At 62.8% G+C, this 56,271-nt stretch carries 52 protein-coding genes and 2 riboswitches (1 of these 54 only partly in view); of the genes, 20 read left to right on the top strand and 32 right to left on the bottom strand.

The features are described from left to right. The 3 genes from C2134_RS06615 to aceB all read right to left on the bottom strand — a co-directional run. Positions 1–17 carry the 5' portion of a glutathione S-transferase gene (locus tag C2134_RS06615; RefSeq protein WP_103318582.1) on the bottom strand. It extends 595 nt beyond the left edge of the window, so 17 of the gene's 612 nt are visible here — the first part of the coding sequence; its start codon is at positions 15–17; the stop codon falls past the left edge of the window. A gap of 89 nt (positions 18–106) precedes the next feature. Continuing rightward, positions 107–799, bottom strand: coding sequence for an SIMPL domain-containing protein (locus C2134_RS06610; RefSeq protein ID WP_103318580.1), 693 nt, complete (start codon positions 797–799; stop codon positions 107–109). 148 nt (positions 800–947) lie between these two features. Continuing rightward, positions 948–2,543, bottom strand: a complete 1,596-nt coding sequence (gene aceB / locus C2134_RS06605) for a malate synthase A (protein ID WP_103318578.1) — start codon at positions 2,541–2,543, stop codon at positions 948–950. 127 nt (positions 2,544–2,670) lie between these two features. On the opposite strand from aceB, the gene C2134_RS06600 reads away from it, so the two are divergent. Further along, positions 2,671–3,567, top strand: a complete 897-nt coding sequence (locus tag C2134_RS06600; RefSeq protein WP_103318577.1) for a LysR family transcriptional regulator — start codon at positions 2,671–2,673, stop codon at positions 3,565–3,567. A 192-nt stretch (positions 3,568–3,759) separates the two neighbouring features. Continuing rightward, on the top strand, positions 3,760–4,464 hold the full coding sequence (gene treR, locus C2134_RS06595; protein WP_103318575.1) for a trehalose operon repressor: 705 nt from the start codon (positions 3,760–3,762) through the stop codon (positions 4,462–4,464). 204 nt (positions 4,465–4,668) lie between these two features. Here the strand turns inward: treR and C2134_RS21155 are convergent, their stop codons facing one another. Beyond that, positions 4,669–5,679 (bottom strand): DUF6161 domain-containing protein, encoded by a 1,011-nt coding sequence (locus C2134_RS21155; protein ID WP_146042104.1) that lies wholly within the window; start codon positions 5,677–5,679, stop codon positions 4,669–4,671. 515 nt (positions 5,680–6,194) lie between these two features. Here C2134_RS21155 and treP point away from each other — a divergent pair. From treP to bcaP, 5 genes are all read left to right on the top strand, one after another. Then, positions 6,195–7,649: a PTS system trehalose-specific EIIBC component gene (gene treP / locus C2134_RS06585; RefSeq protein WP_103318673.1), complete on the top strand. Its 1,455-nt coding sequence runs from the start codon at positions 6,195–6,197 to the stop codon at positions 7,647–7,649. Further along, positions 7,642–9,291, top strand: a complete 1,650-nt coding sequence (gene treC / locus C2134_RS06580) for an alpha,alpha-phosphotrehalase (RefSeq protein WP_103318572.1) — start codon at positions 7,642–7,644, stop codon at positions 9,289–9,291. The genes treP and treC overlap by 8 nt, the downstream gene beginning before the upstream one ends. A 98-nt stretch (positions 9,292–9,389) precedes the next feature. Continuing rightward, complete coding sequence (locus C2134_RS06575) at positions 9,390–10,646, top strand: carbohydrate porin (protein WP_103318570.1); 1,257 nt, start codon at positions 9,390–9,392, stop codon at positions 10,644–10,646. A gap of 104 nt (positions 10,647–10,750) precedes the next feature. Further along, complete coding sequence (locus tag C2134_RS06570) at positions 10,751–11,215, top strand: hypothetical protein (protein ID WP_146042103.1); 465 nt, start codon at positions 10,751–10,753, stop codon at positions 11,213–11,215. 265 nt (positions 11,216–11,480) lie between these two features. Then, the gene (bcaP, locus tag C2134_RS06565; protein ID WP_103318566.1) at positions 11,481–12,878 is read left to right on the top strand and encodes a branched-chain amino acid transporter BcaP; all 1,398 of its coding nucleotides are present in this window, start codon (positions 11,481–11,483) and stop codon (positions 12,876–12,878) included. A gap of 62 nt (positions 12,879–12,940) precedes the next feature. Here bcaP and C2134_RS06560 read toward each other — a convergent pair whose 3' ends face one another. The 5 genes from C2134_RS06560 to C2134_RS06540 form a co-directional block, all read right to left on the bottom strand. After that, the gene (locus C2134_RS06560) at positions 12,941–13,681 is read right to left on the bottom strand and encodes a hypothetical protein (RefSeq protein ID WP_103318564.1); all 741 of its coding nucleotides are present in this window, start codon (positions 13,679–13,681) and stop codon (positions 12,941–12,943) included. A gap of 191 nt (positions 13,682–13,872) precedes the next feature. Further along, positions 13,873–15,333, bottom strand: coding sequence for a DegQ family serine endoprotease (locus C2134_RS06555; RefSeq protein WP_103318562.1), 1,461 nt, complete (start codon positions 15,331–15,333; stop codon positions 13,873–13,875). 123 nt (positions 15,334–15,456) lie between these two features. Continuing rightward, entirely contained in the window at positions 15,457–16,089 is a 633-nt protein-coding gene (nth, locus tag C2134_RS06550; protein ID WP_103318559.1) for an endonuclease III, read from the bottom strand. Beyond that, entirely contained in the window at positions 16,086–16,856 is a 771-nt protein-coding gene (gene rsxB / locus C2134_RS06545; protein WP_103318557.1) for an electron transport complex subunit RsxB, read from the bottom strand. The genes nth and rsxB overlap by 4 nt, the downstream gene beginning before the upstream one ends. Positions 16,857–16,937: 81 nt before the next feature. Further along, positions 16,938–17,831: a LysR substrate-binding domain-containing protein gene (locus tag C2134_RS06540; protein ID WP_103318555.1), complete on the bottom strand. Its 894-nt coding sequence runs from the start codon at positions 17,829–17,831 to the stop codon at positions 16,938–16,940. 108 nt (positions 17,832–17,939) lie between these two features. Between C2134_RS06540 and C2134_RS06535 the strand changes: the two genes are divergently transcribed. Genes C2134_RS06535 through C2134_RS06525 form a run of 3 tightly spaced genes read left to right on the top strand, consistent with a single transcriptional unit; the run spans position 17,940 to position 19,225 of the window. After that, positions 17,940–18,254: a carboxymuconolactone decarboxylase family protein gene (locus tag C2134_RS06535; protein ID WP_103318553.1), complete on the top strand. Its 315-nt coding sequence runs from the start codon at positions 17,940–17,942 to the stop codon at positions 18,252–18,254. A 9-nt stretch (positions 18,255–18,263) separates the two neighbouring features. Next, positions 18,264–18,671 (top strand): tautomerase family protein, encoded by a 408-nt coding sequence (locus tag C2134_RS06530; protein WP_103318551.1) that lies wholly within the window; start codon positions 18,264–18,266, stop codon positions 18,669–18,671. Continuing rightward, positions 18,665–19,225 carry a DUF4865 family protein gene (locus C2134_RS06525; RefSeq protein ID WP_103318548.1) on the top strand — a complete coding sequence of 187 codons (561 nt, stop codon included), beginning with the start codon at positions 18,665–18,667 and terminating at the stop codon, positions 19,223–19,225. Before C2134_RS06530 ends, C2134_RS06525 begins: the two co-directional genes overlap by 7 nt. Before the next feature lie 93 nt (positions 19,226–19,318). Here C2134_RS06525 and C2134_RS06520 read toward each other — a convergent pair whose 3' ends face one another. Beyond that, on the bottom strand, positions 19,319–20,284 hold the full coding sequence (locus C2134_RS06520) for a SphA family protein (RefSeq protein WP_233196374.1): 966 nt from the start codon (positions 20,282–20,284) through the stop codon (positions 19,319–19,321). Between the two features lie 171 nt (positions 20,285–20,455). Between C2134_RS06520 and C2134_RS06515 the strand changes: the two genes are divergently transcribed. Next, on the top strand, positions 20,456–20,986 hold the full coding sequence (locus C2134_RS06515) for a GNAT family N-acetyltransferase (protein ID WP_103318545.1): 531 nt from the start codon (positions 20,456–20,458) through the stop codon (positions 20,984–20,986). A 225-nt stretch (positions 20,987–21,211) separates the two neighbouring features. On the opposite strand, the gene acs is transcribed toward C2134_RS06515, so the two are convergent. The 5 genes from acs to C2134_RS06490 all read right to left on the bottom strand — a co-directional run bounded on the left by acs (position 21,212) and on the right by C2134_RS06490 (position 26,345). After that, positions 21,212–23,176: an acetate--CoA ligase gene (gene acs / locus C2134_RS06510; RefSeq protein ID WP_103318543.1), complete on the bottom strand. Its 1,965-nt coding sequence runs from the start codon at positions 23,174–23,176 to the stop codon at positions 21,212–21,214. Between the two features lie 72 nt (positions 23,177–23,248). Next, on the bottom strand, positions 23,249–24,928 hold the full coding sequence (locus C2134_RS06505; RefSeq protein WP_103318540.1) for a cation acetate symporter: 1,680 nt from the start codon (positions 24,926–24,928) through the stop codon (positions 23,249–23,251). Then, a complete protein-coding gene (locus tag C2134_RS06500) occupies positions 24,928–25,236 on the bottom strand; it encodes a DUF485 domain-containing protein (RefSeq protein ID WP_103318538.1) in 309 nt (102 codons plus the stop codon). Before C2134_RS06500 ends, C2134_RS06505 begins: the two co-directional genes overlap by 1 nt. Positions 25,237–25,620: 384 nt before the next feature. Next, positions 25,621–25,821: a hypothetical protein gene (locus C2134_RS06495; RefSeq protein WP_103318536.1), complete on the bottom strand. Its 201-nt coding sequence runs from the start codon at positions 25,819–25,821 to the stop codon at positions 25,621–25,623. Positions 25,822–25,898: 77 nt separating this feature from the next. Continuing rightward, the gene (locus C2134_RS06490; protein WP_103318534.1) at positions 25,899–26,345 is read right to left on the bottom strand and encodes a lysozyme; all 447 of its coding nucleotides are present in this window, start codon (positions 26,343–26,345) and stop codon (positions 25,899–25,901) included. A 311-nt stretch (positions 26,346–26,656) separates the two neighbouring features. Here C2134_RS06490 and C2134_RS06485 point away from each other — a divergent pair, with 311 nt between their 5' ends. From C2134_RS06485 to C2134_RS06475, 3 genes are read left to right on the top strand one after another with little or no spacing between them, the layout of a single operon-like run. Next, positions 26,657–27,199 (top strand): cytochrome b, encoded by a 543-nt coding sequence (locus C2134_RS06485; protein ID WP_103318531.1) that lies wholly within the window; start codon positions 26,657–26,659, stop codon positions 27,197–27,199. Between the two features lie 21 nt (positions 27,200–27,220). Then, entirely contained in the window at positions 27,221–27,790 is a 570-nt protein-coding gene (locus C2134_RS06480; protein WP_103318529.1) for a YceI family protein, read from the top strand. Between the two features lie 31 nt (positions 27,791–27,821). Further along, positions 27,822–28,400 carry a YceI family protein gene (locus tag C2134_RS06475; protein ID WP_103318527.1) on the top strand — a complete coding sequence of 193 codons (579 nt, stop codon included), beginning with the start codon at positions 27,822–27,824 and terminating at the stop codon, positions 28,398–28,400. 67 nt (positions 28,401–28,467) lie between these two features. Here C2134_RS06475 and C2134_RS06470 read toward each other — a convergent pair whose 3' ends face one another. Then, positions 28,468–28,719, bottom strand: coding sequence for a hypothetical protein (locus tag C2134_RS06470; protein WP_103318525.1), 252 nt, complete (start codon positions 28,717–28,719; stop codon positions 28,468–28,470). Between the two features lie 243 nt (positions 28,720–28,962). Here C2134_RS06470 and sph point away from each other — a divergent pair, with 243 nt between their 5' ends. Further along, a complete protein-coding gene (gene sph / locus C2134_RS06465) occupies positions 28,963–30,498 on the top strand; it encodes a sphingomyelin phosphodiesterase (protein ID WP_103318523.1) in 1,536 nt (511 codons plus the stop codon). On the opposite strand, the gene C2134_RS06460 is transcribed toward sph, so the two are convergent. From C2134_RS06460 to C2134_RS06445, 4 genes are read right to left on the bottom strand one after another with little or no spacing between them, the layout of a single operon-like run. Then, a complete protein-coding gene (locus tag C2134_RS06460) occupies positions 30,480–31,607 on the bottom strand; it encodes an NAD(P)/FAD-dependent oxidoreductase (protein WP_103318520.1) in 1,128 nt (375 codons plus the stop codon). The two genes, sph and C2134_RS06460, sit on opposite strands and share 19 nt — an antisense overlap. Then, positions 31,597–33,411, bottom strand: coding sequence for a LodA/GoxA family CTQ-dependent oxidase (locus C2134_RS06455; RefSeq protein WP_103318518.1), 1,815 nt, complete (start codon positions 33,409–33,411; stop codon positions 31,597–31,599). The genes C2134_RS06460 and C2134_RS06455 overlap by 11 nt, the downstream gene beginning before the upstream one ends. Before the next feature lie 15 nt (positions 33,412–33,426). Continuing rightward, complete coding sequence (locus C2134_RS06450) at positions 33,427–34,707, bottom strand: ferritin-like domain-containing protein (protein WP_103318516.1); 1,281 nt, start codon at positions 34,705–34,707, stop codon at positions 33,427–33,429. 55 nt (positions 34,708–34,762) lie between these two features. Continuing rightward, positions 34,763–35,602, bottom strand: coding sequence for a heme-binding protein (locus tag C2134_RS06445; RefSeq protein WP_103318513.1), 840 nt, complete (start codon positions 35,600–35,602; stop codon positions 34,763–34,765). A 298-nt stretch (positions 35,603–35,900) separates the two neighbouring features. Here C2134_RS06445 and C2134_RS06440 point away from each other — a divergent pair, with 298 nt between their 5' ends. Beyond that, a complete protein-coding gene (locus C2134_RS06440; RefSeq protein ID WP_103318510.1) occupies positions 35,901–37,214 on the top strand; it encodes a hypothetical protein in 1,314 nt (437 codons plus the stop codon). Positions 37,215–37,224: 10 nt separating this feature from the next. Here the strand turns inward: C2134_RS06440 and C2134_RS06435 are convergent, their stop codons facing one another. From C2134_RS06435 to C2134_RS06420, 4 genes are all read right to left on the bottom strand, one after another. Then, positions 37,225–38,343, bottom strand: coding sequence for a MalY/PatB family protein (locus C2134_RS06435; protein WP_103318508.1), 1,119 nt, complete (start codon positions 38,341–38,343; stop codon positions 37,225–37,227). 76 nt (positions 38,344–38,419) lie between these two features. Next, complete coding sequence (locus C2134_RS06430) at positions 38,420–39,220, bottom strand: AraC family transcriptional regulator (protein WP_233196373.1); 801 nt, start codon at positions 39,218–39,220, stop codon at positions 38,420–38,422. 103 nt (positions 39,221–39,323) lie between these two features. Then, a complete protein-coding gene (locus C2134_RS06425) occupies positions 39,324–41,564 on the bottom strand; it encodes a M9 family metallopeptidase (protein WP_103318505.1) in 2,241 nt (746 codons plus the stop codon). 179 nt (positions 41,565–41,743) lie between these two features. Continuing rightward, on the bottom strand, positions 41,744–42,391 hold the full coding sequence (locus tag C2134_RS06420) for a helix-turn-helix transcriptional regulator (RefSeq protein ID WP_103318503.1): 648 nt from the start codon (positions 42,389–42,391) through the stop codon (positions 41,744–41,746). A gap of 309 nt (positions 42,392–42,700) precedes the next feature. On the opposite strand from C2134_RS06420, the gene C2134_RS06415 reads away from it, so the two are divergent. Further along, on the top strand, positions 42,701–43,666 hold the full coding sequence (locus C2134_RS06415; protein WP_103318500.1) for a threonine/serine dehydratase: 966 nt from the start codon (positions 42,701–42,703) through the stop codon (positions 43,664–43,666). Beyond that, positions 43,653–44,597 (top strand): ornithine cyclodeaminase family protein, encoded by a 945-nt coding sequence (locus C2134_RS06410; protein ID WP_103318497.1) that lies wholly within the window; start codon positions 43,653–43,655, stop codon positions 44,595–44,597. Before C2134_RS06415 ends, C2134_RS06410 begins: the two co-directional genes overlap by 14 nt. 116 nt (positions 44,598–44,713) lie before the next feature. Here C2134_RS06410 and C2134_RS06405 read toward each other — a convergent pair whose 3' ends face one another. Next, complete coding sequence (locus C2134_RS06405; protein WP_103318495.1) at positions 44,714–45,739, bottom strand: magnesium transporter; 1,026 nt, start codon at positions 45,737–45,739, stop codon at positions 44,714–44,716. Between the two features lie 75 nt (positions 45,740–45,814). Next, positions 45,815–45,982: riboswitch (M-box (ykoK) riboswitch) on the bottom strand. A 354-nt stretch (positions 45,983–46,336) separates the two neighbouring features. On the opposite strand from C2134_RS06405, the gene C2134_RS06400 reads away from it, so the two are divergent. After that, the gene (locus C2134_RS06400; RefSeq protein WP_043628805.1) at positions 46,337–47,113 is read left to right on the top strand and encodes an HAD-IIA family hydrolase; all 777 of its coding nucleotides are present in this window, start codon (positions 46,337–46,339) and stop codon (positions 47,111–47,113) included. A gap of 93 nt (positions 47,114–47,206) precedes the next feature. Here C2134_RS06400 and C2134_RS06395 read toward each other — a convergent pair whose 3' ends face one another. Together C2134_RS06395 and C2134_RS06390 are read right to left on the bottom strand one after the other, a co-directional pair. Then, a complete protein-coding gene (locus C2134_RS06395) occupies positions 47,207–48,220 on the bottom strand; it encodes a hypothetical protein (RefSeq protein ID WP_103318493.1) in 1,014 nt (337 codons plus the stop codon). Between the two features lie 192 nt (positions 48,221–48,412). After that, positions 48,413–49,411, bottom strand: a complete 999-nt coding sequence (locus tag C2134_RS06390; protein WP_103318490.1) for a sodium:calcium antiporter — start codon at positions 49,409–49,411, stop codon at positions 48,413–48,415. Between the two features lie 62 nt (positions 49,412–49,473). After that, positions 49,474–49,619, bottom strand: a riboswitch (yybP-ykoY riboswitch). A gap of 327 nt (positions 49,620–49,946) precedes the next feature. Between C2134_RS06390 and C2134_RS06385 the strand changes: the two genes are divergently transcribed. Continuing rightward, a complete protein-coding gene (locus C2134_RS06385) occupies positions 49,947–51,824 on the top strand; it encodes a methyl-accepting chemotaxis protein (protein WP_158248708.1) in 1,878 nt (625 codons plus the stop codon). A 32-nt stretch (positions 51,825–51,856) separates the two neighbouring features. Here the strand turns inward: C2134_RS06385 and C2134_RS06380 are convergent, their stop codons facing one another. The 5 genes from C2134_RS06380 to C2134_RS06360 form a co-directional block, all read right to left on the bottom strand. After that, positions 51,857–52,861 (bottom strand): ABC transporter ATP-binding protein, encoded by a 1,005-nt coding sequence (locus C2134_RS06380; protein WP_103318486.1) that lies wholly within the window; start codon positions 52,859–52,861, stop codon positions 51,857–51,859. A gap of 15 nt (positions 52,862–52,876) precedes the next feature. Then, positions 52,877–53,677, bottom strand: a complete 801-nt coding sequence (locus C2134_RS06375; protein WP_103318484.1) for an ABC transporter permease — start codon at positions 53,675–53,677, stop codon at positions 52,877–52,879. After that, positions 53,674–54,579: an ABC transporter permease gene (locus tag C2134_RS06370; protein WP_103318481.1), complete on the bottom strand. Its 906-nt coding sequence runs from the start codon at positions 54,577–54,579 to the stop codon at positions 53,674–53,676. Before C2134_RS06370 ends, C2134_RS06375 begins: the two co-directional genes overlap by 4 nt. 67 nt (positions 54,580–54,646) lie before the next feature. Continuing rightward, complete coding sequence (locus tag C2134_RS06365) at positions 54,647–55,744, bottom strand: ABC transporter substrate-binding protein (RefSeq protein ID WP_233196372.1); 1,098 nt, start codon at positions 55,742–55,744, stop codon at positions 54,647–54,649. A 178-nt stretch (positions 55,745–55,922) separates the two neighbouring features. After that, positions 55,923–56,271: NAD(P)/FAD-dependent oxidoreductase (locus C2134_RS06360; RefSeq protein WP_146042102.1), on the bottom strand; the 349-nt coding region annotated here is incomplete at its 5' end.

The following is a 56,271-nucleotide window of genomic DNA, read 5'->3' as shown; positions in this document are numbered from 1 at the left end:
GAGGCGATCAGTTTCATTTTCGGCGATGGAGAGATGACGGGGAGGTTGCCGGCCCCCGGGGCGGCCAGCACCTAACTTTAGCGCAAGCCGGCCGGGGCTGAAAGCCTTACTTGAGTTCGACCTTGCCGCTGACTTGCAGTTGCAGCTGGCTTTGGCCCGGTTGCAGGTCTGGCTGGGCGACATTGGCTTCGGCGCCGGCCATCGCCGCCTTCATCATCATGACCGGGGGCCTGAAGCCGTGGTTTTGCTGGCCGATGTCCAGCTGCTGAATGTTGACCACGCTCTTGCCCAGGGCCTTGGCGGCGATCTCGGCCTGGCTCTTCAGGCTGGCGATGGCCTCCGGAATCATGCCTTGCTCGGCCTCGCGCCGCGCCAGATCGGATACGCCGAATTGCACGCCCTGCAACAGCATGGTTTGCTGCAGCTTGGCGATCAGTTCTGCCGCCTGGCTGAAGTTGCGGCTCTTCAGCTGGATTTCCGAACGGCCTTGCCAGCCGTTGATCTTGCCGTTCTTGTCGTAGCTGGGCCAGGTGTTGTAGCTGCCGCTGGAAAGCTGGACTTCCTTGTATGTTTTGCCCTGTGCCAGGCCGCTGGCGGTGATCTTGTTCAACCTGTCCGCCAGGACTGCCGCTTGACTGTTGCTTTGTTGCACATACAGCGTGGCGGAGATCTCGTCGTTAGGGACTTCGCGCTGCGCATTGGCGGATAGATTGAGCTGAATGCCGTCAGCGACGGCGAACGGCGCCGCGCCAGCCAATAGGCAGCACATCAGCATGGGTTTGATGCGGGATTTTTTCATTTCGGCTCCTGAGCGGATGGATGGCGGAAAGTAGACTCCGCTTCGATTCACTTGGCAAGCGCCGGTTCCATGCTGTGTGGCATTTTCATTGTCGATGAAAAATGCCAAACGGCCGCATTTGGGCCGTTTGGCAAGCCATGGCTGGCGGTCAGGCGATGTATTCGTAGCCCGGCAGCGTCAGGAATTCGACGAAGTCGTCCGAGGTGGTCAGCAGGTCGAACATCTTGGCCGCGTCGTCATACTGTTGCGTCCAGCGGCTGCCGTATTCGGCTTTCAGCTTGGCCACTTCCTGGGCCTGCAGCGCGCGGAACAGCTCGACTGTGACCTTGCGGCCGTCGTCCAGCACGCCCTTGGGCGAGCGTATCCATTGCCAGATCTGCGAGCGGGAGATTTCGGCGGTGGCGGCGTCTTCCATCAGGTTGTGGATGGGCACGCAGCCGTTGCCGGAGATCCAGGCACCCAGATACTGAATGCCGACGTTGATGTTCATGGCCAGGCCCGCCTCGGTGATCGGCGCTTCCGGCTGGAAGTTCAAGAGATCGGCGGCGCTCACCTGTACGTCCGGGCGCTGCTTGGCGATCTGGTTGGGCGCGTCGCCCAGCACGGCGCTGAAAGCGGCGTCGGCAATCGGCACCAGGCCCGGGTGGGCCACCCAGCCGCCGTCGTAGCCGTCGGTGGCGTCGCGGTCCTTGTCCGCCTTGACGCCGGCCAGCGCCTTTTCATTGGCCGCTGCGTCGTTCTTGATCGGAATCAGCGCCGCCATGCCGCCTATGGCCGGGGCCTGGCGGTGGTGGCAGGTCTTCAGCAGCAACAGGGCGTAGGCGCGCATGAAGGGCACGGTCATGGTGATCTGGGCGCGGTTGGCCAGGCAGAAGTCGCGGTTCTGCTTGAACTTCTTGATGCAGCTGAAGATGTAGTCCCAGCGGCCGGCATTCAGGCCGGCGGAGTGCTCGCGCAGTTCGTACAGGATTTCATCCATCTCGAAGGCGGCGAGGATGGTCTCGATCAGCACCGTGGCCTTGATCGTGCCTTGCGGGACGTTCAGCTCGTTCTGGGCGAACACGAACACATCGTTCCACAGCCGCGCTTCCAGATGGCTTTCCATCTTGGGCAGATAGTAATAGGTGGCGCTGCCGTGTTCGCGCAGGTAATGGATGTTGTGGAAGAAGGACAGGCCAAAGTCGAACAGGCTACCGGACACGCTCTCGCCGTCCACCTTGACGTGCTTTTCCATCAAATGCCAGCCGCGCGGACGCAGCAGCAGGGTGGCGATGCTGTCGTTGAGCTGATACTGCTTGCCTTCCGGGCTGGTGTAGGAAATGGTCTTGCGGTAGGCGTCGCGGACATTGATCTGGCCGCTGATCTGGTTGTCCCAGCTCGGACAGTTGGAGTCCTCGAAGTCCGCCATGAAGCTCTTGGCGCCGGAATTCAGCGCGTTGATCATCATCTTGCGCTCCACCGGGCCGGTGATTTCCACGCGGCGGTCCAACAGGTCCGCCGGCAGCGGGGCGATCTTCCAGTCGCCGGCGCGCACGGCGGCGGTTTGGGGCAGGAAGTCCGGCAGCTTGCCGGAGTCCAGCTCCGCCTGGCGCGCCACGCGGGCTGCCATGCGCTCGCGGCGCGTGGCCTCGAAGCGGCGATGCAGCTTGGCGACGAAAGCCAAAGCCTCGGGGGTGAGGATTTCGGCGTAAGCCGGGGTGACATCGGCGAGGATTTCCACGCCCTGCGGAAGATTGGCTGCCATGCGCGCGCTCCTTGGATAGCGGTAAGGGAAAAAGAATTGCTGCAATGCAATGATTGACAGTCTATTCGGCGCGCGAGTAAAAGGAAATGGCATGATTTGCATAACATTTTTTACTTTTAGGTAGCTAATGAGCGAGCTGAAGCAGCTGGAAACCTTTGTTGCCGTGGTGGGCCTGGGCAGCCAGTCGGCGGCGGCGCGGCAGCTGGGCGTGGTGCCCGCCATGGTGGGACGGCGGCTGGACGCGCTGGAGGAGCGGCTGGGCGTGCGCCTCTTGGTGCGGACCACCCGCAGCGTGGCGCCGACGCAGGAGGGCGAGGCTTTCTATGAAGATTGCCAGCGCATCCTGGCCGATCTGACAGAGGCCGAGGCGGCGGTGGCGTCCGGTAGCGGCAAGGCGCGCGGCCATCTGCGCTTGTCCGCCCCGGCCGGTTTCGGCCGCCGCCACGTAGCGCCGCACGTCGCGGCGTTTCAGCGCCTGCATCCGGAAGTGAAGGTCACTTTGGACCTGTCCGATAGATTGGTGGACTTGCAGCGCGATCGCATCGACTGCGCCATCCGCATCTCCGACCTGGCCGATTCCAGCCTGGTGGCCATCCGCCTGGCGGAGAACCGCCGCGTGGTGGTGGCCGCGCCGGCGTATCTGGCCGCTCACGGCACGCCGCGCGCGCTGGAGGATTTGCAGCATCATCAATGTTTGTCGTTGGGCGAAAGCCAGAGCCGAGGCTGGAGCTTTGTGCGTGATGGCAAACCGGTGAATCTGAAAGTCAGCGGCGCGCTGGAGTGCAATGACGGCGCGGTATTGCATGATTGGGCCTTGCATGGTCTGGGCCTGGCCTGGCGGTCTCTGTGGGAGGTCAAGGATGACTTGTCCAAGGGGCGGCTGGTGACGGTGCTGGATGATTACGCCTCGCCGGATTACCCGGTCTACGCCGTGCTGCCGCAGAGGCGCTTTTTGCCGGCGCGCGTGCGCCATTTCATCGATCATCTGCGGGCGGCTTATGCGGCGCCCGGCTATTGGGACTAAGAGCCGCTCACAAAACCTCGTTAGAGAACCTGAGCCAAGGCGCGCCGACGCAGACAGTACTTGAGTACGGCAAGGAGGCGCAACGCAGGATCAGGGGTTTTGTTAGCAGGTCTAAGGCGGTTTGCCGCGGCGCGGCCATCTTGCTAAGGTGGGCGCTTGGCGCGAGGGGCCGCGCGATTCAAAGACAAGAACGTGAACAAATATCACCAGATTTATGCCGATATCGCCGCCGATATCGATAACCAGCGATACGCCCAGGGCGACAAGATCCCATCCGAATCCGAACTGATGCACCACTACGAGGCCAGCCGCGGCACCGTGCGCAAGGCGGTGGACATGCTGCAGGAGCGCGGCTATGTGCAGAAAATCCACGGCAAGGGCATGTTCGTGCTCAAGCCGGGCAATATCGAATTCCACCTCAGCGGCATCGTCAGCTTTCAGGAAATGAATGAGCGCATGGGCCGCCAGGTGGCCTCGCGCGTGGCGGAACTGGCGCGCGCGCCGGTGGACGCAGTGCTGGCCCAGGCCACCGGCTTGCCGCAAGGCGAGGAGATGGTCAGGATCAAGCGGGTGCGCAATATCGACGGCGAAAACGTGATCCTGGACGTGAATCACTTCGTCGCCGAGCTGATCCCCGGCCTGACCGAAGACATCGCCGCCGGCTCCATCTACCGCTACATCGAGCAGGAGCTGGGGCTGACCATCAGCTATGCCCAGCGCATCATCGAGGCCCAGCCTTGCAGCGACGACGACCGCCGCTACCTGGACCTGAACGGCATGGACCATGTGATCGTGGTCAAAAACCTGACCCACCTCTACGACGGACGGCTGTTCGAATACACCGAGTCGCGGCATCGTCTGGACAAGTTTTATTTTACGGATATCGCGCGGCGCTAGCGTTTTCCCTCAGGACGAGGGGGAGCTGAGTTTATGTAAGTGGACTTTGGGCAGGGATAGGGCGTCATCAGCCGCAAATAGACGGCGTTGGCAAGCGTGGCGGTGCCGGTGTGGTTGCCGAATGCGGGGTCGATGAAAGCGTCCATGCCCCGAATTGTCGGGGCATGGATGTGGACATTAGATGAGAAGACCTTCAGTAGGAAATTACCCCTCGCCCTTCGTAATTGCCTTTGGAAGGAGCTCGATTACAGATTTGACACTGCTTGGAGAATCGCTCGTCCCAGTTTTAGTATACCCAGTCTCCTGAGCAGTGAAGATGCATTGTGCTGCATGAGTCAGTACGATATCTTTGTTGTCTGGATTGACTGCCCCGTCGGCAAGTGCCTTGAAAGTCTTTAAGGCATTCTCTCTGTGGCGATTCACAATTTCATTGTGGCGATGAGCTTGATAGTTCCGGACGCATACTCCAAGCAAGAATACAAGAACGCCAAATAGCATTAACTTACCCACGACCAATTGTGCTGCTTGATATGTTGACTTCGGTTCAAGAGCAGGTGTGAATGCCGCCACTAACGTCAGGGTTGCAAAAACACCAACTGCCACAGATGCCTTTGTTACATAACCACGCCAAATCTTGGATTCATCATTGTGTAGTTTTGCCTCTTCTTTAAAGTAAACTGCCTGTTGGGAAACACCATGCTCGGCTGCTACTTTGCGTACCTCGTTTAGTATTCCTTGTGCATCCTCTTTCGACTTTTCTAGCTCTTTTGTTGCCCCGGCTGCATTGTCTTTTATGGTCTGAATAACTCCTCTGGCCTCTGATTCCAAGAGCTGAACATCAGTTGCCTTACTTACTCCGTAAGCAATGAATTGCCAAAGCTGAGAGAATGTATTGGAGTATGCGGACTGCAGTCCGGAAATTATATTATCTCTCTGAGGGGCTATATTTGTCCCCGCTAAACTGAATTCTAATATTTGCTCAAATCTATTATAGTCAGCGTTTGCGGTTGTTAGTATTCTATTAAGAAGATCGTCAGGCAAGTCTTCAAGGCATGACCTTGTTAGTCTTTTGTAAACCGAAATTAACTTTGTTGCAGGTTCGACAGCGGCTTCAAAATTCATGCTTCCGAGATCAGATTTTCGTATCAGAGTCTTAACATCAAACTTCTGCATCCGCTCAACAGATTCTATTGTCTTGCCCAATGTTTCGCTCATCACAGTTCCAAGTTGTTACAGGTGCATGCCATCGTACTTTCAAACTGGCTGCTCTGTCATTCTCCCTGAGTACCCTGGATGCCTGTGATGCACCAAGATCTTCCCGCTGGCCACCACATCTTCTGTCGCCACCACCACGTACCACGTATCCCGGATGCTGTCATGATGGTGCAGCCCGGCGGAACTCCCGGCCTCGCCGGGATTCCGCCCTACGGGAGGCGGTTCTGTAGCGTGGATGCCCCGCAGGGGCGATCCACCGTTGATGGCAAAATGGATGAATGAGACAGACAGGCCCGGCGCAGACCGATCTGCCCGGGCCTTTGTTTTGCCTTTGTTGCGTAATGGCGGCATCCCGTTTGATATTCCGCAAACTCGTACAGACGAGTGTTGACCAACTTGTATGTACGAGTTAACGTGCATCCAGTTGTTATGAGGACAATCAACACCATAGGGCGGATTTGCGGCATCGTTGCCGGGTGCGCGTCCGCCGTAGCAACCAGGGACAGGGAGGGATGATGAGTCACAACTATCAAGCGATTGCCGCGCAGATACTGAAAAACATCGGCGGCGCGGCCAATATCCGGCAGGCCGCGCACTGCCTTACCCGGCTGCGCATTTCATTGCGCGACGACACGCTGGTGCAGGGGGAGGCGTTGCGCCAGGTGGATCTGGTCAAAGGGCACTTCAGCAATGCCGGGGTGTTCCAGATTGTGATCGGCTCCGGCGATGTGGATCGCGTCTATGCGGAGCTGGTGAAGCAGGGCGGCGTGGCGCGCGCCACCATCGCCGACGTCAAGGCCAGCGGCGACGCCAAGCAGAACCGGCTGCAGCAGCTGGTCAAGGTGTTCTCGGATGTGTTCATGCCGATATTGCCCGCCATCGTCATTGCCGGCCTGCTGATGGGCGCCAATAACCTGCTGGGCGCCAAGGGCATGTTCATCGAGGGCAAGAGCCTGCTCGATGCCTACCCTGGGCTGGATGGCTTGTGGGGGTTGATCAATATGATGGCCAACACCTCTTTTGTCTTCCTGCCGGCGCTGGTGGGCTGGTCGGCGGCCAAGCGCTTTGGCGGCAGCGAGATCCTCGGCATCGTGCTCGGACTCTTGCTGGTGCACCCGGATCTGCTCAATGCCTGGAATTACGGCAAGGCGGCGGCGGGGCTGGACGGCGCGGCGGTGCCGTATTTTGACCTGTTTGGCCTGCGCATCGAGAAAGTGGGCTATCAGGGCCAGATTCTGCCCATCCTGGCGGCGACGTGGGTGATGTGCCGCGTCGAGCTGTGGCTGCGGCCTAGGGTGCCCAACGCCATCCAGCTCTTGGCGGTGCCCATCGTCACCATCGTGGTCAGCGGCTTTCTGGCGCTGGCGGTGATCGGTCCCTTGGCGCGTCACCTCGGCATCGCCGTGACCGATGGCTTGGTCTACGTGTTCAACCTGGCGCCGTGGCTGGGCGCGGCATTGTTCGGCGCGCTGTACGCGCCGCTGGTGCTGACCGGCATGCACCACATGTTCATCGCGGTGGATCTGCAGCTGATTTCCAGCCAGGGCGGCACCTTCATCTGGCCGATGATCGCGCTGTCCAATATCGCCCAGGGCAGCGCCGCGCTGGCCATGTTCTGGCTGGCCAGGAGCGCCAACGACAAGAACATGGCGTCCACCTCGGCGATATCGGCCTTCTTCGGCATCACGGAGCCGGCGATGTTCGGCGTCAATCTGCGCTACAAGCTGCCGTTCTACGCGGCGCTGGCCGGCTCCGCCTGCGCGGCGGTGCTGATCAGCCTGGGCCATGTCAAGGCGTCGGCCATCGGCGTAGGCGGCTTGCCGGCCTTCATTTCCATCATTCCGCAGCACATCCCGCTGTTCCTGGCCGGCACGTTGGTGGCTTTGATTGTGCCGTTTGGCGTGACCTGGCTGCTGGCGCGGCGCCAGCGCGCTGTAGGCATGGCGCAGGAGGCCGCGCAAAATGGCTAAGGACATGAAGCGGGCGGTGGTTTACCAGATCTACCCCAAGAGTTTTTGCAGCCACCGCAACCAGGCCACGGGCGATCTTCTGGGCGTGGTGGACCGGCTGGACTACCTGGCCTGGCTGGGCGTCGATTATGTATGGCTGACGCCGTTTTACCGCTCGCCGCAAAACGACAACGGCTACGATGTCAGCGACTACTACAGCATCGACCCGGCCTACGGCAGCATGGAAGACTTCGAGCTGCTGCTGGCCGAGGCCAAGCGCCGCGGCATAGGCGTGATGCTGGACATCGTGGTCAACCACACCTCCACTGAACATGCCTGGTTCCAAGAGGCGCTGAAGGGCAGGGACAATCCCTACCGCGACTTCTACATCTGGCGCGACGCGCCGAACAACTGGCAGTCCAAGTTTGGCGGCAGCGCCTGGGAGAAAGACCCCGCCAGCGGCCAGTACTACCTGCATTTGTTCGACAAGACCCAGGCCGATCTGAACTGGGACAACCCGGCCGTGCGGCAGGCGGTGTTCGAGATGATGCGCTTCTGGCGCGACAAGGGCGTGGCTGGATTCCGCCTGGACGTGATCAACCTGATCTCCAAGGACCCGGCCTTTTCCGAGGACGACAGCGACGGCCGCCATTTCTACACCGACGGCCCGCGCGTGCATGAATACCTGCAACAGATGCACCGCGAGGTGTTTGCCGGGCATGACTTGCTAACGGTGGGCGAGATGTCGTCCACTTCGCTGGAGCACTGCATCGCCTACAGCCGGCCGGAGCGGGGCGAGCTGAGCATGACTTTCAACTTCCACCATTTGAAAGTCGATTATCCGGATGGGCAAAAATGGCGGCCGGGCCAGGTGGACTTCATCGCGCTCAAGCGCATCCTGTCCGCCTGGCAAACCGGCATGCACGCCGGCGGCGGCTGGAACGCGCTGTTCTGGTGCAACCATGACCAGCCGCGCGCCTTATCGCGCTTTGGCGACGATAGTCGCTATCGGACCGAGTCCGCCAAGATGCTGGCCACCGCGCTGCATGGCCTGCAGGGCACGCCCTATATCTATCAGGGCGAGGAGATCGGCATGGCGGACCCCGGATTTGCCGATATCGGCCAGCTGCGCGACGTGGAAAGCCTCAACGCCTATCGACAGCTGCTGGAAGAGGATTTTAGCGATGGCGAGGCGATGGCGGTGATACGCCAGCGCTCGCGCGACAACGCCCGCACGCCTATGCAATGGGACGACGGCCCGCACGCCGGCTTCAGCGCGGCCGAACCCTGGATAGCGGTGGCGCCGGATGCCGGCAGCGTCAACGTCGCCACCGCCATCGGGGACCCCAACTCCGCCGTGCATCACTACCGCCGGCTGATCCAGCTGCGCAAACAGTATCGCGTGTTCGCCGAGGGCGATTACCGCTGCCTGACGCCGGATCATCCCTCCCTGTGGGTTTACACCCGCCATTGCGCTGACGAAATGCTGCTGGTGATCAGCCACTTCGGCGCCGACAACATCCATTACCTGCCGCCGCAGGGTGCGGTGCCGGAGGGATGGACGCTGCAGCTCTTGCTGTCCAACTATCCGCCGCAGGCCGCCGGCCAGCTCAGGCCCTGGCATTCGCTGCTGTACCGCGCGACGCCGCCGGCTTCCCCGTAACGCTTTCCTAAAGCCTTGCCCCGCCATGCCAGCCATCAGGCCGGCAGGGCGGCGCTTTGCCCGCGCCCGCGGGCTTTCATCCACACAAGGAGACGATAATGAGGACGAAAACGATCAATTGGCTATGGATCTTGCTGCCGCTGGCCTGGCATATCCAGGCGCGGGCTGACGACGCGCCGGCGCCGCAGATCAGCGCCGAGCAACTGAGCGGCGCGGTGAAGAAGGCGCTGGACGATATGGGTTTCCAGTTTGACGGTTATCTGCGCAGCGGCTTCTACGGCAGCGCCGGCGACAATCGGCCCAAGGGCCAATACCAGCTGGGCGGCGACTTGCAGCATTACCGCCTGGGCAACGAGGGCGACACCTATATCGAGTTCGGCGTCGGCAAGAAATGGACGCTGGGCAACGGCGTGAGCTGGGGCGCCTACGTGATGCCCACCATCTACAACGGCAAGACCAGCGCGTCCCAGGTCTACGGCTACATCAGCGGGCTGGAATTCGCGCCCAACCTGACCTTGTGGGCCGGCCAGCGTTACCACCGCATCCAGGACATCCATATTTTGGACAACTGGCTGATGCAGGACGGGGACAATTACGGCGCCGGCGTGGATGGCATCGCCGTGGGCAAGGCCAGGCTCAACCTGTCCGTTTCCTCGTCCGGCAGCTACGCCAATGACAACGCCTCGCTCAACAATGCGCGCCGCGCCAACTTCCAACTGACCGGCATAGCAACCAATCCTGGCGGCAAACTGACGCTGACCGGCGCGGCGATAGGCGGCGATTTCGCCATCGGCAAGCCCGGCGCGGCGCTGGGGCTGTTGCACAATCAGAAGGATTTCCTGGCTGCAGGCCTCAATAACTCGCTGTTCCTGCAAACCTCAACCGGCCATGCCTCGCTGTCTGGCCAGTTCTACAACCTGGACAATAATGGCGCGGCCCAGGCCGGCGCGCGGCAGAACCGCATCGCCGATGTGCTGGACTGGCAGCGCGGGCGCTTCGGCGGCCAGGCGGTGCTGGGCTGGCAGACGGTGGCGCCGGACAATGCCGCCAAATACCGCGACGCCACGCTGGGCGGGCGCTTGTCCTACGGCGTGGCGGCCAACGTCAAGCTGCTGACCGAGATCGGCCTGACCAGCCGCGACACGGACAATCAGCCGCTGCAGCGGCTGAACAAGGCGACGCTGGCGGTGGCTTTTTCGCCGAATACCGACTTCTGGACCCGTCCCGAGCTGCGGGTGTACGCCAGCCATTTCACCTGGAACGACGCGGCGGCGCAGGCCAATCTGAGCGGCTTTGCCGTGGGCGGCCGCACCCACGCTACGACGCTGGGCGTGCAGATCGAAGCCTGGTGGTGAGCTTGTCGGCATCCTGAGGTTTTTGCAGTGCCGCGGCGAAAGTTGCGGCACTTTGCGTTTTTGCGGCAGTCTGAAGCCGATAGGGTTTCGTGTTGGGAGAGGGTATGAGGTGGCTTCTGCTTGGCGGCATGCTTGCCGCGTGTCTATGGACGGGCTTGGCCTCGGCTGATGGTGTGGCCGCGCCCGCGCCAGCGCCGGCTGCGGCCAATGGCGTCCGTTTGGAGTGCCTGCCGTCCGGCGACGCGGTGGGCGGTTGGCGCGATTGGGTGGCGACCCGCTTGGCCTTGCGCGGACTGGAAGAGAGCCCGCGCGGCGCGTGGCGGCTCTGTTTCACCGAAAGCCAGGAGCAGCAATGGGTGACGCAGCCTACGGACTGGCGCTACGACGGCTATTGGCGCGATCCGCCTTATCGCCTGGAAACCTGGCCGGTGCTGAACCTGGCGGTGCGTTCGGAGGACGGCGCCGTGGTGTGGAGCGGGCGCGAACGCTTGGGAAGCGGAGACAGTTCGCGCGAGCGGCTGGAGGCGGCGGCGCGCCGTCTGCTGGACCGGATGTCGCTTCCTGAGTAATAAAAGTTTAATGAATGCTGAATGGCTGGTTTCTGGCCATTGCTGTTTTCCCGTATTGTGGCGATAGGCCCCTGCTGTAGTATCGAAACCCTTCGTTGACATGGCCTGCGCATAGACAGGCCAGCGACGGAGGACAAATCAGATCACTTTACAGCCTAATCCGAGCATGAGGCGCCCGCCTGGACAGCGGGCGTCTCGTCGTTTCAGCGCGGCACGCTTTGCGTGCGCGCCGACCGGTGCCGGCCAAAATACGGGATAGTAGACAATGAGTTTGATGCGCAAGAAGAGCGTCCAGGGCATGCTGGCCACCGCTCAGACTTCGCGCGGGCTGCGAAAAGAGCTCTCCGCGTTTGACCTTACCATGTTGGGCATCGGCGCCATCATCGGCACCGGCATTTTCGTGCTGACCGGCACCGGCGCCACCATCGCCGGCCCCGGCCTGGTGCTGTCCTTCGCCATCAGCGCCTTCGCCTGCGGTTTTGCCGCGCTGTGTTATGCCGAATTCGCCTCCATGCTGCCGATTTCCGGCTCTACTTACACTTATGCCTACGCCACGCTGGGCGAGCTGATTGCCTGGATCATAGGCTGGGACCTGCTGCTGGAATACCTGCTGGCGTCCTCCGCCGTGTCGGTTGGCTGGTCCGGCTATTTCCAGAGCCTGCTGTCCGGCTTTGGCGTGACGCTGCCGCAGGCGCTGACCGCCGCCGCCGGCTCGGTGCCGGGCAAGGACACGTTGTTCAATCTGCCGGCCTTCTGTATCGCGATGCTGATCACCGCGCTGCTGGCTTTCGGCATCAAGGAATCCAAGCGCGTCAACAATGTGGTGGTGCTGATCAAGGTGGGCGTGGTGTTGCTGTTCATCGCCATCGGCGTATGGCATGTCAAGCCGGTCAACTGGCAGCCGGCGCTGCCGTTCGGCTTCTCCGGCGTGTTCCATGGCGCGGCCATCGTGTTCTTCAGCTTCATCGGCTTTGATGCCGTGACTTGCGCGGCCGAGGAAGTGAAGAACCCGGCCAAGGATATTCCGCGCGGCGTGATCTGGTCGCTGGCGGTGTGTTCGCTGCTGTACGTGGTGGTGGCCGCCATCATGACCGGTATTGTGCCTTATCTGCAGTTTGCCGGCGTGGACCACCCGGTATCGCTGGCGCTGCAGGTGGCCAAGCTGGACTGGTTCGCCGGTTTCGTCGATCTGGGCGCCATCCTGGGCATGATGACCGTGATCCTGGTGATGACCTACGGCCAGACGCGCATCCTGTTCGCCATGAGCCGCGACGGCCTGCTGCCCAAGATTTTCTCCGAAGTGAACCCGAAGTACGGCACCCCGTACAAGGCCACCTGGCTGATCGGCACCGTGATCGCGCTGATCGCCGGCCTGGTGCCGCTGCACACGCTGGCCGAGCTGGTGAACATCGGCACCCTGGCGGCCTTCACCCTGATCGCCCTGTCGGTCATCGTGCTGCGCAAGCGCGAGCCGGACCTGCCGCGCAAGTTCGTCTGCCCGGCCGTGCCGCTGATTCCGGGCCTGGCCATCCTGTTCTGCGGCTTCCTGATGACCCAGCTGTCGCTGCTGACCTGGGCCTGCTTCGCCGCCTGGCTGGCTATCGGCCTGGTGGTGTACTTCGGCTACTCGCGTCGCAATTCGCTGCTGCACAATCCGGCCTGATCCGACGGATGGAGTGAAAAAGGCGAGGCCCATGGGTCTCGCCTTTTTGCGTGGCGAGGCTCTTACGGCGTGGAGATGGCGGCTGTGTCTGTCCTGGTCATCGAACGGACGAGTTCGTCGGCCAGCATTTCTGTGCTTGCCTTGAGACCGGAGTAGGCTTGGCCAATATCCTTGCTGAGTGCTTCATAATCCTTGAATGCATAGGGTGAATCGCCCTGCGCGCTATTCGCTACGCGGACAAACTGCAATGGCTTGGCTTCTGGGTGATCGTGATCATATATGGATACGACCACGCGGCTCAGCGGTTTGTAGGGGTCGGTAGAACTCGGGGCGAAGTAGGATGCGTCCAGCTTGTCCAGCACCACGAGTTTGTGAGTGTTCAACTTGGCGGCGTCAAAATGATAGATGAGCGCCTTGTCGGTGCTTTCCTTCTGAACGTCGTCGAAGCTGGCCGCTTCTATTCCCGCTGTTTTCAAGTCTTGGTCCAGACGATTGCGGAATGCTTGTTGCAGCGTCGGCAACTCGGGGTGAGCCTGCAAATAGGCGTGATAGGCGTCTTGCAGGCTGCTGCTCTGCGATTTCATCTTGGCGACCGCCGCCGCGACATACAGGACGCCGAACAGCGTATAGCCGGTGGTGTTGAAGCTCACTTGTGGCAAAGCATCGTCAGTTTGACGGTAAAGCGAGACTTGTTTTTCACCAGCGAGTTGGCCGCTGCCGATTTCCTGAGACGCTTCAGTTTGGGCGAAGGCGGTTTGCGCCGCCAGGAGACTCAAAGCCGCTATCCATAGCTTGCGTTTCATATTTCACTTTCCAAATTATTTGAGTTATCTCTTTTACTTTAATATGCCAATTATCTTGACATTGAATTGTAAATGGAAATATGTAAATAGGGAATGTGGCCGGACAATGTTGCGGCTTGGCAGTGAGTCCATGGATGAAATGAAAAAAGCCATCCGCTGAGGGCGGATGGCTTTTGCTAGAGGGAAGAGGATCAGTCCGTCCGCAGCGCGATGAACAGCATGGCGTCGCCGCGTTTGACCAGCAGCGCGGCGTGGCCGCCGGAGTTGGCCAGCGCTTTCTCGAACGCGGTGATGCTGGTGACGTCGTTCTGGTTCAGGCCCATGATGATGTCGCCGGGCTGCAGGCCGGAGCGGGCGGCGGGGCCTTGCGCCTTCTGGATCAGCAGGCCGCCGCGGATGCCCAGGTCGGCCCGCTGCTCAGCCGTCAGCTCGGACAGCGTCAGGCCCAGCTTGCCGAACTGATAGCCTTGCGGCGTGTTGTCGTTGGCTGGCTTGGCATTGCCTTCCGTGTCCGGCGCCTGTTCCACCAGGGTGGCTTCCAGACTCTTCTCGAAGCCCTTGCGCCACACGACCAGCTTGATCTTGGTGCCGGGGCCGAGCGCGCCCACCAGCATCGGCAGGTCTTTGGAGCTGTCGATGACTTGGGTGTTCAGCTTCAGGATGATGTCGCCCGGCATCAGGCCGGCCTTGGCGGCCGGTCCCTTCGGATCCACTCGCACCACCAGCGCGCCGGATGGGCGCGGCAGGCCGAACGATTGCGCCAATTCCTGCGTGACTTCCTGGATATTGATGCCCAGTTGGCCGCGGCTGACTTTGCCCTTGGTTTTCAGCTGGTCGGCCACCTGCATCGCCAGGTCGATCGGGATGGCGAAGGAAATGCCCATGAAACCGCCGGATCGGCTGTAAATCTGCGAATTGATGCCGACAACCTCGCCGCGCAGATTGAACAGCGGGCCGCCCGAGTTGCCAGGGTTGATCGCCACGTCGGTCTGGATGAACGGAACCAGCGTCTCGTCGGGCAGGCTGCGGCCCTTGGCCGAGACGATGCCGGCGGTGACGGTGTTGTCGAAGCCGAACGGCGCGCCGATGGCGGCCACCCATTCGCCGACTTTCAAGTCCGACGGGTTGCCTATCTTGGCCACCGGCAGGTCCGCCGCCGCCACTTTCAGCAAGGCCACGTCGCTGCGCTTGTCCAGGCCCACCAGCTTGGCGCGCAGCTCGCGCTTGTCGGTCAGCGTGACGCGAATCTGCCGGCCATCGGCCACCACGTGGGCATTGGTCAGGATATAGCCGTCGCTGCTGATGATGAAGCCGGAACCGTAGGACACGCTGTCTTCCTGCGGCTGGTCTTGCTGCGGGGAGGGCGGCATGAAGCGGCGGAAGAAGTCATACAGCGGGTCGTCTTCCGGAACCGGGAGCTGAGGATGGCTGCTTGGCTGCGTCGAGACGGAAGCGTCGCGCGCCGCCTGGATATTGACCACCGCCGGCCCGTCGCGGGTGACCAGCTGGGTGAAGTCGGGCAATAGCATGGCCACGCGGCCATCCTGCTGGGCGGGAATGGCAACGGGAGCGGGTTGGCTGCTGCCTTTTACAAACTGCTCGATCCTGTCGCAGCCGGACAGTAACGACGCCGCGAGCAGGGCGCCGGCCATGATGCGGAGACTGTTGGTCACGGGCGATCCTTTTGGGCTGATGCGGGAAGGTAAATGGGGGCGGCTACGCGTTTTTGCAATCCGCTTATTGTCATGGGCGCCCAGTTTCTCTCTCCATTTTTATCATAACGGTTTTGCCGGATATTCGCAGAGGTCCGCGATGACGCAGCGGTGACATTCCGGCTTGCGGGCCTTGCATATGTAGCGTCCATGCAGAATCAACCAATGATGCGCGTCCAGTTTGAATTCGGCCGGCACGAATTTGAGTAGTTTGTCTTCCACCTCGCGCACGTCCTTGCCCGGCGCGATGCGGGTGCGATTGGAAACGCGGAAAATATGGGTGTCCACCGCGATGGTGGGCTGGCCAAAAGCGGTGTTGAGCACCACATTGGCCGTCTTGCGGCCCACGCCGGGCAGCGCTTCCAGCGCCTCGCGCGTTTGCGGCACCTCGCCGCCATGCTTTTCCAGCAGGATACGGCAGGTGGCGATCACATTCTTGGCCTTGGTCTTGTAGAGGCCTATGGTCTTGATGAACTCGGCCAGGCCTTCTTCGCCCAGCGCCAGCATCGCAGACGGGGTGTTGGCCACCGGATACAGCCGGCGCGTGGCCTTGTTGACGCCAACGTCGGTTGCCTGCGCCGACAACAGCACCGAGATCAGCAACTCGAACGGCGTGTTGTATTCCAGCTCGGTGGTCGGGTGCGGGGTGGCCTCGCGCAGGCGTCGGAAGATTTCCAGGCGTTTGGCGGCGTTCACTCTTTATCCTTATCGGCTTCCTGTTGCGCCGCTTTCATCGCGGCGGCGCGTTCCATCGCGGCGCGGATCACCGCCATCTTATCGGAGGAGGCGGTGGCGGCCACCGGCGCCTGCTGCTTGGCGCGCTCCATCGCTTTGCGGATCAGCTCGTTCTTGTCCACGGGCGCGGCAGCCGGCGCGGCGGTCGCGGCCTGCGCCGCCGCTGGGGCGGGCGATGCCGGGACGGCGGCGCGTTCGGCCAGCCGCTTCGCCTTGTCCGCCGCATCGCGCGCCTTGCGCGCCTGGCGGGCATCATAGCGCTGGCGGGCCAGGGCGGCGCGCGCCATCACGCGTTCGCGTTTGCCGTCGTCGGGATCGGTTACCGGCACCAGGTCGATGCAGTCCACCGGACAGGGCGCCAGGCACAGTTCGCAGCCGGTGCATTCGTCGGCGATCACGGTGTGCATCTGCTTGGCCGCGCCGACGATGGCGTCTACCGGACAGGCCTGGATGCACAGCGTACAGCCTATGCAGCTGTCCTCGCGTATCACCGCCAGCGCGCGCGGCTTGGGCTGCGGCCCGGCAGGGTCGAACGGGATGACCGGCTGATTCAGCAGCGCCGCCAGCGCCCGCACGCCGTCCTCGCCGCCCGGCGGGCAGCGGTTGATCGGGTCGCGGCCTTCCGCCAGCGCCTCGGCGTACGGGCGGCAGCCGGCATGGCTGCACTGACCGCACTGGGTCTGGGGCAGGAGGGCGTCGATCCGGTCGACGAGTGTGATGACGGCCATGCTACGGATTCCGCTTCAAAAACCATTAATTATCAATGTTAAGAGCTTTTGCTTCAACTCCCGCAATGCGCGGACGCTTTCTTATGCGACGGCAGTCTCTTCAGGCATGCGCTCCGCCAGACTGTCCAGCAGGATGCGGCGCAGCTGCTCCGCGGCATCGGGCAGCGGGGTTTGCGTCCGCAGCAGGGCCAGTTCCAGCCGCGGCAGCGACGGCAATCCGCACTCCGCGGGAGACAGGGCGCGTAAGTCCGAAGGCAGACCCAAAGCCGTGCGGGCGCTGATGCCCAAGCCGGCGCGCACCGCGGACCACAGGCCGGCCAGGCTGCTGCCGCTGACCGCCACCCGCCAGGGCTGGCCTGCCTGGTCCAGGGCATCGAAGGCCAGCCGCCGCACCAGGCAGGGCGCGTCGAATAGCACCAGGGGCAGCGGCCGTCCCGCTATGCTTGGCTGGCTTTCTTTCCGGCCTATCCAGTGCAATTGCGCCTGGCCCAATCTGTCCTGATGCGGCCAGGGCATGCCATCGCTCCATAGCAGGGCCAGGTCCAACTGGCCGCTGCGCAGCGCTTGCTGCAGCTCCAGGCTGCGGCTGACCCGCACTTCCACATGGACCTCCGGGCAGGCGCGGGCGAAAAGGCCCAGCGCTTGCGGAAGCATGCCTTCGCCGAAATCCTCGGCCAGCCCCAGCCGCACGCTGCCGGCCAACTCCGCGCCGCGCACCGCCTGCACGGCCTCGTCATTCAGCTCCAGCAAGCGGCGGGCATAGGACAGCAAAACCTCGCCGGCCGGAGTCGGCTCCAGCCCGCGTCCGTTTTTTTGCAGGATGGGTACGCCGGCTTGTTCTTCCAGTTTTTTCAGCTGGGCGCTGACAGCGGAGGTGGAGCGATGCAGCCGCTCCGCCGCGCGGGCAAAGCTGCCCAGTTCCACGCCGCTGGCGAAGCTTTGCAGCGCTTCCGGGTCCAGCAGGATTTTGCGCATTCAAATAATCCTATTTTTTGAGATTGTTGGTGAAAATATATGCGATTTTCAGGATGGTTTGCCAGGGCTACAGTAAGCGCATGTATTTACCGATGCCAAGGAGTACCGATGTTTTCTATACCAGAAGCCTTGCCCCGCCTCGCCCCCAAGCTGGAACAACTGACGCGCGAGGTATTGTTTGGGGATGCGTGGCAGCGCGCGGTGCTGTCTCCACGCGAACGCAGCCTGATCACGATCGCCGCCTTGCTTGGTCAATCGCGGCCGCACGCGCTGGAATTCCACCTGAGACGCGGGCTGGACAACGGCTTAAGCGCAGAGGAATTGGGCGAATTACTGACTCATCTGGCCTTTTATGTCGGTTGGCCATCCGCAACCGCCGCGCTGGAGCAGCTGGATGCCGTTCTGGCCGATCAGACAAGATAGGAGAGCCTCATGCCGTATGCCCGTATTTCCCTGCTTAAAGGCAAGCCGCCGCGCTATCTGCGCGCGCTGGCCGATGGTGTCCATCAGGCCATGGTGGAATGCTTTGCCGTGCCGCCGGCCGACCGTTTCCAGCTGATCCACCAGCACGACGCGGGCGAAATGATCTTCGACCGCGGCTACGCCGGCGGCCCGCGTTCAGATGATTTTGTGCTGGTGGCCATCCAGACCGGCCGGCCGCGCACGGCTGCAGCCAAGGCCGCCCTGTTTGCGCGGATGGCGGAGATACTGGCCGAGTCGCCTGGCTTGGCCCCGGCCGACCTGCTGGTGGCGATTGCTGACGGTGAGATGGACAACTGGTCGTTCAGCCATGGCCGCCAGGCCTCGACATTGAGCCGAGAGGAGCTGCAATCATGCTGACCATGCAATATCGCATCGTTTTACCGACTGATTATCCGATGGAAATCATCGAGCGCCGCATCGCCGAGCGTGGCCATCTGACCGACGGGCTGTCGGGACTGGCGTTCAAGGCCTACCTGTATGCGATCAAGGGCGAGCCGGGCGCCGCTGCCAATGCCTATGCGCCGTTCTATCTGTGGCGGACGGCGGAGGGCATGCGCGACTTTCTGTCCGGACCCGGTTTTGCCGCGCTGAGCGAATCGTTTGGCCGCCCCATTGTGAATGGCGGCGTGGCCTGGTTCGGCGAGTGGAAAGGCGAGGCGGAAGCGGCGCGCCATGCGGTGATCGAGCGCCTCTCCTTGGCGGCAGCGGAGTCTTTGGCGGCGCGGCGCGCGGCGGAGGAGGACTGGGGACGGACGCGGTTGCAGGATGCGAATACGCTGGCGGCGGCAAGCGCTTTCGATCCCTCGACGTGGCTGCTCACGCGCATCGTGCTGCTGCGTGAGGCACCGGACAATCTAGCGCTCGGCTGCGAGCATTACCGCGTGGGGAGGGTATCGCTGGGCGCGGAGTGATGTGTGTAGGGCTGATGCCCCGCTTGCGGGGCGATCTGCCATCCATTGTCTGCCAATGGCGGAGCGCCCTCCGGGCTTCCGCCCTACGAACAATCAGATCGGCACAAACAGCGTCAGCCAGGCGTTCCAGCCAGACGTGCGGTTGTGGGCGTCGAATTCGTCGTAGGCTTTCAGGTTGGCGTACCACTTCTGCTGGCCCACTTTGAAGAAATAGCCCAGCTGCGGGCCGAGGCCGGCGACGCGGGCTTTGTAATCTTTTTTGCCCAGTCCCGGCGCGCTGTCGTTTTCCAACTGATGGTAGGCGTAGCCGACCAGGCCGATGTGGAAGTCTTCATTCAGAAACTGCGAGAGCGAGACATCCAGGTGGGCGTCGTTGCCGTTTTTGTAGTCGGTGTCCGGGTTCTTCTGGTTGAATGTCAGCCCCAATACGGCGGAAAACTCGGTGCCGGTTTTTTCATTGAGATAGGTGTAGCCGCCGCCGCCGTCATAGGACCAGTGGTTCAGGCCCAGGTTGGCGTTGCGGTTGGGGTCGTAGGCGCCGACCGGCACGCCCATGGTGGCGTAGGCCAGGTAGTTGTGGTTTCCGCGGTTCCATTTCATCGTCGCCATCGGGTATAGATCGCCGAAGCCGTCATGGACGTCATCGCTGCTCTGCGAGCGCGTTCTGCCGCGCACAGTGGTGGTGGATTGGCTGGCGTAGGCCTCGGCGCGGCCATAGTAGCCGGTCATCGAGACCGCCAGCTGCGCGCCGGCTACCGGCGTGGCAAAGGTGTAAGTCGGAGACACAAACAGCAAATCATTCGGCGTGCTCTGCAGGCTAGCGGAGACCGCGCCTTTTCTGTTGCGTTTGACGCTCTCGGAGCTGGCTTTGCCGTGATAGGCGCTGAAACTCCAGGACCAGCCCGGATCGTTTTGCACGGCGGCGAAAGTGCCGATCTGTCCCGGCAGCCAGAAACTGACGCCGTTTTCATCGGCGCGGGCGGGCATGGACAGGGCGAGGCAGGCGGCGGCAGCGAAGGCGGCAAGGCTGAGGGCGGGGATTCGGTCTGGCGTGTTCATCTTTATTCTCATCGACGGTGCCTGATGGTCAGGTCTGTAACTGATTTGGATCATCGCAGATAAATATGACGTCTGCCAGCGGCGGCGCGCTGCCGGATCGCTTTACTCCGGTGGTATGCTGTATGAATTTTACTGGTCTGCAGCCTGGGCGAGATGATCAGAGGGATGAGGATGAGCATTCGGCTATTGCCGCCGCAAGCGGAGGACGCAGAGGCGCTGCTGGCTTTCGAGCTGAGCAATCGTGCCTATTTCGAGCACTGGATCAATGCGCGGCCTGAGGCTTATTACCGGCTGGACGCGGTGCGGGAGGCGATAGGCACGGCGGCGGGGGAGGCCAAGGCCGATGCCGGGTATCAGTATCTGATCTGGCGAGGCGACGAAATCGTCGGCCGCATCAATCTGCGTGGGGTGGAGCGGCGATATTTCCACAAGGCGGAGCTGGGTTACCGCATAGGCGAAGCGCATGCCGGACAAGGCATCGCCAGCCAGGCTTTGGCCACCTTGCGCGAGCTGGCGTTCGGCGAGCTTGGTCTGGCCAGGCTGGAGGCCACGGTGCGGCCGGCCAATCCTGGCTCGCTCAAGGTGCTGCAGCGCAATGGCTTTACGGTGTTCGGCAAGGCCGAGAAGAGCATGCTGCTGCATGGGCAATGGCATGATCTGTGGCATATGGCGTGTCGTTCGCCGCATATTCGCTTTCAATAAACCGTAAAACCTTTATTGGCCACGGAATCAGACGGGAAAACACGGAATAAGATCCATGCATGCCTGTGCGGTGGAGATCCCGCTGAATTTCTGCAACGGGCAAGGCGCTCATGGCGCGGTTGGCGGCGGCCTGTCTGCGTTCTATTTCGTTTCTGCGGCTCTGATGTTTTGAAAAGAAAAAAGGCCGTCGCGCGGGCGACGGCCAATCAGGCTCTCCTCAAGGGATTACAGCGGCTGCTGCAGCTGCGCCAGGATTTGCGGATTTTCCAGCGTGGATACGTCCTGGGTGATCTCCTCGCCCTTGGCGATGGAGCGCAGCAGGCGCCGCATGATCTTGCCGGAGCGGGTCTTGGGCAGGTTTTCGCCGAAGCGGATGTCGTCCGGCTGCGCGATCTTGCCGATCTCGTGCGCGACCCAGTTTTTCAGCTCGGCCGCCACGGTCTTGGCGGCGTCGCCCTGTGGGCGCGGCCCCTTCAGCACCACGAAGGCCACCACCGCTTCGCCCTTGACCTCGTGTGGCTTGCCGACCACGGCGGCTTCCGCTACCAGCGGGTTGGCCACCAGCGCTGATTCGATCTCCATGGTGCCCAGGCGATGGCCGGACACGTTCAGCACGTCGTCGATGCGGCCCATGATCCAGAAGTAGCCGCTCTCGTCGCGGTGGGCGGAATCGCCGGCCAGGTAGTATTTGCCGTCGAATTCATCCGGGAAGTAGGTTTTCTTGAAGCGGTCCGGGTCATTCCAGATGGTGCGCACCAGGCTGGGGAAGGGCTTCTTGATCACCAGGAAGCCGCCGCGGCCCGGTTCCACCTGGGCGCCGGATTCGTCCACGATATCGGCGATGATGCCGGGCAAGGGCAGGGTGCAGGAGCCCGGCTTGGTGGGCACTGCGCCCGGCAGCGGCGCGATCATCGCGGAGCCGGTTTCGGTCTGCCACCAGGTGTCGACGATGGGGCAGCGGCCGCCGCCTACCGTTTCGTAATACCAGATCCAGGCTTCGGGGTTGATCGGCTCGCCCACTGTGCCCAGCACGCGCAAGGACGACAGATCGTACTGTTTGGGCAGGTCGGCGCCCAGCTTGATCAGCGAGCGGATCGCCGTCGGCGCGGTATAGAAGATGGAAACCTTGTGCTGTTCGATCATGCGCCAGAAGCGGCCGGCGTCCGGGTAGGTGGGCACGCCTTCGAAGATGACCTGGGTGGCGGCATTGGCCAGCGGGCCGTAGCAGACGTAGCTGTGGCCGGTGATCCAGCCCACATCGGCGGTGCACCAGTACACGTCGTTGGGTTTGTAGTCGAACACCCAGCGGAAGCTGTTCATCGCGCCCAGCAGATAGCCGGCGGTGCTGTGCTGGATGCCCTTGGGCTTGCCGGTGGAGCCTGAGGTGTAGAGGATGAACAGCGGGTCTTCGGCATTCATCCATTCCGGTTCGCACGTTTCGCTCTGGCCTTCGATCAGCTTGTGCCACCACACGTCGCGGCCATCGGTCCAGTTGGCGCCGCCGTTGGTGCGCTGGTAGACCACCACGTGCTTGACCGATTCGGCGCCTTCCAGCGCCAGCGCCTCGTCCACGGTGGGTTTCAGCGGCACGTTCTTGCCGCCGCGCATGCCTTCGTTGGCGGTGATGACCACGCTGGCGCCGGCGTCCTGGATGCGGTCGCGCACCGCGCCGGCGGAGAAGCCGCCAAACACCACGGAGTGGATGGCGCCGATGCGGGCGCAGGCCTGCATGGCCACCACGGCCTCAATGCCCATCGGCATGTACACCACCACGCGGTCGCCCTTCTTGACGCCCAGGCTTTTCAGGCCATTGGCGAACTGGCAGACGCGGCGGTGCAGTTCGGCATAGGTGATGCGGGTGACGTCGCCGTCGTCGGCTTCAAAGATGATGGCGATCTTGTTGGCGTTGGCGGCCAGATGGCGGTCCAGGCAGTTGTAGGACGCGTTCAGCACCCCATCCTCGAACCATTTGAAGAACGGCGCCTGGCTGTCGTCCAGCACGCGGGAGAACGGCTTTTTCCAGGTGATCAGTTCGCGCGCCAGATCCCCCCAGAACGACAGGTAGTGATCATCGGCCTGTTCGCACAGGGCGTTGTAGGCCTCCATGCCGCTGATCGTCGCCTTGCGGCGGAACTCGTCCGACGGGGCGAAGCTGCGGGTTTCCTTGAGGATGGAATCTAGCGTCGACATGTATTTCTCCAGAGTCTTTGATGTTGTCGCCGCGCGCCGTGACAGCGCGCGGCCTGTCTATGGCATTGACATTTAGTGCTTGCTGGCGCCACTGGCGCCGATGCCGGTCATCGCCCGCACGTACTGGGCGTCGAACTTGGCCTTTTCATCCGCGGCCTGCTTGGACGTATCCAGCACCGAAATCAGCCAGGTGGCGACGAAGGCCAGGGTCATCGAGAACAGGGCCGGGTTCTTGTACGGGAAGACGGCATGTTCATGCTTCAGCACTTCCACCCATACCGTCGGTCCGAGCACGATCAGCACCACGGCGCTGATCAGACCGATCAGGCCGCCGATGACCGCGCCGCGCGTGGTCAGCCCCTTCCAGAACATCGACAGGAACAGCACCGGGAAGTTTGCCGAGGCGGCGATGGAGAAGGCCAGGCCCACCATGAAGGCGATGTTCTGCTTCTCGAACACCAGGCCCAGCACGATGGCCACCACGCCCAGCACCACGGTGGTGATCTTGGAGACGCGGATCTCGTCGGCCTCGTTGGCCTTGCCGTGCTTGAACACGCTGGCGTACAGATCGTGCGACACCGCGCTGGCGCCGGACAGCGCCAGGCCCGACACCACCGCCAGAATGGTGGCGAAGGCCACGGCGGAGATGAAGCCGAGGAAGATATTGCCGCCAACGGCGTCCGCCAGATGGATGGCTGCCATATTGCTGCCGCCCACCAGTTGGTGCACTTCCTTGCCGTCCTTCATCACTGTTTCCATCATCCCCGGCTGATTCAGCACCAGCATGATGGCGCCGAAGCCGATGATGAAGGTCAGGATGTAGAAGTAGCCGATGAAGCCGGTGGCGAAGAACACCGACTTGCGCGCCTCCTTGGCGTCGGCGACGGTGAAGAAGCGCATCAGGATGTGCGGCAGGCCGGCGGTGCCGAACATCAGCGCCAGGCCCAATGAGATGGAGTCGATCGGATCGGCCTTGCCCGGCGACATGATGGCGATGCCCTTGCTGTGCGCGGCGACGGCTTTTTCAAACATCAGTTCCGGGTTGAAGCCGACCGTGGCCAGCACCATCAGCGCCATGAAGGTGGCGCCTGCTAGCAGCAGCACGGCCTTGATGATCTGCACCCAGGTGGTGGCCAGCATGCCGCCGAACAGCACGTAGCACACCATCAGCACGCCCACCATCAGCACGGCCGAACCATAGCTCATGCCGAACAAGAGCTGGATCAGCTTGCCGGCGCCCACCATCTGCGCGATCAAATACATCGCCACCACCACCAGGGTGGACAGCGCGGCGAAGCTGCGCACTGGTCCTTGCTGCAGACGGTAGGACGCCACATCGGCGAAGGTGTACTTGCCGAGGTTGCGCAGCCGCTCCGCCACTAGGAACAGGATGATGGGCCAGCCCACCAGGAAGCCCATCGAGTAGATCAGGCCATCGTAGCCCTTGTCGAACACCAGAGCGGAAATACCCAGGAAGGATGCTGCCGACATATAGTCGCCGGCGATGGCCAGGCCATTCTGGAAGCCGGTGATGCCGCCGCCGGCGGCGTAGAAGTCGCTGGCCGACTTGGTGCGGCGCGCCGCCCAGTAGGTGATGCCCAGCGTGAAGGCGACGAACAGGAAGAACATGATGATGGCATGCCAGTTGGTGGCCTGCTGCTTGACATCGCCTTCTATCGCGCCCGCCGCCAACGCCAGCGTGGGCAGCAGGGCCGCCGTGCCGGCGGCCAGGGAGAGTTTGCGTGGCTGCATTATCGGGACTCCTCGACGATTTGTTGGGTCAGCGGGTCGAACTCGCGGTTGGCGCGGCGCACGTAGATGCCGGTCAGCACGAAGGCGGACAGGATGATGCAAATGCCCACCGGGATGCCCACCGTCATGGTGGCGCCAGCATACAGCGGCTTGCCCAGCAAGGACGGGTCGAAAGCCAGTACCAGAATGTAGCCGTAATAAATGGCCAGCATGACGATGGCCAGGGTCCAGCCGAGGCTGGTTTTCTTGTGGACCAGTTCCAAGTACTTCGGATTGGACTGGATCTTCTTCAGAGTCTCCTCATTCATGACATCCTCCTTTGGGGGTGTGCTGCGCTTGAAGGGGCGCTGATCCAAACATACGAGAGGACGGCGGCGGTAATCTAATCGTATTTTTTGATGCGGTAAATTTGTCGCGCCGATGATGGCATGGGAAATATTATGAAAATCAATAGTCTGTAGTGGAATTTTTGCTCGAATTTGCGGCGGTTGAGCTGTTTGTCATAATGACGTTGGGTTTTGTGTTGCGATTGGGGGAGAGGGGCAATCAGTTGGATATGGCGCGGGGGGCTGGCTGAGATAAGCGGCTGACTCAATGCTGGGGCGAAGATGGCGGCAGGGCAGCCACACCTATATGGTCCGGAGGCAGAGGCGCGGTCAGGCTGAGCTTGGCCACCCGGCAACCTTGCCAAGTCAGCCGCGCGGGGGCGGCGTTTTGGAGGCGAAGCGCATGCAGGCCTGGCCGGAGGCCTCCTGCACATCGAGGCAGGGCAGGCGTTTGCTGGAAAAGCCCATCGCCCGGCAGCCATAGGGGAAGCTGGGATTGTAGGTGACGAAGTAGTGCTGGCAGCGCCGGCACAGTAATGCGCCGCGCGCGGGGCGGGAGTCTGGCATGACGGCTAGGCAAAATGACGAACCCGCCCAGCTTAGCAGCGGGCGGGCGGTTTGGGGCGATTATTCGCCGGCTAGGGTTAGGCCGTCGCGGTGACAGGCGTCAGGAACAGCGCCTGCTCGTCCAGACGGCGTTTTTGCAAGCCGGGCAGCACTTTGCCGCCGGCCTTGTCCCACAGTGGGAACTGTCCGGCCGCGCCCTGGTAGTCGCCCTGGTTCAGCAAGCGCAGCAGGGTGGAGCTTTGCAGATTGCCCAGGCCCAGGTTGTAACTGAAGCTGATCAGCGCATCGAACTGGTTCTGATTGATGGCCGCCTTGACCAGATTGGACACGCCCTGTTCAAAGCGCTGCAAGTCCTGGCTCAGCAGTTGCGTGGCCTGGCTGTTGCTGATGCTCAGGCCCGCCCGGACATCGGGTCCGGTGTGGCCATAGCCTATGGTCCAGACGCCGACCGAGTCCTGATAGGCGGTCAGCCGCAACCCTTCGAATTGCTGGATCAGCTGGATGCCGTTGCTGCTGGTTTGCATGAGGTAGTCTCCTTTATCTGCGGATAGGGTAGGGGGCGAGCGCCATGAACGGTGGCGCAGATGTCACTGCGGTCGAGTCGAGCGGGCAATGGCGGCTTGGAAATCTGTTTGGTATTTTTAATTTTATCGGCAATACGCGGATGTCAAGATATAAACCGGATTGCCGCTATTCTGGCAGCGGGAGAATCTATTGTTTATTAATGAGAAACAATAAATTTGTTTAGCCGGGCTATTTCACGAAATGAAAACCGCTTACATTGAGCATCGTCCGTCGGCGGCAATGCCGTGTTGACTTTCCAGCAGAGGCTTCCATGTCCCAAACGCGTTACACCTCCACCGCCATCTTCCTGCACTGGCTGATGGCCATCATGCTGCTCTGCCTGTTTGGCATGGGCTTCTATATGCATGGTTTATCGCTGTCGCCGTTCAAACTGAAGATCTATTCCTGGCACAAATGGGCCGGCGTCACGGTGTTTTTGCTGGTGTGGCTGCGCCTGATTTGGCGCTTTGGACACCGGCCGCCCGCGCTGCCCGCCGGCATGGGCAAGGCAATGCGGGCGCTGGCGCATGTCGGCCACTTGGTGCTGTATCTGCTGATGATCGCCATTCCGCTGTCCGGCTGGCTGATGAGCTCGGCCAAGGGCGTGCAGACGGTCTATTTTGGCGTGCTGCCGCTGCCTGATCTGATTGCGCCGAACCCCGAACTGGGGCATCGCCTGGGTGCCTTGCACACCGCGCTGAATTACCTGCTGGCGGCGACCGTGGTGGGCCATGCGGCCGCCGCGCTGAAACATCATCTGCTGGACAAGGACGACGTGCTGAGCCGCATGCTGCCGTGGCGCGCGCGTTCTTGACCCTTACCCGGAGAACTGAACATGAAAATCCAATCCCTTGCGCTGTCCTTGCTGATAGGCAGCGTCTTGGCGGCCCCGCTGGCCGCCCGCGCGGCGGCTTACACCGCCATCCAGCAGGACAAGAGCCATATCGCCTTCGGCTATAAGCAGATGGGTGTGGGCATGCAGGGCCAGTTCAAGAAATTCTCGGCCGTGCTGAATTTTGATCCGGCCAAGCCGGCGGCGTCCAAGGCTGAGCTGACGGTGGACATCGCCAGCATCGACACTGGATCGGCCGAGGCCAACGACCAAGTGTCTGACAAGGACTGGTTCAATACCAAGCAGTATCCGACCGCCCGCTTCGTGTCCGGCGCCATCAAGCCGCTGGGCGGCAACCGCTTCCAGGTGGACGGCAAGCTGACCATCAAGGGCCGCACCCAGGCCGTCAGCACCGTCGCCACCATGACCCCGCAGGGCGCGATGGCGGCTTTTGACGGCGCGCTCAGCATCAAGCGCGCCGATTTCGCCATTGGCGAGGGCGACTGGAAGGACTTTGGCACCGTCGCCAATGAAATCCAGATCAAGTTCCACCTGCTGGCGCGCGCCAAATAAGCGCAGCCGCTTTCAACCAAGGAAAGAAGCCATGAACAAACTGACTCGCCTCACCCTGGCCGCCGTGGCCTTCGCCGGCTTCAGCAGCGCCGCGCTGGCCGCGCCGGAAACTTACGTCATCGACGGCACCCACACCTTCCCGCGTTTTTCTTACAGCCACTTTGGCTTCTCCACCCAGCTGAGCCGTTTTAACAAGACCAGCGGCACCATCGTCTTGGACAAGGAAGCCAAGACCGGCTCTGTGGACGTCACCATCGACATGAAATCGGTGGACACCGGCTACCCGGTGTTCAACGGCCACATCCAGGGCGCGGACTTCTTCGATACCGCCAAGTACCCGACCGCCACCTTCAAGTCCACCAAGGTGTTGTTCGACGGCGACAAGCCGACTGCCGTGGAAGGGAGTCTGACCATCAAGGGCGTGACCAAGCCGGTGACGCTGACGCTGAGCAGCTTCCTGCAGCAGCCGCACCCGATGCTGAAGAAGGATGCCATCGGCGCCAATGCCAGCACCGTGGTCAAGCGCAGCGAATTCAACGCCGGCAAGTATGCGCCTTACGTCGGCGACGAAGTGACCATCACCATCGCCGTGGAAGCCATCCACGAATAAGCCGTCTTGCCGGTTTAGGACGGAAACGGCCGCGCTTCGCCAAGCGCGGCCGTTTTGTTTGGCTCATTCAGTTTGATCGCCACCAGACCAGCACCGCGATGACGCTAGGCATGGTGAAAACCAACAGAAAAATAGGCAGTTCCTCGCGCAGCGTGTAGCCGGCGCGGCTGACGCCTATCCACAGATTCAAGCCGGCGACTGCCAGCCATAGCGGGATGAAGATCAGCGCGGCGGCGGCGAAGTGGCCGCTCAGGTGGCCGCAGGCCAGGCAGACGGCCAACAGCGCCAGTCCACCCAGCATGACCAGCGCGGTATGCATGGCTTGCTCCTTGGTTTTCCATTCATCGATGACTGGGTTGAATCTCCAGCAGGCGTGATGCTTGAAGGTAGTTTAGCTTGGGCGGATTTGGGGATAATCCACTTGTTTTTGGATTCATTGCTCGGATAATTTGAACAATCGAGCAGAGGTGTTGCGTATGTAATTTTAAATTTTTGATAATTAACCATTTTGAAATGGAGCTTGCCCAGCTTGTTCGATTTCCCCGCTGATTGAGGACATCGAATGAGACTCAGGCATTTTCTGCTGGCCGCGGCGCTGGCGTGGACAGCGGCGGCTAGCGCCGCTCCGCCGGACGACCTGCGGCTTGCTACCTGGAACGCCATGCTGCTGCCGCAAGCGCTGTATCCGAATTACGGCCAGATGCGCCGGGTCGAGCTGATGGCGGCGTCCAGCGTCGCGCAGAGCCAGGATGTGATGGTATTCCAGGAGCTGCAGGACAATGCCGCCTCTGAGCATCTGCTGGCCTTGCTCAAGCCGCGCTATCCCTTTCAGACCCCGGTGATCGGCCGTACGCAGCAAGGCTGGGACGCGACGGAGGGCTGGAACGCGCTGAAGCCGGAGGACGGCGGTGTCGCCATCGTCAGCCGCTGGCCCATCGCGGAGCGCCGGCAATACCTGTTCACCACGCCTGGCTGCAGCGGGGACGGACAGGCGCTGAAAGGCTTCGCCTACGCGAAAATCAATGCTGACGGACGGATTTTCCATGTCATAGGCACCCATCTGCAGTCCGAAGACAGCGGCTGCGCCAACCATGGCGACATCGCCGTGCGCCAAGCTCAGTTGCGCGAGATGGCGAACTGGATTCAAGCTAAGCACTTGCCGCCCGAGGAGACCGTGATCGTCGCCGGCGACATGAATACCGATCGCAACAAGAGCGCCGAGTACCGCGCCTTGCTGGATATCCTGCAGGCGGACGAGCCGCGCTACGCCGGCATGCCGTACAGCTTCGACACCGCCGGCAACGGCATCGCGCTGGAGCGCTACGGCGCCCGGACCGGGGACGCGCCAGAGTACCTGGACTACATCCTGCTGTTGAAAGGGCACCGTCAACCGGCAGTCTGGCATAACCAGGCGCTGGACGCGGCCGCGCCGCAGTGGACCGTCCAGTCCGTCGTGGCCAAGCAGACCTTTGCCTATACCGATTACAGCGACCATTACCCGGTGCAGGCCTTCGCCTGGGCCGACGCCTCGATTCCGCAGCGCTCGCTGACCGCTCTGCCGGGCAGCTACCGCGGCGTCACGCTGCAGAATCTGGCCAATGGCCGTTACGCGCAGGCCGCGGCCGCCAATGACGGCTGGTTGAAGACCGACGCGGCCGCGCCTGGGCCGCGAGCGCGCTTCAACCTGTCCAACAACTTCTCCATGCGCGACAACGGCTGTATCCGCTCCGGCGAGTACGTCCGGCTGGAGCGGGCGGATCAGCCTGGCTGGTTCTGGACTTGGTGGGGCGGAGTCGGCGGCAACCAGTACGCTTATTACACCGCGCAGGGCGCGCTGAACCGTTCTGCCGAGCTGAGGCTGATCAATCACAGCCGTCCCGACGGCGGCTGCCTGCAGGATGGCGACGAGGTGTCGTTCAAGGATTGGGCGCGCGCCGCCGATTACTATCTGAGCGCGTGGGCCAGCGGCAGTCATGCCGACCAGGTGTACCTATGGCAAGCGGCAGCCGGCAATGCCGAGCGCTTCCGTTTGCGCTTGGGCGAGTCGCCGCGCTATCTCGATTGGTCGGCCAAGCTGCGCTACGCCAAGCGGCCTTGATAGGCGCGTGGCGCCGCGTGCCGGCTGCCGCCCAGCGGCGGCGGGCAACGCCGTTGCCAGAACGGCAGCTCCGTCCAGCGCGTTTCAAGGCCATAGTGCTGGCGCCGCTCCGCAAGATAGCGGCGGAAGCTATCGTCGGCGCGCTGCGCATAGTGGCGGGCGGCATTGAGATTGCCGTTCAGCATGCCGACGATGGCCGGCGCCGCGGCCAGCGCGTCGCTGAGCGCGCCGCTGATGCCGGACGAGGTCAAGGGGTCCAGCCCCATCAGCGCATCGCCGACGCAGATCCAGTTGGGGCCGGCGGCTCGGGCGACGCAGCCGCTGTGCGCGGCGAAGGCGTGCAGCGACGAGGCCTGCAGCGGCGGCGGCAGCCGTTCCGCCAGCAAGCGGGTGGCGCGCCAGGCGGCCAGAAAATTGCCGGCGTGGTCCAGGCGCTGCTCGCGGGCCAGATCCTGGTCCGTCATCAAGGCAAGCAGCGCGCGTCCGTCCGGCAGCGCGGTGGCGTACCACCACCCATGGGGGCTGGACTCCACCAGCGAATAGCCGCTCAAGTCGCCGGCGGTTTCGACATGGCAGGCCAGCGCCTGCAGCCGGTCCAGCCGATGGCGGGCCACCCCCAGCCTGGCGGCCAGCGGCGAGCGCCGTCCGCCGGCATCGACCAGCACGCGCGCGCGGACCTCCCCAATGCCGCGTACCTGCACCTTCCATCCCCCCTCATCCGGCGCCACGCCATCCACACCCGATTGGCCTAAAAAGGCGACGCCGCGCGCCATCGCTTCCTGCTGCAGCATGCGGTCGAAGGCGCTCCGGTCAAGGTGCCAGCCGTGGCCGCGCCCGCGAAACAGGAAGTGGTCCAGTTGCGGCTGGTCGCTGCCCCACAGCGCCAGGTTGCCGTGGTAGGGGCTGTGGCCCGCGAAGTCTATCCGCATGTCCAGCCGCTGCAGCAGGCCCGCCACGTCCGGGGTGGCGGACTCGCCGATGCGGAACGGCTGCGCCAGCGGCCGGTCGGCCAGCAGCGTCTCGACCCCAAGGCGCTGCAAGGCCAGGGCGACGGCGCAGCCGGCCGGACCGGCGCCGGCGATCAGCGCATCGTAGCGTTTAGCGGACATTGGGCGGCGGCAGGTCTTCGGGGTTGAACGGCCGCGGCAGCGCGCGCTCCACCTCGACAAAGCGCCGTTCGCCGTCCACCAGCTTCTCCATGATGAAGCCCAGGCCGGACCAGTATTTCACCATCTCGATGTCTTCGGCGAAGCTGATGTAGTCGCTGGCCATCTGGTCGTAGTCGGTGCCTATCCATGGCACTTGCTTGCCGGTTTCCTGATCCGGCGCCGGCGGCGGCGAAGCCAGCATGGTCCTGGGCTGAGGTTGCGGCTCCAGGTAGACGTATTCCGGCCGCTGCGCCGGCCACCACCAGAGCGTGCGGCCATCAATCGGCTGCGACGAGCATTCGTTGAAGTCCGCTTGCCACGGGATGGCCATGTAACGGGTGAGGTCGCCCGGCTCCATGCCGCGTTTGAGGTCGAAATCCAGGCTCAGCGGGCCTTGCGGCACAAAGTGGTTGCGGATGCGGAATGGCTCGCGGTAGATGGCCGGGTTGCGCGAGATCCAGGTCATCTCGATGCCGGGCGAGAAGGGACCTCCCACGCAGTTTTCCAGCACTGCCCGGGTCAGGCTGTCGGCCGTGGCCTCCGCCTCCACAACCCGGTTGACGAAACAGCCGGCCACCCACTGCTGCAGCATGAAGTATTGGGTGTCGGTCAGCCGCATGTATTTGCTGGTGGCGGTGCTGGGCACCAGGCAGTTGTCGCCGGCCAGATAGGGCATCATCGTCGCGCCGTTGGCGCTGAGGATGTCGTTTTCCTGGCTGGGCGGGCGGATGAAGTCCAGGATGTACTGGCGGAAGCCGCGGAACTCCTCGGCGCCCAGGCCGTCGGCGCCGGTGGCGCCGAGCATGCCGAAGTCGAACTGGTGAGGTTTGGGCGGTATCGCCGACACCCAGGGCATATAGGTGGCGCGCTCCAGCAGCGGACGGATCTCGGTGTGGAAATTGGGCAGGAAGCCGCTTTTGCCGGATTTCCAGAAACCGTTTTGGTAGATCTCCGGATAGTGGCCGCTGCGCACCATGGCGTCGAAGATGGTGTCATACAAGGTCACCAGATTCGGAACCTCCGGCGCGTACTTCGGCGGGGCCACCAGCACATGAGCGGGCAGGGCTTCGATCACCGTGCCGTCGTTGAACTCGATGACGGCGCTGACCGGGCCGTCCGAGGTGTCGTCCCACCAGCCGTCGTTGTTGGCATAGTCGGTGATGGTGGCGTCGGGGTCGGCGGAGCCGGAGATGCCGTAACCGCCCAGCACCAGCAGCCGGCCATCCTGGTCGGTGCGCAGTTCGCCCAGCGTGTCGATCGAATCCTTCATCGGGTACAGCGGGCTGGGCGGGAAATGGGCGCCTTGGTAGCCGGCCGGCACGGTGTGCCTGCTGAACTGTACGCCCTGTTGCCCGCGGCCGGCGATCTGGCGCGGACCGGCGTCGATCAGCAGGGTATGGCGGTCGGCCACCTGCGGGTTGCGCAAGGGGTGGTTCGAGGCGTAGCCGTCCTCGCCCTCGGCCGGCACAAAGGTGTACCAGCTGGGCTTCTTGTTGGCCAGATGGGCAGTCCAGCGGATGGTTTTGATCCCGGCGCTGGACAGCGTCAACGGTTCGCTGACGCCGTTCTCCACCTTATATATCTGAAAGCGCGCCGCCTGACGGCATAGCCGGCCCTGCTCATCGCGGAAGTCCTGCTGCGTGAACGGCTTGCCGTCCGGCATGATGGGCAGGCCGCAGTAGCGGTCCGGTTCGATGTAGAACTTTTCCGGCGCGTTGCCGACGCGGGCGATGCCGATGGCGGGGTAGATCCGATACTCGATCATGGTGCCTCCAGGAGCTTAGGCGTGTTGGGCGTGAACGGCGGCGATCAGCTGGTTGACATTGGCGCGTACGCCGGCCAGCGTTTGTTCCAGCGTTTGGCGCTCGCCCGGGTCCGATACCTGCTGTCCCACCGTCTTGACGGCCTGTTGCAGGCGATTGGCGAAGTCCTGCAGATTGCTGCCCGGCTGGTACAGGTAGGTGGGGGCGCCATTGGGGCCGACACTGCTGTTGGTATCCTTGTGCAGCGGCGTATTCATCAGCCGGCGCGCCAGATTCGGCATGGCCTGGTGCATCAGCGGCAACGCCAGCGTGAAGAAGGTGTCGTTGGCGTGGCCGGCGCGCGCGGCGAAGCTGTGCTCCATCGCATCCAGCATCAGGCTGTAGGCGATATCGAACAGTTCGGCCAGCTCGATCGCCACCGGATTGGTGAAGTCGCTGCGCTTGGGGTTGGACACGATGGGGTAGCTGTCCGGAAAACTGTCCTTGTCCAGCGACACGGTGCGGAATTTCTTGAAGTGCGACATCTCGTACGGGGTGCCGATGATGGGGCCGTAGGTGCCGTCGGTGCGTTCGCCATAGGTGTTGTAGGTGGCCCACGGCTCGATTGGAATCATGGATTGCGATTCCGGCACGCTGCCTTCGCCCTGCTGCACGATCTGCCGCACCCCGAGCTTGGCGCTGGCCAGATCGGTCACTTGTATCGGCGTGCCGCCGAACTTGCCCAGATAGATATCGGTGCGCTGGCAGGCATCCGGGTTTTGCTGGAACAGCGGCTGGGCGCCCTGGTACGCCTCCAGTCCGTCTTCCAGCGCGTCATACAGCTGGGCGATGTAGCTGTAGTTGTTGCCGCGGGCCGGGGCGTGCGGCGGTGCCGGCGTCTCGATGGCGGTGAAGGTGTCGTTGAACACCTGCGGCGAGGCGCGGCACAAGCCGATGAAAGGCGTGGTATTGGGATTGGCGTGCGGCAGATAACAGGGATAGGTAGGCGCGTAGGCGCCGGTCATTTTCGGCCTGCCGCCGATGGCCACCATCAGGTTGGCGGCCTGATTGATGTGGAACATTTCCTCCATCATCACGCTGCGCAGCAACTGGTAAGCCTTGCAGTTCGGGTCGCTGATGGAATAAAGGGCGGTCAGATACGGCGGGATGGTGGTCATTTCCACCATGATCGCCAGCTGGGCCATGTCTTGCAGCGGTTTGCGGCTGTCGCCGCAGGCTTTGTCCTCGGCGCTGAGCTGGCCGCTGACGCGGTCGAACAGCATGCCGAACGGTTTTTTGGAGTCGGCCTGGATAGTCATGTTGCCTCCGCGAGTGGTGATGGGCGAGCGCCAAGCGGCGCTCGCCTTCCTGCGTTCAGCGCTTGATCAGCGTGGCGACGGATATGTGCGGCCAAACGATGCCGTCGAATACCAGCAGCACGGTCTGCGTGTACTGAAGCTGCAGGAACTGGCTGCCGTCCTGGCGCTGCACGGTTTCGATCCAGAAGATCGAATTCATCTCCGTGGCGTTGGCGTTGACCACGATGAAGGGGATGTTGACGACGGCGCCGACGTTCTTGGAGCTCACCGGCAGATTGGTGGTGTTGACGATCTTCAGTCCTTGCTCGGCCTGCTGGTTCAGCACGTTGACCAAAGCCTGGTTGGGGTTTTGCATGTCGAAGCCCGGCGGGAACTGGCCGTTCAAATACGGGTCGATGTAGCCCAACGGCGGCTGCGGGGTGCCTGGCAGCAGAGTGGGCAGCGGGCTGACGGGATCGATGACGGGGGCGCGGGCCTCGCTGGAGGCCTGGCCTTGCGCCAGCAGGGAGTCGCCATGCGGAATGGTTGCCTGGCGCACGATGGTGGACGGCGCGTCCGGATCGCTGGTGGGCGGCACATTCAGCCACAGCCCTGGCTCTGTATGGATGCCTTCGTCGGTGGCGGCGTCGTTGACCTGCTGCAGATAGGTGAGTCCGTACAGGAAGATGTCGTCCTGTTTCGAGCCGCGATTGGGAATCGGGCCGCCGATGGGCGTGAAAGTCAGGGTTTCCTTGGTGGCGTTGACGATCAGACGGAAGATTTGCTTGTTCTGGAAGTCCGGTACGGCGATCAGATTATAGCCATGTCCCACCCAGGTGCCGGGTAGTTCGGCGAGCGGCCCCAGATTTTGCTGGGCTTGTTTGATTGGTGTGGCGGCGCGTTGCAGCAGATTCATGTATCCACTCTCCCACGTAAATGTGCGGACGGTAGTGCCCTTCAGGCGAACGATTCCCCTTGCGATTGATTCATGCCGTATAGGTGTTATTACTTATCCATGTTGGCACAATGGAATATTTGGCATGTGCTGGTTATAGATAGGGCAGAGGCGATGTCAAGACGCGCGCAACGGGGCGGCCAGCCGCCAAGTCCGGCAGTCAGCATTTCTACCTGTAGCCGGGCTTAGGGGGTGCCGCCTATGCTGACGGAATCGTGTGGCCGGTGAGTGGCTTCTGTTCACAACAATGGAGAGAATGATGGCGAATCCTATCGACAGCCCCGCGCTTGACGATTCTTATGTGGTGGCGGAGGAAGATCCGCCGGTCGCGAGCCATCGCAAGGTCGGGCGGCGCATCGGCGCGGTGATCATCCTGCTCAGCCTGACTTTGTCGCTGGCGATGGGTATCGGTTTGAAATTGCCGTTGATCCTGGCATTGCTCGCCGGCGGCCTGACCCTGTTCGTGGTGATGCTGGCGGCCACGCCGTATCTGCGTTTCATCGACCACGGCTGGTGGACGCGTTACGAGGAATTCGGCAACCAGCTGTGGGGACATGCTTTGTCCCAGTATTTGTGGCACTTCTGGCACAGGCGGGCCGAGGCGACGGGCGCGCTGGCGCGAGGACCGGCAGGGCCGGACGCTCAGCAGCAGGCGAGGGCGGCCGGGCTGTTCGACGCGATTTATCGCGAACAATATGGGCCGGACGCCTTCATGGTGCCGTTGACGCTATTGCTGTTCGTGGTGTTTTTCGAGGCCAATTACGTGGTGTTGTTTCCATTGAAGGAAATGCTGCCGGGCGGCCATCCCTTGACGGGTTACCTGGCGCAGTTCGGCCACTTTGAACTGCAGGCCAGCGCGATGAGCGGCGCGTACATGTTTGTGGTGGGCGATGCGGTGAACAGCGTGCGCAAGCGTTGTCTGAATGTATCGGACATCTATTGGTACGTGCTGCGCATGCTGCTGGCGGTGCCCATCGCGTATTCGATCACGCTGGCGTTGCCGGACAGTGCGGCGGTGGGCGTGGCTTTTGCCCTCGGGGCCTTGCCGATAGACAGCATCATCAAGCTGCTGCGCCGGCTGGTGAACAGCAAGCTGAGTGCCAACGAAACCGATCAACCGGATCCCTTGCTCTCGCTGGATGGCGTGACGCCTGCCATCGCGAGCCAATTGGAGGCGGAAGGGGTGTCATCGATTGACCAACTGCTGGACATGGACCCGGTTTTGTTGGCCATTCATACCGGTTTGCCGTTTCGCTTCATTCTGCGTCTGATGTCGCAAGCCATTGTGCGCAGGCATCTGGGCGACGCCGCTTTCGCGCTGGCGCCGATGGGGCTGGCGGACGCGATTTCCATCGCCCGGCTGGTGCAGGACCTGCAAACTGCGCGGGCGCAGGGGCAAACGGACAGCCCCGCGGACAAAATCGTGGACGGGGCCTGCCAGTTGCTGCAGTCGGTCTCCAAGGCGGCTTGGCCGGACAGGCAGGCGGTGGAATTCGTATTCGGCAATATTGCGGCTTATGCCTATACCGGGCTGCTGATGTCCGCCGGCGGCGACAGCTCAGCCCTTGCCTGAGCAGGCGTTTTCACAGCAAGGGCATGATCCGTCGCAACGCTTCCTCCAGCAAGGCCGGCGGGCAGCCAAAGTTCAGTCTGAGCCAACCGGGGCTGCCGAAATCCCGGCCATCGCTGAGGCCGACCCCCAGCCGCTCGAATTCCGGCAACGGGTTGTCCGGATGGACCGCGCGGGCATCGAACCAGGCGAGGTAGGTGGCTTCCGGTGGAATCAACGGCAGGCGGCTGTCGGCGAATACTTGCGTCAACCGGTCGAGGTTGCGCCGCAGCGTGTCCAGCAGCGCCTGCCGCCATGATTCGCCATCTCGGTAGGCGGCTTCCGCCGCGACATAGGCGAGCGCGCCCACCGGCGGCACCAGATGCGACATCTCGCGGCGGAAGCGGCTGCGCAGCGTTCTGTCCGGAATGACGGCGAAGGCGCAGCCCAGGCCGGCCAGGTTCCAGGTTTTGGACGGCGACATCAAGGTGATAGTGCGCGCGGCGAAGTCGGGATCGACAGCGGCGAGCGGACGATGGCGCCGCGGCGCCAGGATCAGATCGCAATGGATTTCGTCCGAACAGATGATCAGCTCGTGCCGCTTGGCCAGAGCGATCAGCGTCTTCAACTCGTCCTCGTCCCAGCAACGGCCGGTGGGGTTGTGCGGATGGCTCAGCAACAGCAGCTTCGCGCCCGGCGCCGCGCGTTCCATCGCGGGCCAGTCCCATTGCCAGCGGCCATCGCCGATGATCAAGGGGACGGCGCTGAGCGCGCGTGAGGCTTCTGACGGCACCCTGAGGAAGGGGGGATAGATAGGCGTCGTGGTCAATACGGCATCGCCGGGGGCGCCAACCGCGCGGCAAGACACACTCAGCGCCGGCACCAGGCCCGGCAGCCAGACCAGCCATTCGGGCTGGATGGCCCAGCCGTAATGCGCCATGAGATGCGCTTGCGCCGCCTCGACAAGCGAGGCCGGAACATGGGTATAGCCGAACACGCCGTGGTCTATCCGCTGATGCAGGGCGCGCAGGATGGCGGGCGCGGCGGCGAAGTCCATGTCGGCCACCCACATCGGCAGGATGTCGCGTCCGGCGTATTTGTCCCATTTTTCGCTGGCGGTGCCGCGGCGGTCTATGAGGTGATCGAAATCCATGGCGGTAACCGACTCTCCCAGAGAAACGGTTGAATGGATTTCATCATATGCCACAGAGCCGGATCCGGGCTGTGTTTCAGCCGCGATTCAGGCCGATTCTGAGCTGGCGAGGACTGACGCCCAGCAACTGCCGGCAGAGTCGGGTGAGGGCGCTCTGGTCGGAGAAGCCGCAAGCCGTGGCGATGTCCGCCAGAGGCCGACGGCTGTGTCGAATGGCGTGGCTGGCCGCATCCATGCGGGTCCGGCGGATGAAGTCGCCGGTACAGAGTTGAAACACGCGTTTCATGCGCCGATCCAGCTGGCCGATGCTGAGGCCGGATAGCTCGCACAGCTCGTCCAGATGAAGCGGGCGGTGGTAGTGGGTCTGGATGTGGTCTACGCAAGCGGCAAAGCGCTCATCCAGCAGTTTTTCTCGGGTCAGATCGGCCAGATCTTTCGAAATGCAGACCAGGCCGAGCAGCCGTCCATCCGGATGCTGCAGCGGCTGCTTGCTGGTCAGGCACCAGCCGTGGGCGCCGTCGGGGTAGACGGTCAGGTCAAGCCGGTTGCGCAGCGGCGCGCGTTCGGCGTAGAGCGAGCGGTCTTGCGCGTGGTAGCGGTCTGCCATGGCGCTGGGAAACAGCTCATGCGCGGTGCGGCCTTCCGCCTGGCAGCGGTTGCGCAGCGCGCAGCGCAACACGCAGCCCTCGCTGAGCGCAAGGTAGCGGCTGTTCAAGTCTTTGATCGCGAATACGACATCGGGCAGGTGGTCGAACAGCGACGCCATCGTGCGGGCGGCAGGCAGCTCGCTGATTAGAAATGGCTGTTGCAGGGACATGTGCATGTTGTGACGATCCTTGCGCAAGGCCGCCTGGCGGCGGCGTGGTGGCGATGCCATCCTGGTTGCCAATTATTTACTTGGCATTTACATGGATAACATGGATCAACTTCATGCATTTTGCAAGAAAGCCGCGGCGAGGGCTGCGCCGCGGCGGCTTAGATTATTCGTAACTGGCGTTGACGCTGACGCTGGCAAACGGCTGCTTCGCCTGAAGCGTCAGATAATACCAATGCCCGCTTTGGGGCAAGGGAATGGCGACGGATTCTTCATTGCCGACGCTGGCCGAGGCGTAGTCATAGCTGGACGGCGTCGGGTAGCGGTCTTTGGCGACATAAAGATCCACGTCTCCCGTGCCGCCGCTGGTCCATAGCCGCAGGTTGCGCGCGCCGGCCGGCAGCAGAATGGTGGCGTAGGCGGCGCCGGCGGCGGACGCGGTGATCGAGCAGTTCTTGCCCAGCCGGTTCGGATAGCCTTCATTGCATGGCGGCAGGCTGGAAGCTGGAGGCAGCGGCGGCTGGCCGGCAGTGGTGGCCGATTGCGCCCAGGCGGCGAATTCACCGTCGTAGCGGTTGCCGATCTGCCGCATCAAGCCCATATAGCCGCCCGCGTAGTCGCCTTTGCGCCACAGCGGCAGCATGGCGTCGATATCGGCGCGGTGCCGCTCGAACATGAAGCGGGTGGCCATATAGCCCCAGCGGTAGGCGCGGGTGACATAGTCCGGCATGTCGTAGGTGTTGCCGAAAATCTGGCTCAATTTGTAGTTGCCGGTGTTCACCACGTCGATGGCGGTCTGGTTGTCGTTGCGCAAGGAGAGATATTCGGCCAACCCCTCTATCCACCATACGGTCGGCTGCTGGGTAGCGGCGGCGAAGTCGCCATACATGTCGAAGCGGCCGTCCAGGTAGTGGATGTATTCATGCTCCAGATTCCACACATTGAACACCGGGCGCAGCCACGAGGCTTCGTGGGCGATGAAGCGAGCCTGGTTGTTCGGATCGGCCGGATTGCCTTCCACATACATGCCGCCATTGTCGGTGCCAATGCCGTAAATCACGCCGGCGTACTTAGCGTAATTGTCGTAGTCGTCGAACACGACCACCTCCAGCGAGGTGTTGTTGTCGTCAGCGACCGGCTGTTTGTGGGTTTGCAGCATCTGGTGGAAATACGATTCTTCCTTTTGCAGCAGCGCGCACGACGATTGCATCTGTTCGTCGGTCATTTCCTGGGCGCGGATGCGGATGGTGGGGCTGCAGGTGTAGCGGTTGACCAGGACGGCGTCGGCGAGCCGGGTTTCAAAATTGCAGGTGCCATATTCGCTGCAATGGCTGGCATCGTAGTATTTCACCGCCTCGGCGGCGGCCAGCCACATCTCGTTGCCGGCGCCGGTCATGCTGCTGCCGGCCAGAATGGTCTTCGCCTGCGGCTTGATCGACGGCAGCAGCGCCGGGTACTGCATGAAGCGCAGCCCCTCGCGGGTGGCGTCGCCCAGTTGGAAGGCGCTTTCGGTGCCGATCAGGCTGGTTTTGTCTGCAAGCACGAACTGAGTCAGCGCCGCCGCATAGCTGCCGTCATTCTGCAGCAGCGGCAAGGCATTGGCGCGGCCATGGGCGTAGAACAGCACGGTCAGCGCGCCAGTGAAGCCGCGGCTGGCCGAACTTTCCCGCAGGGCGAGCGCGGCATTGGGATTGGCCGCGCTGTTGGTGTAGCGCTGGATGATGGCGCGTATCGATGGCAGGTAATAGGCCTCATCCGCCATATTGGTGATCAGCGTCATCACTTCATTGGCTGTGGTGGGCGCCTGGGCGTTGGCGGCGAACAGCGCGGCGCCGCCCGCCAGCTGGCGGATGCCGGGACGCAGCGAGGATTGCAGGTTGGGGTCGAGCGCCGGCAGCGTGCCGGTGCTGGCCAGATAGTAGCCGGCGCGCAGGTACAAGGTGAGATTCACCAGCGCCATCGACGAGGCGTCATAGGCTGCCGCCTCCTGGATGAAGCGGCTGGCCGCCGCATTGAGATTCGAGGGCGTGAAGATCGTCGATGCCAGGTTCTTATCCAGCGCAAACAGGCCATAAGCGCAGGTGTAGTCGGGCAGGGTGGCCAGGTAGTTGGCAAGGTCGGCGCCGCTGTGGCTGGCCAGCGCGTTCATGTCCTGGCACTGCGGCGTGGCGGCGTGGCGGATCAGTTTCTTCAGCGGCCGGCCGATCACGGTGCGGTTGTCCTGCAGGCGATAGCGGGCTTGGAAGTCCGTTGGCGGACGATGCTGCCACAGCCGCGGCGCGGCCGGTTGCCGGGCCTGTATTTTCGCTTGGTGCGGCGTTTTGTACGGTTTGGGCGAGGCCTGGGCAGGCGTCGCCAGCGCGGCGGCCAAGGCGATGCACAGCGCGGCAAGTGAGATGCTTCGCATGTTTTGTCTCCGGAAAATCAGGGCGTTTCCCTGACCCGAAAATCATGCCTAGTGTCCTTGCGCATTTCTTGCCGAGTCTTTCCGCCGCCGCGCGCAGATTTGCCAAATGCGTTCCGGCTCTGCCGTGTGCGGCGAGCGGGGCGGCCTGACTTGAGCATGGGAAGGTGGCGGTGACCGGCCTACTGGGCCTCGGCCTCGCGCAACTCCTTGATCCGCTTGTATACCGTGGCGCGGCCCATCCCCAGGACGTTGGCCACGTAATTGACCGCGCTTTTGCCGCTGAACGCGCCTTCCGCGTGCAACGCGTCCACCAATTGCCGTTTCTGCGCGCGGCGCAGGCTGTTGAGGCTGGCGCCGCGCTCGCGCAACCAGCCGTGCAGGAACAGGTTGATCCGCTCCTGCCAGTCGTCTCGGAACAGCTCGTCCGGCTGCGGCCGCATGCCCGCGCCTTGGAGCAGGATGTCCAGCGCCCCGCGCATCTCATCGAACACCGCGATATTGAAGTTGATGCACATCATGCCTGCGGGCCGGGCTAGGTCATCGAACAGTACCGCGCTGACGCTGCGCATCTTGCGGCCATCCCAGTTGAGTTTCTCGTAGGGGCCGACGACGCGTTCCCGAGCGGTGCCTGGTATCTCTTCCAGGGCGGAGTCGTCGCCCGGTTCGCGGCGGGACAGATTGTGGGCGATGTGCAGCACGGTCTGATCGTACAGGTCATGGATCACCACTTCGACATAGGGATGAAACAAGGCGGCGATGCCGTCGGCGATATGGGCGTAGCGATTCAGCAGCAGATCTTTCACCGGGGAAGGCTGGGTTCGATGCATGACGGCGGGCAGAAGTGAACGATGGTTTGGATTATAGACAATTCGTCTCATTTTTGGACAGTGTCGCCTGAATGTTGCACTCGTCGGCAGGATCTTTTTCAGCGGCCAATTGCCCTGAAATGGCTTTCCCGGCAAGTCTTGTCAGCGGACTTGTCTTAGTTTTCCACTGGATGATTCGTGATTTCGGATACGATTATTTTTGTACTAATTGTCTATTGTATAATTTTTGTCTATATTTAATTCCATCTCAACTCAATCCCGCGCAGTGGACGCTGTGTACCGCCGGGCTACTTTACAGGACGCAAGATCATGAACGATTTGTACCAGTGCATACCCGATGCCCATCGCGCATTGCGGCCGCAGGTCGCCGTCACGCCTTTGAACCACAGCCCGGCGTTGTCGGTTTTGACCGGATGCGAGGTGTATTTGAAATGCGAACATCTGCAGCATACAGGCTCCTTCAAGTTCCGCGGCGCCAGCAACAAGATCCGGCTGCTAGACGCCATGTCTCGCCGGACGGGCGTCGCCACGGTGTCCAGCGGCAACCATGGCCTGGGCGTGGCGCTGGCCGGCAAGTTGGCTGGCGTGCCGGTCACGGTATACGCGTCGGCCGCGGCGTCCGAGGTGAAGCTGGACGCGATCCGCGCCCACGGCGCGAAGGTGGTCGTCATCGACGCGCCGATGTTGGAAGTGGAGTTGGAGGCCGCGCGGCTCGCCGAACGGGCGGGGCTGCCCTTCGTCTCGCCGTACAACGACGTCGACGTCATCGCCGGCCAGGGCACGATAGGGATGGAGCTGGCTGAGCAGCATCCTGGCCTGGCGGCGGTGTTCGCGTCGGTGGGCGGCGGCGGCATGATTTCCGGCATCGGCTCCGCGTTGGAGATGATGAGCCCGAGTACCGAGATCGTCGGCTGCTGGCCGCGCCATTCCCAGGCGCTGTATCAGAGCATGCTGGCTGGCGAGATCGTCGAATATGAGGAGCTGGACACCATTTCCGACGGCACCGCAGGCGGCGTGGAGCCTGGCGCAATCACTTTGCCCATCGCGCAGCGGGTGATAGACAAGACCGCGCTGGTGGACGAGGCGGCGATCAAGGCCGCGATGCGCAAGATCGCCGAGACCGAGCGCTGGATCGTCGAGGGCGCGGCCGGCGTCGCGATGGCCGGACTGTTCCAACAGGCCGAGGCATACCGCGGCCAGCCGGTGGCGGTGGTGCTGTGTGGGCGCAACATCAAGCTGGAGACATTTCTGGAGGCCTGCCATGGAGCTGCTTGACAAGGAAACCATCATTTCGCGCTTCGACACAGAGCGCGCGCTGGCCAGGGTGAGGGCCGGCTTCATCGCCTACTCGCGCGGCGATGTTCTGTCGGCGCCGGTGCAGAACTTCCACTTCGCCGACGCCAACGGCGATTGCTGCGTCAAATCGGCTTATATCGCCGGAGAGAAGGTGTTGGCAGTGAAGATATCCACCGGTTTCTACGACAACCCGGCGCGCGGCTTGCCCAGCAACGACGGCCTGGTGCTGGTGCTGTCGGCCACGGACGGCCGGGTGCTGGCGCTGTTGCAGGACCAAGGTTGGCTGACCACGATGCGGACCGCACTTGCCGGGCGGCTGGCGGCCAGTTTATTGGCGCCGGCGAAGGTCGAGGCGATAGGTTTGCTGGGGGCGGGCGAGCAGGCGCGCGCTCAACTGGAGCAACTGATGCAGGTCACGGATTGTCGTGACGTGTGGGTTTGGAGCCGGCAACCGGAGCAGGCCGCCGCCTTCTGCGCCTTCGCCGCGCAACTGGGCTTCCGCGCGCTCGCGGCGGCCGATCCGCGCGAGGTGGCTGCGCAGGCGAACCTGATCGTCACGGCGACGCCGTCGCGCGGGCCGCTGCTGCAGCGCGGCTGGATACGGCCGGGCACGCACATCACCGCGCTGGGCGCAGACGGACCGGGCAAGCAGGAACTGGACCCGGCCATCGCGGCAGAAGCGGATGTGGTGGTCGCTGATTCGTTGGCGCAGTGCGTGGCCTACGGCGAATTGTCGCACGCGGTCAATGCAGGATTGCTGGCGCCTTCCCGCATCATCGAACTGGGCGCTGCGCTGGCCCAAGACCGGAGTTTTCGGCGCAGCGAAGAACAGATCACGCTGGTCGATCTGACCGGCGTCGGCGTCCAGGACGCCGCCATCGCCGCCAGCGTGCTCGAACAGGCGGCCTGAGGCGGCTGCCAGCTGGGAGCAGTCCTCCCGTTCCATCCGGAGCGGGCGGGCTGCTTTTCGAAAGGGAGCCACCCGACATTAAAGCGGGTAGCGGACGCGGGTCGATCGCCCTGGCGTCAGGCCAGATCGGTGATGACCAGCTTGGCGATGTTGAAATAGATCACCAAACCGGTGCCGTCGATGAAGGTGGCGATGAAGGGCGCAGACACCACGGCCGGGTCGATGCGCATCTTCTTCAGCAGCATCGGAATGATGGACGACACGATGGCGCTCCATACCGTGATGGCGAACAAGGTCAAACACACCACTATCGCCACTTCATGGCCGACGCCCAGCATCCAGGCGCGGAGCAAGCCCACCATGCCTATCGCCAGCGCGATCATGAACGAGGTGGTGACTTCCTTGCGCAGCACAGTGCCCAGATTGCGCAGCCCCACTTCGCCCACCGCCATGGCGCGCACCAGGGTGGATGTGATCTGCGTGCCGCTGTTGCCGCCGGTGCCGATCAGCAGCGGAATGAAGAAGGCCAGCGCGATCACCGCCTCCAGTTGTTCCTCGAATACCTGCAGGATGGTGCTGGTGTAGGCTTCGGCGGCGAACAGCAGCAGCAGCCAGGGCAGGCGCTTCTTCCACAGGCCCCATGGGCTGGTGCTCAGATACGGCGTGTCCAGCGGCAGGCTGGCGCCTTGGCGCTGGGCGTCGTCGGTGCCTTCATCGCGGATCAAGGCGGCGATTTCGCGCTCGTACAGCGCGCCCACCAGCTTGCCACCGCGAACCACCGGCACGATGTCCAGGGTTTTTTCGGTCAGTTCCGGCGCGATATCCCGGCGCAACTGGCCGGGCTCGACCGAGTAGTCGGGCGCCAGCATCATGGTGGAAACAAGGCGCTGTTCATCCTGCTCGGTCAGCAGCGCCTTCAGCGACAGCCGGCCATGCAGAAAGCCGCTGTCATCGGTGACAAAGACCTGTGCCGGAACATCGTTCTCGTGCAACTGGCTCAGGATATGGCCGCGGGCGCGGCCGACCGACATGCCTGGTCTGAGCGTGATCAGCGAGGCGCTCATATAGGATGCGACGGTTTCTTTCAAATCAATATCCGCTTGTGGTGCGGCGGCGTGGATGTGGCTTGCGACGTAAGTCATGTAGGAATTCCCCGTTTAGCTGTTTAAACCGCAAACAGTTCTCAATGGGGGCGACAACCAGGAGGCGAGTGCAGGAAGCGATCTCCGCGTCTAGGTTTTGGCACTATGCAACGTATCCTGCCAGGGAAGTCACTTTGGGCTAAACCTTAATCCGATAAAGCCTGTCCTAACCTTGGGCGTCTCTCGACGTCGTCAGATCAGTGACCTGTGTTTGCATAGGAGCCTCGCCGAACGAGATACTGCATCTTTTCGATGAGTTGGGCGCCTACCCGTCTTTGGAGGACGGGCGCGGCATCCGTCTGGCCGGCCCGCTTGGGCGTCAGCCAGACAGGTCTGAGCGAGGATTGTCGCTTTTGTTCCATATTTTTCCGTTTTTCTTATAATAAATATCATTATCATAAACAAGCGAAGGGGTAATCTGCCGTGGGCATGCCGCATATCGCGGCCGCAGGCAGGCGTGACTCATGGCTGCGGAGGGCAAGGCCTTGCCTGCGCAATAAAGCCGCCCCGCAGCCGTGCTATGCTGTGCCGGTCGCGCAACCCAGCCGCGGCCCGCGATCGTGCCCGCGCAATCGGCACTGCGTTCTGGAACCACCTATGAGCAAGAGCATCATTTCCGACATGGATGGCGTGATCTATCGGGGCAAGCAGTTGATTCCCGGCGCGCGCGAGTTCGTCCAACGCCTGATCGACACCCAAACCCCCTTCCTGTTTCTGACCAACAACGCGGAGCAGACGCCGCTGGATCTGCGGCTGAAGCTGGAAGGCTTGGGCATCATTGGTCTGACCGAGGACAACTTCATCACCAGCGCGATGGCGACGGCGATGTTCCTGAAGAGCCAGACCCGCAAGGCCATGCCCACTGCCTACGTGGTGGGCGGCGCCGGCCTGATCAACGAGCTGTACAACGTGGGTTTCTCGATTTCGGAATCGCACCCGGACTACGTGGTGGTGGCCAAGTCGCAAACCTTCAGCTTCGAGCAGATCAAAAAAGCCGTGCGCTTCATCGACCAAGGCGCCAAGTTCATCGGCACCAATCCGGACATGATCGATCCGATCGAGGGCGGCTACGAGCCGGCCGCTGGCACCCTGCTGGCCGCCATCGAGGCCGCCACTGGCAAGAAGCCTTATATCGTCGGCAAGCCCAACTCCCTGATGATGCTGCTGGCTACCCGCAAGCTGGGCGTCCATCCGGAAGAGGCGGTGATGATAGGCGACCGCATGGATACCGACATCGTCGGCGGCCTGGAGGCCGGCATGTGCACTGCGCTGGTGTTGTCCGGCGTCTCCACCCGCGAATCGATGGAGCAGTTTCCGTATCAGCCGGACTATGTGTTCGACAGCGTGGCGGACATCGATCCGCATGCGCTGTAGCAGTCCCGGCGTATCGGTTACGCCTGCGTACCCGAGGGCCAGCTAGGCAAAACGCCGCCGCGGCAGCAAGCTGCGCGGCGGCGTTGAAGTCGATCAATAGCTGAGGTTGGCCACCGATGGGCTGGCGCTGGCGTTCAAATTGCACCCGGCTTGCTGCAGCACGTTGGAGCGCCAGCCCAGGCTGGCGCTCCGAGTGATGGGCTTCTTGTTGATGTCCAGCAACTGGATGCCGGTGAAGCTCATGGCGCCATCGCGTGGATAGTCGTCGCAGCGGCTTACCCCATACACCTCCAGCACGCCGCCAAACGCCCAGTTGAAAGTCTGGCCATAATTGCTGGTCTGATTGAGCGCGCTGGAAACGTTGCGGCTTATGTCCTGCGTGTTGATGTTCCAAGACGTGCAAGTCCGCGTGCCGGCCGCGCAGTTGTTCCGCACGGTGCCGACGATCAGGTCGCCGCTGGCCACGTTCTGCGGGGTGCTGTAGTTGACCGCGCCGTCCTGGCAGCAGTTCCAGCTGGCGATGGTCCAGCGATTGTCGTTGAAGGCGTTCCAACCCAATACCGGTTGCAGGATGCTCTGCACATTATTGGTGTCCTGCAGGCCGGGGAAGAAATACACCACCTGGCCATCCGCTGCGGCCGGGGCCGCCGGCACAGTCCAGCGGGCGTTGATGCCGCCATAGGCCGAGGACGTGGTCAGCTCGGTGTCCAGCACCCAGCCGTTGACGGCATCCTGAGCCGACGCGGACGCCGCTGGCCGCGCTGCCGGATGCGTGTCGCGCGGGCTGATGGCTTCGCCGCGTAGCGTGTAGCGGACATGCTGGCAGAGAACGCCTGTTCGGACAGAGCCATCGGCGCCCTGGATGCGGCCATGGTCCAGCAGCTTTTCTTGCGGATGGATTTCCTGCACGCAGGACGGATGGAAATAGCCGAACGGGGTAATCACATAGCCGGCTGGCACATTGGACGGCCGCTGAGCGGCGGCGGAGGTCAGCTGGCCCATGGGTTCGGCCTGCGCGGCGGCGGACGCCATGCCCAGAAATGCCGCCATCAGCGAGGCGGCCCCTAGCAGCTGTCTGATCAAAGCCTTGCTATTCATGATTGCCATGCTTGCTCCTTGCAAAACGGTGAATAAGCGAGAAACGGCCTAAGATCCTGAGCGTTAAGTGTGATGGCTGGACTTCGCCAAGCCTGGGATGAGCCTAGCCGTTGACGGCCAGAGCATGGCTGGCAGAAATGACAGGTCAGCCGCCCTGTGTGCGGGGTGGATGGCCGCTGCGGGCCAGCCATCCGTCTGTTGCTAGCTACAGGCGACGATGAAGGCCACGAATACGCCGTACAAGCCGCTGACGGCCATCAGCGCGCGGCTATCCACCGCGCCGCGCCGGAACAGCAGCCATAGGAAGGCGATAGCCAGCGAGGTAATGACGCCGGAGGCCAGCAACGGGCCATCGAAGCGCCAGGGCGTGAAGAACATGCCCAGCGCGCTGGGGATGGTGGCCTGGATCATCATCGCGCCGGAGATGTTGGCCAGCGCCAGGCGTTCCTTGCCCTGGCGCACCCAGATCAGGGCATTCATGGTTTCCGGCAGCTCTGTCGCGACAGGACTGAGCAGCAGCGCCACCAGATGGGGCGACCATCCCATGAGCGTGCCGATGGCTTCGAGCTGGGCGACGAACAGATGCGATGCGAAGCCGATGAACGCCAAGGCCAGCACGGTTTGCAGCCCGGCCCAGGCCAGCGAGGGCTGGCTGCTGTGCGGCCGGATTTTCAGCGGTTCTAACGCTTCCTCGTCCTCCGCGGTATCGGCATCGCGGATTTCGCGCCAGACATAGATGGCGTAAGCGGCTAGAAACAGCACGCCCAGCCAGGGCTTGATCGCGAAGGCGACCAGGCCGAGCGCCACCTTGACCACAAACACGGCCAGGAAGGCGGCCTGGTCGCGGCTAAGCCGGGCATGGTCCACCCGCACCTGGTGCGAGTCCCGAACCAGACGTTTTCGATTGAGCAGCAGGGCAAAGCCAACCACGGCGTAGGCCAAGGTGGCCAGAACCAGCGGTCCGCCCATCGCGGCGCCTACGCCAAGATCCTTCTGCGCGGGCGTGTCTCCAAACACCACGGCCATGAAGGTGACGGCGCTTTCCGGCAGCGCGGTGCCGAAGGCCGCCAGCACCGAGCCGACAGCGGTGGCGCCGAGCTTCATGCCGCGGCCAACCCATTCAATGCCATTGACGAAATATTCGCAGGCGAGATAGATCGCTACGGCTGACAGGAAAAACAGGACAAGAGTGAGAAACATGAAACGGTCCGGCCGGGCAAGCAAGATTCCAATGGCGCGGCAATGCGGCTTGCCCGGCTGGCAAAGCGCATTGCGGCCAAAGGTCTCGCCGGGCTCACGCTGCTGCTGCAGCGGCTGACCACGCCATGAGACAGCTGCCTCAAGTTTGTTGACGTGGTCTTCCCAGCGGGGACGCTGGGAATGGCTACTCCCCAATGACTACAGCGGGCGATGTTATCAGCTTGGTGCCATCCTGTCTTCTGTTGTGCGCAGTGGCGGAACACCCTGCTTTGCCAGGGTTCCGCCTTGCACAAATAAGGAAAAGAGCGCGGTTGCCCAGCGCATACGCCATCACGCTCAGTTTCATGGTTTTGCGCGGGCCGCCTGATTACCCTGGACCGACGCGGCGCTGTCGCGGATGGACAAGCGGTTCCCCCGATAAACCGCCCAACCTAATTGGCCTGGGAAAAAAGCTCGGACAGGCTTTAAGTGCTTTCGCTTACACCAATGCCTGGGTACTCCTATAGTGAATCATTCTGGCGTGGGAGGGATGGCTATGCGAGCGCGGCTCAAGGTCGCCCACAAACTGGTGCTGTTGATTGCGCCGCTGGTGCTGGCGCTGTTCATCGCGGCGCTTGGCTATGCCTGGCATCAACGCCAGCTGTTGCAGGAGTTGAACCGGGATCAGTCGCTGGCGGAAAACATTGCGCTGGCAGGCGACCTGATCCATGACCTGCAGGCGGAGCGCGGGCTGAGCTATGGCTATCTGAACCTGCATCAGCCGCTGCCCCTGCCGCTGAGCCAGGCCAGGGTGGCGGCGGACGATGTGCTGCAGCGTCTGCAACGGCAGTCGCGCGCCGACATGTCCGATGAACTGCGCGCCTATCTCGACAACGCTGTGCCGCGCCAGGACGCCTTGGCGCAATTGCGGCGCGACATCGATGCCCGCCATATCTCTCCCGATCCGGCTTTTCTGCGCTATTCCGACATGATCGAGCAGCTGTCCCGCATCGTCGCGCTGTTCCATGCCAACACGCAGCAAGTGCAGGCCTTGGTTTTGCAATGGTCGGCGGTGAATTGCCAGAAGGAATACACAGGACGCGCGCGCGGGCTGATCACCGGGGTACTGACGGTGGGCAGTTTCAGCATCACCAATTTCCGCCAGGTCAGCGGGGTGGTGTCGCAGGAGGAGCTTTGCCGGGCGCAATACCGCCAATATGGCGGCGACGAGGCCGTGCTGCAGGCGGCCATGGACAGCTCGCGCCAGTTCGAGTCGGCGCGCGATGCCGTGCTGGCGCGCGGGGCCGGCGCCATGCAGAGCCTGCGTCCGGACGAGTGGTTCCAGGTGTCCAGCCGGCGGGTGGACGCCTTGATGGGGGTGGAGAAGGCCATCCTGTCCCAGATAAGCCGCTTGCTGGAGCAACAGGCCAGTTCGGCGCGGCTGAGCAGTTATCTGGTGCTCTTGGGTTTGCTGTTGCTGTTGATGCCCGTAGGGCTGGCGGTGGTGGTGGGCCGCAACATCATCCGCACCCTGGGCGCGGAACCGGACGAGGTGGCGCAGGGGATGCGCGAGTTGTCGGCCGGGCGGCTGGATTTCTTCCTGCCTTTGCGCGAAGGCGATACCCATAGCCTGGCCGCCCACATCCGCCAGATGGGACAGCGGCTGTCCGGGGTGATCATGCAGGTCAAGGAAGATGCCGATGCGGTGGCCAATGCTTCGGACGAGCTGAATTCGGCGTCGCAGGGGCTGTCGCAGGGCGCGGCGCGCGCGTCGGCCGATGTGGAGGGCACCAGCACGTCGGTGGACGACATCGCCGGCTGCATGTTCCGCATGGCTAACGACGCCAATCACGCCGGCGGCATGGCCGATACCGCCAGCGTCCAGGCGGCGGAGGGCAACCGGGTGGTGCAGCAGACGATCGCGGCGATGCACAAGATCGCCAAGCGCACCGACATCATCGACGACATCGCCTACCAGACCAATCTATTGGCCTTGAATGCGGCGATAGAGGCGGCGCGGGCCGGCGAGCACGGCAAGGGTTTCGCCGTGGTGGCCGACGAGGTGCGCAAGCTGGCCAAGCGCAGCCAGGCGGCGGCGCAGGAGATCGGCCAGGTGGCGATCAGCAGCGTGCAGTTGGCCGAGAGCGCCGGCCAGCAGTTGAGCGATATCGTGGAGTCCAGCCTCAAGACGCTGGAACTGGTGAAGGGCATTTCCTGCGAGGCCACGCAGCAGGCGCAACGGGTGGGCGGCATCAATCAGGCCATGCAGCGGCTGAACCAGCTGTCGCAGGACAACGCCGCCGCCAGCGAGGAGCTGTCCGCGGCGGCGCAGGAGGTGGCGATGCGGGCGGATAGTTTGCGCCGCCAGATGCAGTATTTCCAGCAGGGGACGGAGCCGGCGCAGCAAAACGGCCCCGCAGAGGCGGGGCCGTAGCGGTCAAGCGGTAGAGCCGCTCGGGCTGGCGTTCAGCGCACTTCGCGCAAGTCGTCGCGCGCGATCTTCAGCCGCACCTGGGTGCCGCCGGCCAGCAGGTCGGCCGCGTTGCGGTTCAGCCGGTCCACTTGCAGCATGGCGCCGTGGGCTTCCACCTGATAGCGGATGACGTTCCCCAGCAACTGATGCTGGCGGATCACCGCCGGCAGCGCGCCTTCGGTCGGGTCGTCGTGGCTCAGCAGTTGGACCGATTCCGGGCGAATGGCCAAATGGCCGCTGATCTCCATCCCCAGCAGCGCATGGCTCTGCTGCGCCGTCAGCAGGTTGTAGTTGCCCATGAAGCGGGCGACGAATTCGGTGGCCGGCTGGGTGTAGATGGTTTCCGCCGCGCCTTCCTGCTCGACCTTGCCTTGATTCATCACGAAGATGCGGTCGGACAGCGTCAGCGCTTCTTCTTGGTCATGGGTCACGAAAATCGTGGTCAGGCCCAGGCGGCGCTGGATGTCGCGGATCTGCTCGCGCAGGTTCTTGCGGATGCGGGCATCCAGGGCGGACAGCGGCTCGTCCAGCAGCAAGAGGCGCGGCTCCACCACCAGCGCGCGGGCCAGGGCCACGCGCTGGCGCTGGCCGCCGGACAACTGGTGCGGGAAGTGCTGCTCGCGGCCGTTCAGCTCCACCAGCGCGATGACTTCTCCCACCTTGCGGCGGATTTCGTCGGCCGAGCGCTTTTGCATCTTCAGGCCAAAGGCGATGTTGTCCACCACATTCATATTCGGGAACAGCGCATAGCTCTGGAACACCATGCCGATGCCGCGCTTCTGCGGCGACAGGTAGGTGATGTCGTCGCCGGCGAGGCGGATCACGCCGCCGCTGGGCGTCTCGAAACCGGCGATCATGCGCAGCACGGTGGTTTTGCCGCAGCCGGACGGGCCGAGGAAGGTGACGAACTCGCCGGTTTCCACCTGCATGTTGAAATCGTGCACCACGGCCTGCTGGCCGAAACGCTTGTTCAGATGGTCGATGTGCAGAAATGCCATGATTGCTTCCGTATATCAGTGTTTGTCGGCGCCGAGCTCGGCGCGGTTGCGGCTGAACACCTGCATCAGGCCCATCGCCGCCCAGGTGACCAGGAAGGCGATGATGGCCAGCGCGGCCGGTTCGTAGGCGCGGTTGGCGCCGATCAGCTGCAGATAGGGGCCGAAGGCCGGGCGCGCCAGCAGGCTGGCCAGGGTGAACTCGCCGATCACGATGGCGAAGGTCAGGAAGGCGCCGGACAGGATGGCGGTTTTCAGATTCGGGAAGATCACCAGCCTGAGGATGTCGAACCAGCCGCTGCCCAGGCTTTGCGCGGCCTCGGTCAAGGAGCGCACGTCGATCGCGGACAGGCCGGTGTCGACCGAGCGGTACAGATAGGGCAGGGCCAGGGTCACGTAGCCGAATACCAGCAGCAGATCGGTGCCGCGCTCGTTGCCGGTAAACGGCAGCCAGCCGCCGCTGCCGTACAATCGCAGGTAGCCGAACACCAGCACGATGGCCGGAATCACCAGCGGCAGCAGGGTGATGAACTCGATCAAGGGGCGCAGCCGCGGCAGCTTCAGCTGTATCCAGAACGCAGTGGGCACCACCAGCAGAATCCCCACCAGAATGGTCAGCAGCGCCAGCGCGGCGGAGTAGGCGAAGCTGTGCTGGAATCCGGGGTCGGCCAGCACCACCTTGTAGGCTTCTAGGCTGTAGCCTTCGCGGCGCATCTTCAGGCTGAACTCAAACGTGGCGATCAAGGGCAGCAGGAAGTAGCCGCTGCCCAAAAGAATGGCGATCCAGGCGCCCAGGCGCGATGTGGCTTTGGTTTTCATGCGGCCTCCCGGTGGCTGCGCTTGCGCAGCCAGATATAGCCGGCGTTGGCGCTGCCTGTGATCAGAACCATGCCCAGCGCCAGCGCGTAACCGAGGTTCTGGTCATGCAGCACGTCGCCGTGAATCTGCGCGTACAACAGGATGGTGACGATATTCAGCGAGCTGCCGGTCAGCGCGTAGGCAGTGGCCACGGCGCCGAAGGCGTTGGCGAACAAGAGCAGCGCGGCGCCGACCAAGCTGGGCCACAGCACCGGCAGCGCGATGTGCCGCCAGTAGGCGAAGGCCGATCCGCCCAGGCTCTCGCAGGCTTCGCGCCATTCGTCCTTCAATCCTTCCACGGCCGGGGCGATGATCAACACCATCAGCGGCACCTGGAAGTACAGATAGGTCAGCGTCAGGCCGGCGAAGCTCAGGATGGAGAAGCCGCTGGCGTACAGATCAAAATCGAGATACTTGCGCAGCAGCATGGTGACCAGGCCCATCCGGCCCAGCGTGGACAGGAAGGCGAAGGCCAGCGGGATGCCGGCGAAGTTGGACGCCACCCCGGAAAACGTGGTCAGCGTCGGGCGGATCCAGGCGGGCAGGCCGCCGCGGATGGCGGCCAGCGCCAGCAACAGGCCCAGCAGGGTGCCCAGCACGGCGGAGGCGGCGCTGATCTGCAGGCTGATGCGATACGCGCTGAGGATATTGTCGTCGAACAGGCGGGCGATATTGTTCAGCGTGAAGTTGCCTTGCGCATCCTGAAAAGCGCCCACCATCAGCATGGCGGTGGGCAGGATCAGAAACAGCAGCGCGAACAGCAAAAACGGCGCGACGCCCAGCCAGGACAGCAGCGCGGCGCGGGTGCCGCCGGCGGCTGCGCCGGCGACGGGCGTCGGTATGGATTCGGTGGATGCGGACATCGTTGTTTTTCTCGAGCGAGGTAAAAGGGCCGCCCTGGGCGGCCCTGGTGACTGACGAGGGAGCGGCTTACTTGACGTTGCTGCCCACTACGCTGTCCCACTGCTTGGTGATGCCGGCCTTGTAGCCTTCTTGCTGCTCGATGGTCGGGAACACGGCCTTCTTGTAGGCGGCGGCGTCCGGCAGCTTGTTGATCAGATCGGCCGGAATCTTGTTCTTGGCGGTCAGATCGTTGAAGCGGATCGGGTGGCAGTAGCCCTTCAGCCAGGCCACTTGGCCTTCGTCGGAGAACAGGTATTCCATCCACAGCTTGGCGGCGTTCGGGTGCGGCGCGTAGGCGCTGATGCCCTGAGCGTAGACGCCGGCCACGACGCCGGTCTTCGGCACGATCACGTCAATCTTGGGGTTGCCCTTCAGCGTGTCGCGGTCGGCCAGCGCGTTGTAGTCCCAGCGCACGATGATCGGGGTGGTGCCCTGGGCCAGCGAGGCGGCCTTGCCGATCACCGGCACGAAGTTGCCGTTCTTGTTCAATTGCGAGAAGAACTTCAGGCCGGCGTCGGCGGACTTGCCCACATCGCCCTTGGCCTGGGACAGGCCGGCGGCGAACACGCCCTGAATGGCCTGGTTGGCGGCGCGCGGGTCGCCGGCCAGTGCCACGGCGTTCTTGTATTCCGGCTTCAAGAGGTCGGCCCAGTCGGCCGGCGCCTTGCTGATCAGGTCTTTGTTGACTTGGAAGGTCAGCACGCCGTAGTAGTCGCCGTACCAGTAGCCATCCTTGTCCTTGACGTTGTCCGGAATGGTTTTCCAGGTGGACACCTTGTACGGCTGCAGCAGGCCCTGGGCTTTGGCTTGCGGGCCGAAGGACAGGCCGACGTCGATCACGTCCGGCGCCTGCGGTCCCTTGTTGTTCTTGTTGGCCTTGATGGCCTCCAGCTCGTCGGCGGAGCCGGCGTCCGGATTCAGTTCGTTGACCTTGATGCCATACTTGGCCTTGAAGCCGGCGATGACATTGCCGTAGCCGCACCAGTCGTGGGGCAGGCCGATCACGGTCAGTTCGCCTTCCTTCTTGGCGGCCTTGACCAGCGCATCGAGGTTGGCGGCCAGGGCGGCGTTGGCAACCGTTGCCAGCGTGCCGGCAACGGCGAGGTAAGCGAGCTTGTTCTTCATCATTGGTCCCCTTTCACGGCCAGTGGCCTATCTATCGAAAAACTGATGCGATGTTATGAGGGATTGATGACAAAACGACGTCATTAATATGACAAACTGGTTTCAGGGCTGGATGACAAGGCGTTAGGAGGAAAGCCGCCAGGCCAAAAGACCATGGCGGCGCAGGGCGGACACTCGGTCAGGCGTGCAGCGCGAAGTCCATGGTTTTTTCGCTGCGGTTAGGGAAACGGCTGGCCAGAAACGGCGTGATGTCCAGCGGCAGCGGCTCGCCGCGCACCAGGCCGTTCAGCAGCACGCCGGTGATGGCCGAGGTAAGCATGCCGGTGCGGAAATGGCCGCAGGCGTTCAGATAGCCTTCTATGCCGTCTTCCGGCCCCAGAATGGGCAACTCGTCTGGCGTGCCAGGGCGCAAGCCGGCCCAGCAGCGCTTGATGTTGATGTTGGAGAGTTCCGGCAGGCAGCGCACTGCGCCTCGCACCAGCCCATTGATCTCCGGGTAGGTGATGCTGGTGTCGAAACCCTTGTCC

This window comes from Chromobacterium sinusclupearum (assembly GCF_002902845.1).
Taxonomy (GTDB): Bacteria; Pseudomonadota; Gammaproteobacteria; order Burkholderiales; family Chromobacteriaceae; genus Chromobacterium; species Chromobacterium sinusclupearum.
This window is presented reverse-complemented; position numbering and strand designations above follow the sequence as displayed.

Excerpts from the sequence above, each read along its gene's own strand:
- C2134_RS06610 (WP_103318580.1), bottom strand. The coding sequence starts at position 799 with ATGAAAAAATCCCGCATCAAACCCATGCTGATGTGCTGCCTATTGGCT.
- aceB (WP_103318578.1), bottom strand. The coding sequence starts at position 2,543 with ATGGCAGCCAATCTTCCGCAGGGCGTGGAAATCCTCGCCGATGTCACC.
- C2134_RS06600 (WP_103318577.1), top strand. The coding sequence starts at position 2,671 with ATGAGCGAGCTGAAGCAGCTGGAAACCTTTGTTGCCGTGGTGGGCCTG.
- C2134_RS21155 (WP_146042104.1), bottom strand. The coding sequence starts at position 5,679 with ATGAGCGAAACATTGGGCAAGACAATAGAATCTGTTGAGCGGATGCAG.
- treP (WP_103318673.1), top strand. The coding sequence starts at position 6,195 with ATGAGTCACAACTATCAAGCGATTGCCGCGCAGATACTGAAAAACATC.
- treC (WP_103318572.1), top strand. The coding sequence starts at position 7,642 with ATGGCTAAGGACATGAAGCGGGCGGTGGTTTACCAGATCTACCCCAAG.
- C2134_RS06575 (WP_103318570.1), top strand. The coding sequence starts at position 9,390 with ATGAGGACGAAAACGATCAATTGGCTATGGATCTTGCTGCCGCTGGCC.
- C2134_RS06570 (WP_146042103.1), top strand. The coding sequence starts at position 10,751 with ATGAGGTGGCTTCTGCTTGGCGGCATGCTTGCCGCGTGTCTATGGACG.
- bcaP (WP_103318566.1), top strand. The coding sequence starts at position 11,481 with ATGAGTTTGATGCGCAAGAAGAGCGTCCAGGGCATGCTGGCCACCGCT.
- C2134_RS06560 (WP_103318564.1), bottom strand. The coding sequence starts at position 13,681 with ATGAAACGCAAGCTATGGATAGCGGCTTTGAGTCTCCTGGCGGCGCAA.
- C2134_RS06555 (WP_103318562.1), bottom strand. The coding sequence starts at position 15,333 with ATGGCCGGCGCCCTGCTCGCGGCGTCGTTACTGTCCGGCTGCGACAGG.
- rsxB (WP_103318557.1), bottom strand. The coding sequence starts at position 16,856 with ATGGCCGTCATCACACTCGTCGACCGGATCGACGCCCTCCTGCCCCAG.
- C2134_RS06540 (WP_103318555.1), bottom strand. The coding sequence starts at position 17,831 with ATGCGCAAAATCCTGCTGGACCCGGAAGCGCTGCAAAGCTTCGCCAGC.
- C2134_RS06535 (WP_103318553.1), top strand. The coding sequence starts at position 17,940 with ATGTTTTCTATACCAGAAGCCTTGCCCCGCCTCGCCCCCAAGCTGGAA.
- C2134_RS06530 (WP_103318551.1), top strand. The coding sequence starts at position 18,264 with ATGCCGTATGCCCGTATTTCCCTGCTTAAAGGCAAGCCGCCGCGCTAT.
- C2134_RS06525 (WP_103318548.1), top strand. The coding sequence starts at position 18,665 with ATGCTGACCATGCAATATCGCATCGTTTTACCGACTGATTATCCGATG.
- C2134_RS06520 (WP_233196374.1), bottom strand. The coding sequence starts at position 20,284 with ATGAACACGCCAGACCGAATCCCCGCCCTCAGCCTTGCCGCCTTCGCT.
- C2134_RS06515 (WP_103318545.1), top strand. The coding sequence starts at position 20,456 with ATGAGCATTCGGCTATTGCCGCCGCAAGCGGAGGACGCAGAGGCGCTG.
- acs (WP_103318543.1), bottom strand. The coding sequence starts at position 23,176 with ATGTCGACGCTAGATTCCATCCTCAAGGAAACCCGCAGCTTCGCCCCG.
- C2134_RS06505 (WP_103318540.1), bottom strand. The coding sequence starts at position 24,928 with ATGCAGCCACGCAAACTCTCCCTGGCCGCCGGCACGGCGGCCCTGCTG.
- C2134_RS06500 (WP_103318538.1), bottom strand. The coding sequence starts at position 25,236 with ATGAATGAGGAGACTCTGAAGAAGATCCAGTCCAATCCGAAGTACTTG.
- C2134_RS06495 (WP_103318536.1), bottom strand. The coding sequence starts at position 25,821 with ATGCCAGACTCCCGCCCCGCGCGCGGCGCATTACTGTGCCGGCGCTGC.
- C2134_RS06490 (WP_103318534.1), bottom strand. The coding sequence starts at position 26,345 with ATGCAAACCAGCAGCAACGGCATCCAGCTGATCCAGCAATTCGAAGGG.
- C2134_RS06485 (WP_103318531.1), top strand. The coding sequence starts at position 26,657 with ATGTCCCAAACGCGTTACACCTCCACCGCCATCTTCCTGCACTGGCTG.
- C2134_RS06480 (WP_103318529.1), top strand. The coding sequence starts at position 27,221 with ATGAAAATCCAATCCCTTGCGCTGTCCTTGCTGATAGGCAGCGTCTTG.
- C2134_RS06475 (WP_103318527.1), top strand. The coding sequence starts at position 27,822 with ATGAACAAACTGACTCGCCTCACCCTGGCCGCCGTGGCCTTCGCCGGC.
- C2134_RS06470 (WP_103318525.1), bottom strand. The coding sequence starts at position 28,719 with ATGCATACCGCGCTGGTCATGCTGGGTGGACTGGCGCTGTTGGCCGTC.
- sph (WP_103318523.1), top strand. The coding sequence starts at position 28,963 with ATGAGACTCAGGCATTTTCTGCTGGCCGCGGCGCTGGCGTGGACAGCG.
- C2134_RS06460 (WP_103318520.1), bottom strand. The coding sequence starts at position 31,607 with ATGTCCGCTAAACGCTACGATGCGCTGATCGCCGGCGCCGGTCCGGCC.
- C2134_RS06455 (WP_103318518.1), bottom strand. The coding sequence starts at position 33,411 with ATGATCGAGTATCGGATCTACCCCGCCATCGGCATCGCCCGCGTCGGC.
- C2134_RS06450 (WP_103318516.1), bottom strand. The coding sequence starts at position 34,707 with ATGACTATCCAGGCCGACTCCAAAAAACCGTTCGGCATGCTGTTCGAC.
- C2134_RS06445 (WP_103318513.1), bottom strand. The coding sequence starts at position 35,602 with ATGAATCTGCTGCAACGCGCCGCCACACCAATCAAACAAGCCCAGCAA.
- C2134_RS06440 (WP_103318510.1), top strand. The coding sequence starts at position 35,901 with ATGGCGAATCCTATCGACAGCCCCGCGCTTGACGATTCTTATGTGGTG.
- C2134_RS06435 (WP_103318508.1), bottom strand. The coding sequence starts at position 38,343 with ATGGATTTCGATCACCTCATAGACCGCCGCGGCACCGCCAGCGAAAAA.
- C2134_RS06430 (WP_233196373.1), bottom strand. The coding sequence starts at position 39,220 with ATGGCATCGCCACCACGCCGCCGCCAGGCGGCCTTGCGCAAGGATCGT.
- C2134_RS06425 (WP_103318505.1), bottom strand. The coding sequence starts at position 41,564 with ATGCGAAGCATCTCACTTGCCGCGCTGTGCATCGCCTTGGCCGCCGCG.
- C2134_RS06420 (WP_103318503.1), bottom strand. The coding sequence starts at position 42,391 with ATGCATCGAACCCAGCCTTCCCCGGTGAAAGATCTGCTGCTGAATCGC.
- C2134_RS06415 (WP_103318500.1), top strand. The coding sequence starts at position 42,701 with ATGAACGATTTGTACCAGTGCATACCCGATGCCCATCGCGCATTGCGG.
- C2134_RS06410 (WP_103318497.1), top strand. The coding sequence starts at position 43,653 with ATGGAGCTGCTTGACAAGGAAACCATCATTTCGCGCTTCGACACAGAG.
- C2134_RS06405 (WP_103318495.1), bottom strand. The coding sequence starts at position 45,739 with ATGACTTACGTCGCAAGCCACATCCACGCCGCCGCACCACAAGCGGAT.
- C2134_RS06400 (WP_043628805.1), top strand. The coding sequence starts at position 46,337 with ATGAGCAAGAGCATCATTTCCGACATGGATGGCGTGATCTATCGGGGC.
- C2134_RS06395 (WP_103318493.1), bottom strand. The coding sequence starts at position 48,220 with ATGGCAATCATGAATAGCAAGGCTTTGATCAGACAGCTGCTAGGGGCC.
- C2134_RS06390 (WP_103318490.1), bottom strand. The coding sequence starts at position 49,411 with ATGTTTCTCACTCTTGTCCTGTTTTTCCTGTCAGCCGTAGCGATCTAT.
- C2134_RS06385 (WP_158248708.1), top strand. The coding sequence starts at position 49,947 with ATGCGAGCGCGGCTCAAGGTCGCCCACAAACTGGTGCTGTTGATTGCG.
- C2134_RS06380 (WP_103318486.1), bottom strand. The coding sequence starts at position 52,861 with ATGGCATTTCTGCACATCGACCATCTGAACAAGCGTTTCGGCCAGCAG.
- C2134_RS06375 (WP_103318484.1), bottom strand. The coding sequence starts at position 53,677 with ATGAAAACCAAAGCCACATCGCGCCTGGGCGCCTGGATCGCCATTCTT.
- C2134_RS06370 (WP_103318481.1), bottom strand. The coding sequence starts at position 54,579 with ATGTCCGCATCCACCGAATCCATACCGACGCCCGTCGCCGGCGCAGCC.
- C2134_RS06365 (WP_233196372.1), bottom strand. The coding sequence starts at position 55,744 with ATGAAGAACAAGCTCGCTTACCTCGCCGTTGCCGGCACGCTGGCAACG.